A 44,535-nucleotide genomic window follows, 5' to 3' on the forward strand; every position below is an offset into this window, starting at 1 on the left:
GCGCCATCGGCCTGACCTATGACAAGAGCATTTACTGCTCCTCGCTGTTTGCCCACAACGCCCTGGAAATCAGCGATGTGATCATGATGCCGCTACCGGAGAAACTGCCTCCTGCCTGGAGCCTCTCCGTTGATCAGATCAAAGATGCCGACATCAGCCCGACGCTCATTTTTATTCGTACGCCAGACGACGGATGGGGCGCTTTTGGTCTGGTTGATGCGCAATATCTGGTGACGTTAATGAATGCCGTCAACAAGCTGCGCGGCTTTCAACTGAACATCCGGGTAGGGGATGGTGATTTGATTCATCCCAGTATCACCGCAGCACCGAATCAGCCTGAATGGCTTTCTGGTGCCGAATATCACATCACCTCTGAACGTTTCCCGATTGCGGTCTCCATTACTGCCCCCGCCGCAGAAATGGGCAAAGCCTGGCAGTTTGCCTTTCTCACGCTGCTGCCGCTTGCACTGGTACTTTCCGCGCTGTTTATTCTGGCCGCGCTGTATTGGCAAAAACGCAAGCTCTCCTTTCAGGACGAATTACGCCGCGGCATCACCAACAATGAGTTTTCTGTCTACTATCAGCCGGTTTACGGCACTGAGGCGCAACGCTGCACCGGTGCAGAGGCGTTATTGCGCTGGCGGCGCGCCGATGGGCAGTGGATTCGCCCGGATGTGTTTATCGCCGCCGCTGAAGCGGAAAATATGATTATCCCGCTGACGCGACATTTGTTGAAACTGGTGGAGGAAGACGTTACCCGTTGGCACATCGAGCCGAATTTTCATCTGGGTTTGAATGTGGCAGCAGAGCATCTGCAAGACAGCGAATTTATCGCCGATATACGCCAGTTTGCGGCTAATGTGGCGGCCCACCGCTTCTTGATAACGCTAGAACTGACCGAGCGCAGCCTCATCAGTGAAGGGCCGGAAGTGGTGCAGCGGTTGCAGCAATTACGTCAGGAGGGCATACATGTCGCGATTGATGATTTTGGCACCGGCCATTGTTCCCTTTCATACCTGCAAAGCTTCCCGCTCGACTATTTGAAAATCGATCAAGGGTTTGTCCGCACCATTTCATCACAGGAAGAAGAGACGCCGATTTTGGATACCATTATCAGCCTCGCTCACCGCCTCAATTTGAAGATCGTAGCAGAAGGGGTGGAAACCGCGCGCCAGTTGCACTACCTGACACAGCACGGGGTTGGCTACATTCAGGGATTCTTGTATGCCAAACCCATGGATAATGAAAATTTTACCGTGTGGCAGCATTACCACGCCAAGCGTAAGTTAACGTCTGGCGAAGAGCATGCCCTGACAGATTCTCTGGAGGGAAAAGAAACGCCGAAGTCCACTTCGGCGTAGTCACGCTATTCAGGATCAGAAGCGATAGCCAAGGCCGATATTGAATCCGTTGAGCTTCGTATCTTTAAACGTTGCGCCTTCATAACCAACATCGACCGTCCAGTTTGCCGCTGGCGCTATCTGGACACCAGCACCATATGCAAAGGCCGAGGCGCGCTGAGTGTCAGACACCTCAATAGCCTTACTTTTATTACTGGCAACCCATTGGTTTTTACCCATACCAATGCCGACTAAACCATAAAAACTAATATATTCGTTAACACGATAGGATGGACCAGCCAGTAGGGAATAATAGTTCACCTTCGATTTCCCTTCATAGACATGACCATCATAATAGAAGCTATTATCTTTATTCCCGCTCCCCATATAGGTTAGCGATCCAATAAAACCAAGCGAGTCATTGGACTGATAGTGATATTTTGCTGTGGCACCACGAATATTGTTAACGCCCTTTGCTTTAGCATTAGCATAACCCAGACTGATTGTCTGTGTATCCGCCTGAGCTATAGCACAGCCCCCCATTGCAGCCAACACCACAGATAATGCCAATAGCTTTTTAGTGATATTCACTTTCACACGCTCCTTTTATGATATCTAACATCCCAAAGACAGAGCGTAAAATGTCAGTTGATGTCAGGCGTGTAAATCAGTGAAATACCTTACTAAAGATCCAACTCAATTATTATCAGCGAGTTATAAAATATATTTTTTATTATCTCTTGAGATACACTGTTGTTTTCTTTAAATAAATCAACAATAGGATAAGATATTATGCAAAAAAAAACGGCAGATGATGTCATCTACCGTTTTCTTATCGCTTCGTCTGAAAAGCATCAGACAAAACTGAGGGAATTTGGTCGGCGAGAGAGGATTTGAACCTCCGACCCACACGTCCCGAACGTGTTGCGCTACCAGGCTGCGCTACTCGCCGAATGCGGGGCGCATCTTACTGCGCCCTCCAAAAAGCGTCAATCCCTTTTTGATAAAAGAGCATACTCGGCGCGCGGTTGACGCGAAAACACACAGCCCTTCGCTCCCATCAACGCGACGGTAATGCGCACCAGTTGTTGCTGGCGTTGATGCCGCCGTCAGTCGAACGATAGCCCAGACAGCCCAATATGGAATCAAACAACTCCTCATGGCGGTGCGTCGTTCCTACTCGCTGCTGCGCTTTCAACTGTTCAAACAGTTGCGTATTTTGCGGTTGTGCCAGGAACTTGTCTGACGCCCACACCAGCATCGGCGAACGGAACTGTTCCGGCGGCGCAACATCACGCGGCGTGCCGTGCAAATGGTAGTTTTCATCAATCGACTCACCGTGATCTGAGGCATAAAACACCAGTGCCTTCTTGTCACGCACCTGATCCAGTACGTTTTTAATGAAGGTGTCGGTATACAACACACTGTTATCAAATGCGTTGATCAGTTGTTCGCGTGAGCAAGAGGCATCAACTCCCATACATTCAGGCTGATAGCGCGCATAACTGCGCGGGTAGCGCATGGAATAGAGATAATGAGAGCCTTTGGTATGCAGTACGATCACATGCTTCCCCTTGGGATAGCGCGCTAACGACCCCTTCACCTCGTCGACCAATAACATGTCGTCGACAGATTTGCCTTCATTACGCTCTTCGGAAGCAATCATTTCGCGGAATGAGTAATTGTTAGCGTTAATGCTGTTATAGAACCAGACCTCACTTTGCATCGCGAACAGTTCTGAGGTGAACCCCAGTGAACGCAGCACATTGAAAATATTTTGTTCTTTCAAGCTGCGTTGCGGATTGTTCTCCGCCCCGCCTTCACGCACGAACATGCAGCGCATGGAGAGTTTGGTTGAGGTATCACATGACTGACCACGAAACGCCACCAGATTGCGCTCTTTTGACAGCTGCGGTGTGGTATCGCGCTGATAACCGAGCAGCCCCATGTGATCCCAGCGGGTGGTCTCCCCCAGGATAAAAACCACATAGGTATCCTCAATGCCAGCAGGGGCTACGTAGGTAAAATTTTGGGCGGGGTCGAACAACTCTGCCGCATCCTGGCTTTCATCATATTGGGTGTAAGCGAACAGCCCCAACGCCGAGATCCAGTTGGATGGCAAATACGAGTGAGCAATGACACCACCATAGCTGGGCAAATCGATGTTGGTTCGTTTTTCCGTGCGCTTTTGCTCGGTCCCCATATATTCCATGGTGCCCCATACCAGCGCGACAACGGCAAACAGGATCGCCACGGGTTTTATGCGTTTACCCGGCGTTTTTAATTGTTCAATCAGGGTATTGCGCAAATCAGCTTTCCAGATGATCGCTAAAGGCATCGCGCTGACGCACAGCGTCCAGACCATAAATTGCCAGCCGATCACCTCCTTTGACAAATCAATATCCGTGGTCATCACGGCAGCAATTATCCCGTAGCCAATAACCACATTAAAAAACGTCATGTAGTAACTGGCAGCAACAGAAAACAACACTAACAGTGAGGCTATCAACCGGTAGAAATAACGCCCACCTAGTGAGAGCAAGCGCATCAGGAAAAATGTGAACAACACACTGAGCGATAATTCAATCAGCGCAGGCAGGAATTTGGCAATAGCAGATCCAGAAGGGGAAACGATATCATCGAAGCGGCGGTAATAGACGGAGACATTGAGAAACAATCCAATATAAACGGCGAGAAACAACGACAAAGCAGACTGCGAAAAAGAGGTAATCACCGACATCTTACTCTGGCTCCAGCATAAACCAAGACTTCTTTAAAAGAATTAGGACACAGAAATAATTGATGAGTTCATGAATAATATACTTTTTTAACGCTCATCTTGGTTTTTACAAACGCCCCGTTATTAAACGTAAACACCGCTAATGTTTTTATCAGACGCGTAGAGTAGCGCACAACACCCTGCGCCAGTGATAAATTCAGACCGGGATAGTCCTTTACCGTTGCAATGAAATTTTATGGATACAGCGGATAGTTTTCGTTCCCTGCTTAATCCAGCGCGTTATTATTTTCACCACTTGCAAAGAAGGCCGGTGAGGTAAGGGTTTTTTTGTCGTATCAGGCACGGAATCAAGCCTTTTTTCCAGCCGTTGCCACCAGGAATAACGATCCCAGCACACTGAAAAACGCTTTTCCTGAGCCACATGCGTCACGGCCCGCACGTGGGGGTCGGATATTGATGTTCGCACCAGCATCGTCAATGATTGCAGCAGCACCAGGAAAAACAACACGGTGCCGTATTGGAGAACGAATTGTCTCATAAGCGCATCCTTTACGTTTCTGCCGTTATGCTGGCACACACCAAAACGCCTCAGAAACCAAAAAACGCGCGAAAAATGCATAGCACATGAAAATTTAAGCAAACTATCGAATGCGATCACGAATCAGGTCATCACGCGATGTGATATCAGGCAACGCGACGGTAAAGATTAGTGCGTGTATAATGCAAAATTCGCACAACCGCGACAGTCAACCGGTTCCATCACATTCACGATATATTACGTTCATCACTATGGCTCAAGGCACGTTATACATTGTTTCCGCCCCCAGCGGCGCGGGAAAATCCAGTTTAATAAATGCGTTACTGAAAACGCAGCCGTTGTATGACACCCAGGTGTCGATTTCCCATACCACCCGCGCCAAACGCCCGGGCGAAAACCACGCAGAACACTATTTCTTCGTTTCTGTGGATGAATTTAAGCGTATGATTCAGGAAGATGCTTTCCTTGAGTACGCGGAAGTCTTTGGCAACTACTACGGTACGTCCAAAGCCGCCATCGAACAGGTGCTGGCAACCGGCGTAGACATTTTTCTGGATATCGATTGGCAGGGCGCGGAGCAAATCCGCCGCAGGATGCCGCAGGCGCGCAGCATCTTTATTCTGCCGCCGTCCAAAGAAGAGTTGGGCCGTCGTCTGCGCGGACGCGGTCAGGACAGCGATGAGGTGATTGCGCGGCGTATGGCGCAAGCCGTGGCAGAAATGACACACTACGCGGAATACGATTATCTGATCGTTAACGATGATTTCGATCTGGCGTTGTCCGATCTGAAAACCATCATCCGTGCTGAACGCCTGTTGCTGAGCCGCCAGGCATTGCGGCATGATGCATTAATCACCAAACTATTGGCAGACTGACATCACTTTCAGTATGATGCGCAGTCATTTTATTTCCTGTGGAGTAGCACATTATGGCACGCGTAACTGTTCAAGACGCTGTTGAGAAAATTGGTAACCGTTTTGACCTGGTGTTGGTCGCTGCTCGCCGCGCCCGCCAGATGCAAGCAGGCGGAAAAGATCCGCTGGTCCCTGAAGAGAACGACAAATACACCGTGATTGCGCTGCGCGAAATCGAAGAAGGCCTGATCAACAACCAGATTCTGGATGTGCGTGAGCGTCAGGAACAGCAAGAGCAAGAAGCCGCAGAGATCCAAGCGGTCACCGCGATTGCTGAAGGTCGTCGTTAATCTCGCTACGGGCCGCCCTTGTATATCTTCGAAAGCCTCAATCTGCTGATTCAGCGCTATCTGCCGGAAGACCAGATCAAGCGCCTTCAGCAGGCTTATATTGTTGCACGTGATGCTCACGAGGGGCAGACTCGCTCCAGCGGTGAACCCTACATCACCCATCCCGTCGCCGTTGCCGGTATTCTGGCGGAGATGCGTCTTGATTATGAGACGCTGATGGCCGCGCTGTTGCATGACACTATCGAAGATACACCCACCACCTACCAGGATATTGAACAACAATTCGGCAAGAGCGTCGCCGAACTGGTAGATGGCGTCTCGAAGCTGGACAAGCTGAAATTCCGCGATAAGAAAGAAGCGCAGGCCGAGAACTTCCGCAAGATGATTATGGCGATGGTGCAGGATATCCGCGTCATTCTCATCAAACTGGCTGACCGCACGCATAACATGCGTACGCTGGGCTCGCTGCGTCCTGATAAGCGTCGCCGCATTGCGCGTGAAACGCTGGAAATCTACAGCCCGCTGGCGCACCGTTTGGGTATTCATCATCTGAAAACCGAGTTGGAAGAGCTGGGTTTTGAGGCGCTGTATCCAAACCGTTATCGGGTGATCAAAGAAGTGGTGAAAGCCGCGCGCGGCAACCGTAAGGAAATGATCCAAAAAATCCTTTCCGAAATCGATGGGCGGTTGAACGAAGCAGGCATTCCCTGTCGCGTCAGTGGACGCGAAAAACACCTCTATTCCATCTACTGCAAAATGCACCTGAAAGAACAGCGTTTCCACTCCATCATGGATATCTACGCGTTTCGGGTGATCGTTAAAGAGCTGGATACCTGCTATCGCGTGCTCGGACAGGTGCACAGCCTGTACAAACCGCGCCCCGGTCGCGTCAAAGATTACATCGCCATTCCAAAGGCTAACGGCTACCAATCGCTGCATACCTCGTTGATTGGACCGCACGGCGTGCCGGTGGAAGTGCAGATTCGCACCGAAGACATGGACCAGATGGCCGAAATGGGTGTGGCCGCTCACTGGGCTTACAAAGAAGGTGAAAGCAGCACCACGGCACAGGTACGCGCTCAGCGCTGGATGCAGAGCCTGCTGGAACTGCAACAAAGTGCGGGCAGTTCGTTCGAATTTATCGAGAGCGTCAAATCCGATCTCTTCCCTGACGAAATGTACGTGTTCACCCCGGAAGGGCGCATCATCGAGCTACCGGCTGGCGCGACGCCGGTCGATTTTGCCTACGCGGTACATACGGATATCGGTCACGCCTGCGTCGGCGCGCGCGTCGACAGACAGCCCTACCCGCTCTCCCAATCGCTCAGCAGTGGGCAGACGGTAGAGATCATTACCGCGCCCGGCGCTCGCCCCAACGCAGCCTGGTTGAACTTTGTCGTCAGCTCGCGCGCTCGCGCCAAGATTCGCCAAATGTTGAAGAACCTGAAGCGTGACGATTCGGTGAGCCTGGGACGTCGTTTATTGAACCACGCCTTGGGTAATGGCAGAAAACTCAGCGATATTCCGCAAACCAATATCCAGCTTGAGCTGGATCGCATGAAACTCACTTCGCTGGACGATCTGCTGGCAGAGATTGGCCTCGGTAACGCCATGAGCATCGTGGTGGCGAAAAACCTGTTGGATGAGCAGCCGTTACAGCAAGAGCATACCGGTTTGCGTAAGCTGCCGATCAAAGGTGCAGATGGCGTATTGATTACGTTCGCCAAATGCTGCCGCCCGATCCCCGGTGACCCGATTGTGGCGCACGTCAGCCCCGGCAAGGGTTTGGTTATCCACCATGAATCTTGTCGAAATATTCGCGGCTACCAGAAAGAGCCGGAAAAATTCATGGCGGTTGAGTGGGATAAGGTTACGGAACAAGAGTTTATCGCTGAGATTAAAGTCGATATGTTCAACCATCAGGGGGCATTAGCCAACCTGACCGCAGCGATCAATGCCGCCAACTCCAATATCCAGAGCATCAATACGGAAGAGCGGGATGGTCGCGTCTACAGCGCGTTTATCCGTTTGACCACGCGCGATCGAGTACATCTGGCTAATGTCATGCGTAAAATCCGCGTGATGCCTGATGTCATCAAAGTGACCCGTAATCGCAACTGATCGCCACCGTATCAGTGATAGCCCTGACGATCCCGGTCGCACACGCGGCACCGGGATAACGCAAGAGACATCGTATGACACCAGAACGCTACGCCCGCATCAAAGAGATGCTGACCAGCCGCCAACCCGATTTGACGGTGTGTATGGAGCAGGTGCACAAACCCCACAACATTTCCGCCGTGATTCGCACCGCCGATGCGGTCGGCGTACACCAAGTCCATGCCGTTTGGCCCACCAGCCGTATGCGTACACTGGTGTCATCGGCGGCAGGCAGCAACAGTTGGGTACAGGTCAAAACGCACCGCACTATCGCCGATGCCGTCTCGCATTTAAAAGCCCAAGGCATGCAGATTCTGGCAACCAATCTTTCCGCCAGGGCAGTGGATTTTCGCGAGGTCGATTACACGCGACCGACCTGCATCCTGCTCGGTCAGGAAAAAACCGGCATCACGCAGGAAGCGCTCGCGCTGGCGGATCAGGACATCATCATTCCGATGATCGGTATGGTGCAATCGCTGAACGTGTCGGTCGCCTCCGCGCTGATCCTTTACGAAGCCCAACGCCAACGTCAAAATGCGGGTATGTACCAACGTGACGTGGCCATGCTTGATGACGATGAGCAACAGCGCTTGCTGTTCGAAGGGGGCTACCCGGTGCTAGCGCGCGTAGCGACGCGCAAAAAACTCCCCCGCCCGCAGATCGACAATCAGGGCCAGGTCATTGCCGACACGGCGTGGTGGGCTGCCATGCAATCCGCCGCCGAATAGCGAGACAATCCATGAAAAGCCACCTGCTGAATAACCAACCGTTGAACACCCTCGCGGGGGTCGGTGCCAGTCAGGCGGCTAAACTCGCGCGCCTCGGGTTGGAAACCGTGCAGGATGTGCTGCTGCACCTGCCGCTGCGTTATGAAGATCGCACCCACCTTTATGCGATTGGCGACCTGCTGCCCGGTATCTATGCCACGGTGGAAGGTGAGGTGTTGCGCAACGATATCGTCTTTGGCCGCAAACGCATGCTGACCTGCCAGATCAGCGACGGTAGCGGCGTACTGACGATGCGCTTCTTCAACTTCAATGCTGCCATGAAGAACAGCCTGGCGCCAGGCCAGCACGTTATCGCTTACGGTGAAATCAAGCGAGGCAAGAACGGCGCGGAAATCATCCACCCGGAATACCGCGTGCAGGGCGACGCACAGCAACCGGTGGACTTACAGGCCTCCCTGACGCCGGTTTACCCAACCACAGAAGGGGTGCGTCAGGCCACACTGCGCAAATTGACCGATCAGGCGCTGGAGCGTCTGGATGCACAGCCGATAGAAGAGCTGCTGCCGCAGGAGCTAAGCCGCGGCATGATCGGGCTGCCTGAAGCGTTACATACTCTGCATCGTCCCCCGGCGGGCACGCAACTGAGTGAGCTTGAACACGGCAAACACCCGGCACAAGTGCGTTTAATCATGGAAGAGCTGCTGGCGCATCACTTAAGCATGCTGGCGGTACGCGCTGGTGCGCAGCGCCATCGCGCCCTTGCACTGCAAGCACAGGACGAATTAAAAACGCGGTTGTTAGCCGCCCTCCCGTTTGCGCTGACTCAGGCGCAAACCCGCGTCATCAACGACATTGAAGCCGACATGGAGAAACCGTTCCCCATGATGCGTCTGGTACAAGGGGATGTCGGCTCGGGAAAAACCCTGGTGGCAGCCATGGCGGCACTGCGCGCCATCGCTAACGGTAAACAGGTGGCGCTAATGGCACCCACCGAGCTGCTGGCGGAACAACACGCCATCAACTTTCGCCAGTGGTTTGAACCCCTTGGCATTGAGGTCGGCTGGTTGGCTGGCAAGCAAAAGGGCAAAGCCCGCGTGGCGCAGCAAGAGGCCATCGCCAATGGTCAGGTCAGTATGATCGTGGGCACGCACGCCATTTTTCAGCAGCAGGTGCAATTTAGTGGGTTAGCGCTGGTGATTATCGATGAACAGCACCGTTTCGGCGTGCATCAACGGTTAGCGCTGTGGGAAAAAGGGGTGGAACAGGGCTTTCATCCTCACCAGTTGATCATGACGGCAACACCTATCCCGCGCACGCTGGCAATGACCGCCTATGCCGATCTCGATACATCGGTCATCGATGAGCTGCCGCCCGGCAGAACGCCGGTGACAACCGTCGCCATTCCCGATTCTCGCCGTGAGGATATTATCACCCGCGTCGATCGTGCCTGCCGGGAAGAAGGGCGTCAGGCCTATTGGGTCTGTACGCTGATTGAAGAGTCCGACCTGCTGGAAGCACAAGCCGCTGAAGCCACCTGCGAAGGGCTGAAGGCTGCGCTGCCAGACCTGCGGATTGGGATGGTGCACGGCCGGATGAAAGCGCAAGAGAAGCAGGCGGTGATGCAGGCGTTCAAACAGGGCGAACTGCAACTGCTGGTGGCGACTACGGTGATTGAAGTGGGGGTAGATGTACCTAACGCCAGCCTGATGATCGTCGAGAACCCAGAGCGGCTGGGCCTGGCACAATTGCACCAGTTGCGCGGTCGCGTCGGACGCGGTGCCATCGCCTCTCACTGCGTGTTGCTCTATAAAACGCCGCTGAGTAAAACCGCACAGCAGCGCTTGCAGGTGATGCGTGACAGCAACGACGGTTTCGTTATTGCGCAACGGGACTTAGAGATTCGCGGTCCCGGCGAACTGCTGGGTACGCGACAAACCGGCAGCGCCGAATTTAAAGTGGCGGATTTACTGCGCGATCAGGCACTGATCCCCGAAGTACAGCGCGTGGCACGCCATCTTCATGCCCATTATCCCGAACATGCCAAAGCGCTGATTGAACGCTGGTTACCGGAGCGGGTGCGCTATACCAATGCCTAGCGCCAAGGAGCCGATAGCCCTTGTAGTGCTGCACGCGTATGTAAAGCCCCTCTCCTCGAAGCGTTAAATTGCGCGTCAATACGATAAAAAAATCGACGTTTTTTCACACATTGATAACGCGGTATTCAAAAAATCCCCGCCGTCAGCAGGCATGACAAAAGATTGTTTTATAATCGTTCCGCAAACGATTGCTTTTGCAAAGCAGATCATTAAAATGCCCTCTTTGCCGTTTCAGGACGCCCTTGATTATGACTACCACCACCACGGAACTGCCCCAAACGGAGACGCCAACTGCTGCGCCCCGTAACAGTGAATTGATTTATCGTCTGGAAGACAGACCGCCGTTAGCGCAAACGTTGTTTGCCGCCAGTCAGCATCTTCTGGCCATGTTTGTGGCGGTGATTACGCCAGCGTTGTTGATCTGCCAGGCACTCGGTTTGCCCGCGCAGGATACCCAACACATCATCAGCATGTCGCTGTTCGCTTCTGGCCTGGCGTCCATTCTGCAAATCAAAACCTGGGGTCCGGTGGGATCGGGTTTGCTTTCTATTCAAGGCACCAGCTTTAACTTTGTTACCCCGTTAATCATGGGCGGTCTGGCACTGAAAAATGGCGGTGCCGATGTGCCCACTATGATGGCCGCACTGTTCGGTACACTGATGGTGGCGTCTTTCACTGAAATCATCCTTTCCCGCTTCCTGCATCTGGCGCGCCGCATCATTACGCCGCTGGTCTCCGGCGTGGTGGTGATGATTATCGGCCTGTCGCTGATTCAGGTGGGATTAACATCGATCGGCGGCGGCTTTGCTGCCATGAACGATCACACCTTCGGCGCGCCCAAGAATCTGGCGCTGGCCGCTATCGTCCTGCTGGTCATTATCCTGCTGAACCGCCAGCGCAACCCCTACCTGCGCGTGGCCTCACTGGTGATTGCCATGGCGGTCGGGTATTTTGCCGCCTGGGCAATGGGTATGTTGCCGCAAGACACCTCCAGTACGCACACCGCGGCGATCATGATCCCGACCCCGCTCTATTACGGCCTCGGCTTCGACTGGAACCTGCTGATTCCGCTAATGCTGGTGTTTATGGTGACCTCACTGGAAACCATTGGTGATATCACCGCCACCTCCGACGTTTCCGAGCAACCGGTTAGCGGCCCGCTTTACATGAAACGCCTGAAAGGCGGCGTGTTGGCGAACGGTATGAACTCCTGCCTGTCCGCCATCTTTAACACCTTCCCGAACTCCTGCTTCGGCCAAAACAACGGCGTGATCCAGCTTACCGGCGTTGCCAGCCGCTACGTGGGTTTTGTCGTCTCACTGATGCTGATTGTGCTGGGACTGTTCCCTGCGGTCAGCGGCTTTGTGCAGCACATCCCTGAACCGGTACTGGGCGGCGCAACTATTGTGATGTTCGGCACCATTGCGGCCTCTGGCGTGCGCATTGTTTCGCGCGAGCCGCTAAACCGCCGCGCCATCATGATCATTGCACTGTCGCTGGCTGTCGGCCTGGGCGTATCGCAGCAGCCGCTGATTCTGCAATTCGCACCGGATTGGCTGAAAACCCTGCTTTCCTCCGGCATTGCCGCAGGGGGTATCACCGCGATTGTTCTGAATCTTGTCTTCCCGCACGAAGAAAAATAAAACCAGGCAGAGGCAATAGCGTCCAACTTGGGTATGATAAAACGGCCAGTGTGGAAACACTGGCCGTTTTTTATTGTCTGTAACCACGGTTAAGTATTGAGACGCAGGAAGAATTGCGGCATAACACAAGTACTCACGATGACAAGGCATGGACTGATACGATGAAATTTCTCGGGAAACTACTGCTCACCTTGCTGCTGCTAGTCCTGTTGGCACTGGTCATCGTTTACGTTGTGTTGCAAACCCACTGGGCCGCAAACCGCGTCACCTCATGGGTAAATGACAATACCGACTACCAGCTCACTCTGGGTAAAATCGAGCATAGCTGGTCAGAAGCCGACCATATCGTGTTCAGCGATGTCACCTTTGGCGTCAAAGGGCAGCCGTTGTCCCTGGCGGCACGTAAAATGTCCTTTGGTTTAAGCGCACGTCAGCTGACAGAACCGAGCCACTTTGCCAGCCTGGAACTGGAAGGCGGTACCTTGAATCTGCTGCCTGGCAGCAGCATTGCCGTTCCGTTTATGGCCGATGTGCTGCAATTGCGCACCATGGCGCTGCAATCGCAAGACGGCGATTGGTCGCTGAACGGGCAGCAAATTAACGGTGGCATCACTCCCTGGCAGCCAGAGCCGGGGCATCTGCTCGGCACGCAGGGCAATTTTCAACTCAGCGCCCGCTCGCTGCGCCTCAATGATGTCCCCGCCAGCCAGGTGCTGATTCAGGGTGAAATCAGCAACAACCAGCTCAGGTTAACCAATTTTGGCGCAGACGTTGCGGGCGGTCAGTTAACCGGTAACGCCCGACGCGCAGAAGATGGCAGTTGGCAGGTGGATAGCCTGCGCCTGAGCAATGTGCGTTTACAAACCGCCAAATCGCTGGAAGATTTCTGGCAGCCGGTGGCTGAACTGCCTTCGGTGGCGGTTTCCCGCTTCGATATGGTAGATGCCCGTATTGAAGGGCCCGGCTGGGCGTTTAGCGATCTCGACGTCACGCTGCAAAATATCACCTTCCGCCAGCATAGCTGGGAAAGCGACGACGGTACGCTGTCGTTTAATGCCAGCGATATCGTCAACGGTGGCATGCACCTGATTGATCCTATTGTTAACCTTGCCGTTTCGCCGCAAGGGGTAGCCATCAAACAGTTTACCACCCGCTGGGAAGGCGGCTTGATGCGCACCGACGGCATGTGGACGCGCAATAACCACCGTTTGACGTTGAATGAGGTCGTGGTCGCGGGGATGGAATACACCCTGCCCACGGACTGGCGTGAACGCTGGCAGAAGACATTGCCGGAGTGGCTGAGCGACGTTGAGGTGAAGAAGTTCCGCGCCAACCGTAACCTGCTCATCGATATCAACCCGGATTTCCCGTTCCAGCTCACCGCGCTGGATGGTTATGGCAATAACCTGTTGCTGGCGCGTCAGCACCAGTGGGGCGTCTGGCAGGGCACGCTGAACCTGAATGCCAGCGATGCTACCTTTAACAAGCTCGATGTGCGCCGTCCTTCACTCGCGCTAAACGCGGGCGATGCGCAAATTGCCATTACCGAGCTGAGTGCGTTTACGCAACGTGGCCTGCTCGAGGCACAAGCCACTATTGAGCAGCAGCCTGGTCGTGCGTTCACGCTGTCATTAAACGGGCGTTCGGTGCCGATGGATACCCTGACACACTGGGGCTGGCCCCCCTCTGAGACACTGCCCAGTGCCGACAGCAATTTGCAACTGCGCTTAACGGGAAATCTGGCCGCCAACACGCCGCTGAAACCGACGCTGAACGGCCTGTTACAAGGGACCACCAGCGATGGCACTGGCGTAAGGCAGCAGATTCAACACGGTGAAGTGAGCACCGCGCACTAATGACCGTGGCGGCTACCCCGCTTCCGAGCCGCCTTTTTCCAAGGGATCGGCAGGCTGCGCGGGTAGCACGATATACACCCCTTCAAACACCGCGCCGGATTTATCATCGCCAAACAGCTCGACGTTCAGTTGCACGCGCGCTTTGAGCCCGCGCGCCAGACGCGTGAGGTTGCCGCTCAGCGAGCCAAGGCAGGCCACCGCGCTGGGGCGGCCGGTAATCGGCGAACTGTAACGAATATGCGCATCGGCCAGAATAATGGTGCCCCCCAGATGCCGTTCACGCAGCAATAGCCAAATCAGCCCCCATCCGGTCAGGGTCGCCAATGAAAACAGGCTACCGGCAAACAGCGTATGGTGCGGATTCTGGTTACCCGTTTCCGGCATGGTGGTGATAAATTTCTGCCCGGTATATTGGTTGATTCGCACGCCCATTTTCTCACTGAGGGGGATATGGTCGTACCAGGCTTGCTGCAACTGCGCGCACCAGTCAGGGCGATGCAGGATATCATCCAGAGAAGCAATGGGTTTGGTCATCAGATAATGACGAACCGGGGTCGTTTGCGGTGCGCTGATCTCCCCTTGCAGGGAAAAACCCAGCGTGGTGAAGAACTCAACCGCATCCTCACGCGCACTGCATACCACGCGCTTGACGCCTTCCTGACGCGCGACGGATTCCAGCGTCATCGCCACCAGCGTGCCCAGCCCTTTGCATCGCACACTGGGATGCACCGCCATAAAGCGAATAGCGGCTTCATTATCGGCATTAATGGAGAGACGACCGATCGCCACCAACCGCCCATGCTCGTCCACCACGGTCTGATGGTGCGCCAGCGCGTCATAGGCATCGCGCTCTGAACCTAACGGCTGATGCAATGGCTTACGCAGCATCTCCCAACGGAACTGGTAGTAGGCATCCATCTCTTCAGCGGTTTCAGGCACTCTCAGGTGATACATTCCCTCCCCCTCCTTCCGATTGGCTGTACTGCGCATCGGTGACAATGGGTGCGCGGACGCGCACGGCATCGTCACACCTGAAGCCAGAAAGTGACTGGCCCGTCGTTAACCAAGGCAACCTGCATATCGGCCGCAAAGCGGCCGGTCTCCGTATGGGTGCCACGTTCACGGCACTGGGCGGCAAAAAACTGATACAGCCGGTCCGCCTCGGCAGGTTCCGCACCGCGGGAAAAACTGGGGCGCATACCTTTTTGCGTATCCGCCGCCAGCGTGAACTGCGATACCACCAACACGCTGCCCCCGGTTTGCTGCACGTTGAGGTTCATCTTGCCCTGCTCATCGCTGAAAATGCGATAGCCAAGCACGCGCTCACACAGCCGTGCCGCCTTACGTTCATCATCCCCTTGCTCGACGCCTAACAGCACCAGCAATCCGCCTGCAATCTCCCCAACAATGGCATTGTCCACCGTCACACTGGCGCGGGTAACACGCTGAATTAACGCAATCATAAACGACAACTACTCCTGGACCGCTGTTCTTTTAATCGATTTATTATCAAAAATGCCAACCGTTTTTATCACAGCTTATCCGCGTTAGCGACGGTATTGTGTGCAGGGGGAACGGGGTGTTCGGCAAAAAACTGCGGCACCGTGTCGCGATCGGTCACCAAAATACTGTGGATCCCCAACGCCTGCGCGGCAGCAATATTCTGCTCGTTATCATCGAAGAATACCGTTTGCGCCGGGGTTGCCTGCTCCTGCGTCAGCACATACTGATAAATTCTCGCCTCTGGCTTACGCATCCCGATATCCTGCGACAGATACAGGCTATCGGCGGCCTCGGCCACTTCGGGGAACAGGGCGGGCCAATGTGCACAGTGCAGGCGATTGGTGTTGGACAAAATAACGGCACGATGCCCTTGCTGGCGCAGTTGCTTCATTACATCCAGCACTTCAGGGCGCAGCGCGACAAAAATGGCCTGCCAGCCCGCAGTAAACTGCTCGTAGCTCAGCAGCATGCCCATTTCTTGACTCAGTCGGGCACCAAAGTCTTCATCACTGATCTCACCCCGTTCGTGCAATTCAAAGGCTTCATCCATGGTAAAGCGCTCTTTCAGCGTGGCGAGTGGCACACCGCTCAGCTTACTCCACACGCCCAACACGCGGTTGAAATCGATATCAATGACAACGTTACCCAAATCAAAGATATAAAGCATTTCGCCCTCCAGACGTCATGGTTGTTTTTTCACTGTAGCGGGAAACATGACGGCTGAATAGGGAGGAACATAACTAAAACGTATACGAAATACTCACGGTTAGCAGTAAGAGGATAGCGATGACCAACCAAAAACGACAACCCCATCGAACAAAAAGGCCGCCTGCATGGCGGTATTGAACAGGCCTGAGGAGGCCCGTTAGTCAGTAACGTCCTGATGTAGCCATGGCCTTGTAGCCAGCGCCTGGGCAATCCAACTGCCGAACGCCCGCGTTTTGGCTGGAACCAGTCGCGCAGAGGGATGCACCAGATAGATAGCCTCGTCGTTTTCCACTGGACAGTCGGGTAGCACAGGCACCAGCCGACCGCTGCACAGTTCCGGTCCCGCTAACCAGTCGGATACCATCGCGATGCCTAAACCAGAGACGGCAGCCTGCACAAGACTACTTGCGTCATCCGTGACCAGCGGCCCGGCTATCCGCACCGTCGTCATTTTATCGCCATCACGCAGCGTCCAAAGGGGATGCGAGGCCAGACGAGAGAACCCCAGGCAGGCGTGTTGAGCAAGATCAACCGGCCGAGCAGGCACACCGTGCTTGTGCAAATAGGCCGGTGATGCACAGAGCATACGCCGCGAAGGTGCCAACCTGCGAGCCACCAATCGGCTATCAGCCAAGGTTCCGATGCGAACAGCCGCATCAAAGGACTCCGCCACCAGGTCGACATAGCGGTCTTCCAACGCGGTTTCTACGAAAAGATCGGGATAGGTGGCGAGGAACGCCGGAAGAATGGGCGCAATCCACATCCGACCAAAGGAGGCGGGCAAGGCGATGCGCAGCGTGCCGCGCACACCCACCGCCGCCGCTGCCGTGTCCTGCTCGATATCCAGCATAACGTGCAGAGCGCCGCGCATGCGTTGGTAAAAACGCTCACCGGCTTCCGTTAATGCCAGTCGCCGCGTAGTGCGTTCCATAAGACGCACTCCCAGGCGCTTTTCCAATGCAGTAACGCGCCGCGAGAGGATGGAGCCATCTCGCCCCAATGCCTGACTAGCCGCAGTGAAACCGCCATGCTCGACGGCAGCAAGAAAGGCCGTAATCTGCTCAAACTCCGTGCCGTTCATATATGCATTTTTTGCAGAGGTAATGTTCAATCACATCATATTATCAGATAAAAACGAATCAATTAAGCTGTGAGGAAATCATTACGTCCTCAGCCAGATACACCGACGGGAGGACACATTGGAGCAGGAATGAGCAAAACACCAATACCGGCAGCAACCGGCGACCGCTACAAGGTACTGGCGGCGATCTGCGTCTGTGCCACTATCATCCCGCTGGTATTCACGGGTCCGGCAATTTCAATTCCCGCGGTTGGCCGCGACTTGGGCGGGGATCAATCTAGCTTGAGTTGGATCGTGAATGCCTACGCCATCGCATTTGGCAGTTGCGTGATGGCAGCGGGTGCCATCGGCGACCAAATCGGCCGCAAACGTTGCTTCATGGCAGGGATTTGGATATTCATCACGATGTCACTGTTGATCGGCTTGACCCCAAATCTGCTACTGCTCAATCTGATGCGCGCCGCCGAAGGCGTTGGCGGGGCCTTGGTACTCACCTCAGCCACCTCGCTACTGGCGCAGGAGTTTGAGGGAAAAGAACGCACACGGGCTTTCAGCTTCCTCGGGACAGCGTTCGGTGTTGGTCTTGCATTCGGACCAATGGCCTCAGGGTTTATGATAGAACGGTTGGGTTGGCGCTCACTCTATTTTGCCATCGCACTGATCGCAGCCTTGGTTCTGATGCTGGGGACGCGGCGGATCAGGGAGTCTCGTGACCCAGAGGCAAAAGGCATTGATTGGCCAGGCACGGTGCTGTTCACTGCGGCATTGGTGTCGCTGACGTTCAGCATCGCCCGCGGGCCGCAAGACGGCTGGGCGAGCCTGCGCGTACTGTCGCTATTGGGCAGCACCCTTTTCCTGCTAGGCGCGTTTGTTGTCGTGGAGCGTCGGCGTCAACATCCCATGCTGGACCTCTTCTTATTCCGCTACCCGCGCTTCATCGGCGTCCAGTTGTTGCCCGTGGCGACCGGTTTCAGTTTCATCGCGCTGATCGTCTACGTGCCTATTTGGTTCATTACCGTCCAAGGGCGCGATGCATTTACGGCAGGCCTGGCTATCGTGCCGCTGACAGCGCCGATGCTGGTAGTACCGCTGCTGGCAGGGCGGGCGGCCCAGTACGTATCACCCGGTTTGCTGTCGGGCATTGGTTTTCTCATCTCCGCGCTCGGTACCTGGCTGTTGACTCGCTTGTCTCCGGACGGGGGCTTATGGTCAATGGCGCTCCCCATGCTGCTGGTTGGCATCGGCAACGGGCTGCCCTGGGGCTTGATGGATGCCTTGTCGGTCAGTGTCGTTCCCAAAGCACGCGCAGGGATGGCTGCCGGTATCTTTACCACCATGCGCGTAGCCGGAGAAGCCATCGCCATTACCGCCATCGGAGCCATGTTGGTGAGTTTGACGGCAGCGAATCTGCACGCAGTGGCCGAGGTTGAGTCACTGATATTACCGAAAAACGCCACCGCGATGGCAAATCAAATGGGGGCTAGCGCCGGACACGGTAGTTTTTCCACTACGGATAGCATTAGGGACGGAATCATTATCGAGCTGGCAAATAATGCCTACACGTCAGCTTTTCACAGCATCTTTGTGGTATTAGCGGTGCTCTCGGCACTCACGGCTGTGGTATGCCTCGCGACGTTACGTGAGCCAGAGGTGACGTATTGAGCTTCAATAAGCACATCATCAGGGTCAACACAGGCGAAGGCAGGAAGGGAATCAACGCGACAGGAAAAAAGGCAGGGCGCCTGTAAGCGCCCTGGAACGGTTTGGTAAAGAGCGGCGAATTAGCCCTCTTTCGGCCCGCGGTTGGCGCGACGGCGATCGTTTTCGGTCAGGTGACGTTTACGCAGACGGATAGACTGCGGAGTCACTTCAACCAATTCATCGTCATCGATAAATTCCAACGCTTGCTCCAGCGACATTTTCACCGCTGGCACCAGCACGGTGGCTTCATCAGTACCGGAAGCACGCATGTTGGTCAGTTTCTTACCGGTCAGGCAGTTGACCGTCAGGTCATTGGAGCGAGTGTGAATACCGATAACCTGGCCTTCATACACTTCTGCACCGTGACCCAGGAACAACTTACCGCGCTCCTGCAAGCTGAACAGCGCATAGGCTACCGCTTTACCCTGACCGTTAGAGATCAGCACGCCGTTCTGACGCTGGCCGATATCGCCCGGACGCACATCGTCGTAGTGGCTAAAGGTGGAGTACAGCAGACCGGTACCGGACGTCATGGTCAAGAAATCCGTACGGAAGCCAATCAAGCCACGGCTCGGGATAATATAATCCAGACGCACACGGCCTTTACCGTCCGGGTTCATATCGCGCAGTTCACCTTTACGCAGACCCAGCGCTTCCATCACGGAACCCTGATGCTGATCTTCGATATCCAGCGTCACCGTTTCGAACGGTTCCTGACGACGGCCGTCGATGTCACGGAAGATAACTTTCGGACGAGACACAGCCAGTTCAAAACCTTCACGACGCATGTTTTCGATCAGCACAGACAGGTGCAGTTCGCCACGGCCAGACACACGGAAGGTATCCGGGTCTTCGGTTTCTTCTACACGCAGCGCAACGTTGTGTACCAGCTCTTTCTTCAGACGATCCAGAATCTGACGAGAGGTCACGAACTTGCCTTCCTTTCCGCAGAACGGCGAGGTGTTTACCCCGAAAGACATGGTTACGGTCGGCTCATCCACGGACAACGGCGGCAGAGCTTCGACGCTAGCGGTATCACAGATGGTGTCAGAGATGTTCAGTTCACCCAGACCAGTGATAGCGATGATATCGCCCGCTTCCGCCACTTCAGATTCGATACGTTGCAAACCCAAATGGCCCAACACCTGACCCACTTTACCGTTACGGCGTTTACCTTCCGCATCGATAATCGTCACTTGCTGGTTCGGTTTGATACGACCGCGTTTGATACGGCCGATACCGATAACACCCACATAGCTGTTGTAGTCCAGCTGGGAGATTTGCATTTGCAGCGGACCGTCCAGATCGACGCTCGGCGCTTCAACGTGTTTGACGATCGCTTCGAACAGCGGCGTCATGTCTTCCGCCATGTCTTCGTGATCCAAACCGGAGGTACCCATCAACGCAGACGCGTAAACGATAGGGAAGTCCAGTTGTTCATCAGTTGCACCCAGGTTGACGAACAGATCGAACACCTGATCGACGACCCAGTCAGGGCGCGCGCCCGGACGGTCAACTTTGTTGATGACCACAATCGGTTTCAGGCCATAGGCAAAAGCTTTTTGGGTAACGAAACGGGTCTGGGGCATCGGGCCGTCCATTGCGTCTACCAGCAGCAGCACTGAATCGACCATGGACATTACACGCTCCACTTCACCACCGAAATCGGCGTGTCCTGGGGTGTCAACGATATTGATACGGTAATCTCTCCAGTTAATGGCAGTGTTCTTCGCCAGAATGGTGATACCGCGTTCTTTTTCCAGATCGTTGGAATCCATAACGCGCTCGGTGGCGTCATTTCGTTCACCCAATGTTCCAGATTGTTGTAGCAGCTTGTCAACCAGGGTTGTTTTCCCATGGTCAACGTGCGCAATAATAGCAATGTTACGCAAATTCTCGATCACAGCTTTGCCTCAGGCATTTAGAAATAGCGCGCTATTGTACACGGATTAAGCGAGGGACCAAACAAGATCACACTCCTAAGCGATAAACAACCCAGGGGTGCTTGCTTTGTGATCCCTTTCACGGTGCAACGGCGCAGAGAAAGTAAACAAACGCACACAAACAGTGCACTATTTTGGTGATTATGAACCATAATAGTGCAACGAACGCTAATGGTGCAGGCACTGCCTTCAACGAAAGCCTGAAAACAACGCCTCCCAACCACATGCGTAGAGTTGGCATGATTTTAGCTTAAACCCTATTACGGTAACAAACATCATTCCATAACGATATTCGTTCCACGACGATAAATGACAAATCGGGAGATCCAAGTATGTCCGCAGAACATGTTTTGACGATGCTGAACGAACACGACGTTAAATTCGTCGACTTACGCTTTACCGACACCAAGGGTAAAGAGCAGCACGTCACCATTCCAGCTCACCAGGTTAGCGCTGACTTCTTCGAAGAAGGCAAAATGTTCGACGGCTCCTCTATTGGTGGCTGGAAAGGTATCAACGAATCCGACATGGTACTGATGCCTGACGCGAGCACCGCAGTACTGGACCCGTTCTATGAAGACACGACGCTGATCATTCGTTGTGACATTCTGGAACCGAACACCATGCAAGGTTACGATCGCGACCCGCGCTCCATCGCAAAACGCGCTGAAGAGTACCTGCGTTCCACCGGTATCGCGGATACCGTTCTGTTTGGGCCAGAACCTGAATTCTTCCTGTTTGACGACATCCGTTTCGGCAGCAGCATCTCCGGCTCTCACGTTGCTATCGATGATATCGAAGGCGCATGGAACTCCGGCACCAAATACGAAGGCGGCAACAAAGGCCACCGTCCGGCAGTGAAAGGCGGTTACTTCCCGGTTCCGCCGGTTGACTCCGCTCAGGATATCCGCTCCCAGATGTGTCAGGTAATGGAGCAAATGGGCCTGGTGGTTGAAGCTCACCACCACGAAGTGGCGACTGCTGGTCAGAACGAAGTGGCAACCCGCTTCAACACCATGACCAAAAAAGCGGACGAAATTCAGATCTACAAATACGTTGTTCACAACGTAGCGCACGCTTACGGCAAAACCGCCACCTTTATGCCGAAACCGATGTTCGGTGACAACGGCTCTGGCATGCACTGCCACATGTCCCTGTCCAAAGGCGGCACCAACAAATTCTCCGGCGACAAATACGCTGGCCTGTCTGAAGAAGCACTGTTCTACATCGGCGGTGTCATCAAACATGCTAAAGCGATCAACGCCCTGTCCAACCCGACCACCAACTCTTACAAGCGTCTGGTCCCGGGTTATGAAGCTCCGGTAATGCTGGCGTACTCCGCACGTAACCGTTCTGCTTCTATCCGTATCCCGTTCGTCTCCAGCCCGAAAGCAGCACGTATCGAAGTGCGCTTCCCGGACCCGGCGGCTAACCCGTACCTGTGCTTTGCCGCACTGCTGATGGCCGGTCTGGATGGTATCAAGAACAAGATCCACCCTGGCGATGCCATGGACAAAAACCTGTACGATCTGCCGCCGGAAGAAGCGAATGAAATCCCACAGGTTGCAGGCTCTCTGGAAGAAGCACTGAACGCGCTGGACGCTGACCGTGCATTCCTGACGGCAGGCGGCGTGTTCACTGACGACGCTATCGATGCTTACATCGGTCTGCGCCGTGAAGAGAACGATCGCGTTCGCATGACGCCGCACCCGGTTGAGTTCGAACTGTACTACAGCGTTTAATCAACGACTGCGTACCTATGATTTACCTCGGCGTGGTGGGCGTGCTGAACCCTGCCATGACCGAGCATCAACAGAATTATAAGAAGTTTGTTTTTGTTGCCGTGGAAACTTTTCAGCCCATCTTCGGATGGGCTTTTTTCACCATCGGCCTTATTTCTTTATCATCAATATTGGCCGTTGCGACGTAACATCCATCATCTACACTACAATGCACCGCGAGGGTGCAGGAGTCTGCGTTATGGCAACAGGCACGCTGCCCGATGCTGGGCAGATCCTCAATTCTTTGATCAATAGTATTTTATTGCTGGATAACGACCTGGCAATCCACTATTCCAATCCGGCTGCCCAGCAGTTGCTGGCGCAAAGTTCACGTAAATTGGCGGGAACACCGTTGCCGGATCTGCTCAGCTATTTTTCGCTAAATATTGAGCTGATGCGCGAAAGCCTCAACGCGGGTCAAGGATTTACGGATAACGAAGTGACTATCGTTGTCGATGGCAGAGCACACATCATGTCGCTCACCGCACAACGCATTCAACACAGTTTTATCCTGTTGGAGATGGCGCCGATGGACAACCAGCGCCGCCTCAGCCAGGAACAATTACAACACTCTCAGCAGCAGGCAGCGCGTGATTTGGTGCGCGGCCTGGCGCATGAAATCAAGAATCCGCTCGGCGGATTGCGCGGCGCAGCACAGCTGTTGGCCAAAGCGCTGCCCGACCCGGCGCTGACAGAATACACCAAAGTGATCATTGAGCAGGCCGATCGCCTGCGCAATCTGGTGGACCGGTTATTAGGGCCGCAGCAGCCGGGTTTACACGTCACGCAAAGCATTCATCAGGTGGTTGAGCGCGTCTGCAAGTTGGTCTCGTTGGAAAAACCCGACAACGTGACGCTGGTGAAAGATTACGATCCCAGCCTGCCAGAGCTGACCCACGACCCAGACCAGATTGAGCAAGTGCTGTTGAACATTACCCGCAATGCGCTACAGGCGCTGGGTAAAGAAGGCGGCACCATTACGCTGCGCACGCGCACCGCTTTTCAACTCACGCTGCACGGCGTGCGTTATCGCCTGGCGGCGCGTATTGATATCGAAGACGATGGCCCAGGCGTACCCGCTCAGCTGCAAGACACGCTGTTTTACCCGATGGTAAGCGGTCGCGAAGGGGGCACCGGGCTGGGATTATCTATCGCGCGCAGCCTGATCGATCAGCATTCGGGAAAAATTGAATTTAACAGTTGGCCAGGCCATACCGAATTCTCGGTTTACCTGCCCATTCGCCAGTGAGGTTCACGATGCAACGAGGGATAGTCTGGATTGTCGATGACGATAGCTCCATCCGTTGGGTGCTGGAGCGCGCGCTCACTGGGGCGGGGTTAACCTGTGCCACCTTTGATAACGGAAATCAGGCGCTGCACGCGCTGGCAACCCAAACGCCGGATGTGCTGCTGTCCGATATCCGCATGCCGGGTATGGACGGTCTGGCGCTGCTGCAACAGATCAAACAGCGTCATCCGATGCTGCCGGTGATTATTATGACCGCGCACTCCGATCTGGATGCGGCGGTAAGCGCTTACCAACAGGGCGCATTTGATTATCTGCCCAAGCCGTTCGATATCGACGAGGCCGTCGCCTTGGTTGAACGTGCGATCAGCCACTATCTTGAACAGCAGCAGCCGGTCCGCGCGCAACCGCTCAATGGCCCCACCACCGATATCATTGGTGAAGCGCCTGCCATGCAGGATGTGTTCCGCATTATTGGCAGACTCTCCCGCTCATCCATTAGCGTGCTGATCAACGGGGAATCAGGAACCGGTAAAGAACTGGTGGCACATGCGCTGCATCGCCACAGTCCGCGCGCCAAAGCACCGTTTATCGCCTTGAATATGGCGGCCATCCCCAAGGATCTGATCGAATCAGAGCTGTTTGGTCACGAAAAAGGGGCGTTTACCGGCGCGAATCAGATTCGCCAGGGACGCTTTGAGCAGGCTGATGGCGGCACCCTGTTTCTGGATGAAATCGGCGATATGCCGCTGGATGTGCAAACGCGGCTGTTGCGCGTATTGGCTGACGGGCAGTTCTACCGCGTCGGTGGCTATGCGGCAGTGAAGGTAGATGTGCGTATCATCGCTGCTACCCACCAGAACCTGGAACTGCGCGTTCAGGAAGGTAAATTTCGCGAAGACCTGTTTCACCGCCTCAATGTGATTCGCGTCCATCTGCCTCCACTGCGTGAACGTCGCGAAGATATTCCGCGGCTGGCACGCTACTTCTTGCAGGCAACGGCCAAAGAGCTGGGCGTGGAGCCGAAAAATCTGCATCCTGAAACGGAAACCGCACTGACGCGCCTGCCCTGGCCGGGTAACGTGCGTCAGTTGGAGAACACCTGCCGCTGGCTGACCGTCATGGCCGCCGGGCAAGAGGTGCTGATTCAGGATCTGCCGCCAGAGCTGTTTGAAACCACGGCCCCCGATGCCACGGTGCACATGCTGCCGGACAGTTGGGCAACCCTGCTGGCGCAATGGGCCGATCGGGCACTGCGTTCCGGTCATCAAAACCTGCTCTCCGAAGCGCAGCCAGAGATGGAAAGAACGCTGCTCACCACCGCGTTACGCCATACGCAAGGTCATAAGCAAGAGGCCGCTCGCCTGTTGGGATGGGGACGTAACACCCTGACGCGCAAGCTCAAAGAGCTGGGAATGGAATAACCGCAACACGTATTACCGACGGCCATCAGCAGCATGATGGCCGTGAACCTTCCCCACGCTAGCCCATCCCGCCAAGGTGGGAATCGCCGACAGATGACGCGCATTTCACCAGAATGGTTTCCCCCAGCTAACACCGATAACAATGACAAGCGTGACGCTCACGCTCCGTTTACCGTGCCCTCACCAGTATCGCCAGGAATTACAAGCCAGCGCACAAAATTGTCGATATTTTGCTCTTTACATAAAACAAGCCGGCAGTATGATCGTGTCGCTGATTCAGGAGAAAGTACCATGCTAGATTCACTTATTTCTGCGGCGACGCACGGCGCAGAGCTTGGCGCAGCGGCGAGTCACTCACCGCAAACTGCCATTGCTGCGATTCTGTGCGCTGCATTGATCAATTTCTTTATTTAGGCCTGACCGACACGCCATCGGGCTGATGTCCTATATCACAATAACATCCCCCATCATCTCGATGATGACGTTGTTTGAATATAAAAAGTGTTAACCTGAAAACGCCCCGCTAACCTCGGGGCGTTTTTTTTGCCTTGACTCAATGTGCCCCACCGGGACGTGGGGCTGGATAATCCTTATCCAGTTGAACCGGTTGCGCGTACTCACTGTTCCACAACTGGGCGTACAACCCATCAATACGCGCGGCCATCGCCGGACTTTGCATCACAATCTCCAGATTGCGCGAGTTATCAAGATAACCACCGCTCCAGTTGCTGGTGCCGACCCAGGCTTTTTGCTGATCAATGGTCATGACCTTGCTGTGAATCACGCGGGCAAAGGGGATGAAGCCGCTGTTTGCCTCAGGCAACGTCACGATTTTCACCTCAACGTTTGGCAGCACAGCCAAACTTTTAAGATAAGCAATGTTCGGCTTTTTGGTGCTCCAGTTCGCCACCATTAACTCCACCTTCACCCCACGTGCCGCCGCGCTGCGTAACGCATTATCCATCACCGCATAGTAAGGACGAGTACGGTTCGGGCCGTATGACAGTGGCGCGTAGTCCATCACCTGGATGCGCACGCGGGTTTTCGCTTGCGCCAGTAAGCGTGGTAATTCCGCTTCAGAATCCAGCACGCCCGGTGGGTTGAACGCTTTGGGGCTGGCAACCAGATAGTTATCCGGGCGCGAATCATCCTGCTCGGCCGCTTGCATCACGGGTTTGACGGCGATGCCTTGCGCCAGTGCTTCCTGCGCCTGCCAATCCTGCTCAAATACCGCATTGAGCTGTTTAACCACATTGGGATCGTCGATAAGCAGCCCGGTTTCGTGAATATGCTCAAGCGAACGCCAGTCAAAATTTTGGCTGCCAACGTAGGCGCGTTTGCCATCCACCAGCAGGTATTTCGCATGCAGGATCCCGCCGGTCAGCTTACCGTAAGGAATAACCCGCAGTTCCAGATTGGGAATGGCTTTCAACTGCGCCAGGGTTTCTGGCGTTGAAAGAGCGATGCCCTTCTCTTCCAGCAGAAAGCGAATACGCACACCGCGCTCCCCTGCACTGCGCAGATGCTGCAACACCGAATCCAGCCGCGAGCCGCGCTGATTGGCAACGTAGAACTCCCCCAACGACAGGCTATGCTGCGCGTCATCAAACAGCGCACGCCAAACGGCATCCGGTGCACGCAGATCCGGGGCCTGTAGCGCGGTCTCTACCGGCGCGGTATACACCAACTCATAACCGGGAATGCTAAAATCCGCCAGCGCCGAGGGGGTAAAAAAACACAGCCCGAGCCCAACGCACGCAGCCCAACGCCGCCCTGCGCGTTTGATAGCCCACGCGCTACGCATAGCGCTTTACCCCATTTTCCTGCACCGCCGCAGGCTTGACGGTCTGGCGGGTATGTGGCAATCCGGCCCGCAGCAACAGCACTTTCAGCGCATCATTAATGTGCTCCATGCGGCTTTGCAGGAAGTTGTTTCCCAACAAGCACACCAGCGCGATAGCAATCCCCAACCCCGTGGCATACAGCGCCGTCCCCATCCCGGCGGAGACCTGGCTTGGATCAGAAATCCCGGCAGCCGAGAGCGCCTTAAAGGTTTCAATAATCCCCATAATGGTGCCCAGCAGACCCAGCAGCGGCGCTGCCGTCACAATGGTTTCCAGCAACCACAGCCCGCGCGTCATGTGTGGTTTGCTTTGCAGATATTGGGTATCGATCAGATCGTTGAGCTCATCACGGTCGCGATTTGCCGCCTGCGGCAGCAGCGGTGCAATCAGCGTGGCTGGCAGACTGCTGCGCTGGCTGAGCTCAGCGGGAAGATCGTGAAGATGGCGAATATCGGCGGTCAGCGCGCGGAGCAAGCGCGTGGTCTGACGGCGCGTATAGGCAAAGAACAGCCCACGTTCAATGATGATGATCAGTGCCGCCACCAGCGAGGCATACATCGCGTAGAAAATAATATCGTGCAGATCGTTTGCGTTCATAACGGGTGTTGTTTTCCTTCGGTGCGTGTCACGCCCTGGCAAGCGCGTGACGGTGATAAGCCATTCCCCTGCGGATAAATTCCGTCAGGGGATATCAGGTTTGCGAGCAATTAGAAGGTGGCGTCCAGCGACACGCTAAAGGTGCGCTCTTCACCCACATTGTAATAAGGCGTGCTGGCACGAACGCCGTTGTGCCCCGCGGCGTTGAAGACCACGGTGCGTGCGGAATCCAGATATTCCTTATCAAACACGTTGTTAACGTTGAAACGCAGCGTGGCGCTTTTGATGATCTTTTTGTCTACCGGCAAGTGAATGCCGGCATTGAGATCGACCACGGTACGCCCGCCAATTTTCTCATCGTTGGTCATATCACCGTAAAATGCACCGGTATAACGGCCATTGATGCCTGCGTAGTAGCGACTGTCGTCATAACCCACGCCCAGATTGAGCATGTTCTTCGGCGTATTGGCGGAACGTTTGCCGGTGGTTGGCAGCGTGGAACCGTTGGTCGAGATATCGTCCCGCTGCTTGGAATCGGTATAGGTGTAAGAGGCAAAATAATTGAAGTTATGCGGCAGTTTTCCACTCAGTTCCGTCTCGATACCTTTGTTCTCCACTTTACCGGCGTTGATCATCTCGTATTCGCCATCAACGTTGCGGCTGGAGATCTGACGATCGGTAAACGCGATGTAGAACAAAGAGGTGCTCAACATCACGTCTTGCCCCTGGAAGCGCCAACCCAGTTCGTGGTTCCAGCTCAATTCAGGTTTGGTGTTGATCGAATCACCCAGGTTGTAGAGCACGTAGTTAGGCGGCGTGCGCATATTGCGCGTCAGGCTGTAAAACACCTGATTCTCGGGGTTAATTTTGTACGCAGCACTGAAGCTCGGCAGGAACTCTTTATAGGTGCGCGCCTTTTTCTCTTCCACCGAACTCAAGCTACCCAGATCGTGCCCGTCGCGTTTCACGTGCTGCCAGGCCAGGCCGCCAGCTAGCGTCCAGTCAGGGGAAACAAACCAGGTATCTTGTAACCAGAACTTATGCACCGGCGTCACAGTGAACTGATTACGCCCCTGGATCACTTTGCCATTGGCATCTTTCACCAAATGCGAGCCGTTGGGTTTGCCGGAAAGATCGGCCGGGTTACCGTCAGCGTTAATGCCGATATAAGGCTGCGTCTGACGTTGGCGGGCACGTTCAAACCAGTAACCGATATCCAGACTGTGCTGGTCATTGAGATCCCATTTCAGGGTGTTGGTGATGCCCGGACGCCAGGTTTCCGTCCAGGAAGGTCGATAGTAGGTATTGCTGCTCAGGTTACTGAGATCGTAACTGCCCGATTTATCGCTGGTGGTGGAAGAAAGCGTAGAGGCCGACTGGCCGCTGAAACTGCCGCCGTTGCCCCAGTAGTAATAGGGTTGCAGCGTCAGCGACAGGTTATCGCGCAGTTGCAGTTTCTGCGTGAAGGTAAGGTTCAGGCTTTCGAACGGGTTACGGTTAATCTTGTAGTAACGTGAGAGCTGGCCGCGGCTGTTATATTCCGGCGTTGTCGGGTAATCGACGTAGCGCCCTTGGTTCAGGAAAGTGCTTTTGCTCAGCGTGTTGTAGTTATTCATATCCTGCTTGTTGTACTTAACCAGCAGGTTGCTGCTGTTACCGTTGTCATCTTCATACAGGCCGTTCCATTCCAGCTTGTTAGAGCGGGTGGCCCCTTTGCCACGCCACTTATCGGCATCGGTATACGAGTAGGATAACCAACTGCTGAAGCCGTCGTGCAGCCCGGTTTCCAAACGAATCAGTGATTTGCTCAGGTTGTTGCTGCCAAAGGTCTGTTCGATAAATCCGCCAAACTCTTTCGCGGGGCGTTTCGTGACCAGACCGATATTGCCGCCGCTGGAGCCGATGTGCGGACCGTTCATTTCTGAAGAACCCTGGGTCACGAAAATCTGCTCAAGGTTTGCCGCATCGCCCAACTGGTTGGCATACACGCTATAGCTGCCCGAATCGTTCATCGGGATGCCATCAATCGAAAGGCCGATCTGGTCGTTGCTCATGCCGCGCATGGTGTAATCGATACCGCTCAGGCCGGTAGAGTCATTACTGCTGACATTCAGGCCAGCGGTGTATTTCAGCTTATCGATGGCGTTACCGGTGGCGGGCATCTTATCCATCGCTTCTTTGGTTACCGTCGAGCGGGATTTCGCACTCTCTTCCTGAATCATCATCCCCTCGCCCAACGGCGCACCTTTAACCTGAATGGCGCCGATGTCTGTTGCATCGTTTGCCAGCACGGTTCCCGACCATAACGCGGCCGCGACAGAGAGAGATATCCTTGAAACTGTGAATAATTTCATTGTGTTAATCACCCTGATTCAATGTTGTGTATAGGCGCTCACTGCGCTTGATAGTGGAATGTGGCTAAAAAACGTTTGGTGTTTTGCCCGGCAAACGCGTCTGCCGGAAATGGCCTGACCTGCGTGATGCTCTGTAACGTGCTGGTTGCCGCCCGGTTGAGCAGCATGCTGGCGGCTTTCTGGTTAATGCCGCTGTTGAGCACGCGGCCGTTGCGATCGACCTCCAGCCAGATTTCGACGTTTCCTTCCGGACGCTCCAATGACGCCTGACGCCCCGTTGGGTAACGTTTTAGCTGCTCAATCTGGCCACGCAGCGCCTGGATGTAGCTGTTTTCCAACGCCTGTACGTTCACTTTCGGCGGCGCAAGCGCGGGCACAGCGGGGGCTGGCGCGGGAGCTTTTACCACGGCAGCTTTCACGGGCGAGGCAACGGGCACCGGGCGCGGCGCTGGAGCAGGCTTTGGCTTGGGCACCGGTTTAGGCTCGGGTTTGGGCTCCGGCTTCGGTTCGGGCTTCGGCGGCGGTGCCTCAACGATCGGTTCCGGCGTCTCGACCGGCTCTGGCTCCGGTTCTGGCAACGTTTCCTCGGGGGGCATTTCCGGCTCTGGAGGAACGACCTCTTCTGGCGGCGCAGGCGGTGTGAGATCGGCGAGCGACAGTTCCATGACGCTGTCGTCATACTGGGGCTGTACCTTGAGCGAGCTTTGCTGTGTCATCACCATCAGACAGGCAGCCACCACGGGCAGCGGCAACCAGCTGATGGCATGACGTGAACGATAAAACCAATACATGTCACTGCTTCCGCGTTGCGATTGAAACCGAGGTAAACCCACCTTGACGCAGGGTATCCATCACCGCGACCAGGCGCTCAACCGCCACCTGCTTATCGCTGTTAACGATAATGGTGGTGGTCTCTCCGGCCTGTTGCTGCTGTTTTAAGGTGCTGACCAAATCGGTAATCTGGATAGGTGAACCATCCAGTTGCAGTTGGTCTTGTTCACCCAAGGTGACGATGGCTTTTTTCTGAGGTTTTAGCTGTTGGGCGCTGCTGGCAGAGGGAAGCTGGGTTTTCAACCCCGTAGCAGGAAGGACGTTGATACTGATCAGGACGAAAAACACCAGTAAAAACATCATAACGTCGATCATTGGGATCAACTCGATATGGGCTTTGTTTCTTTTTGGTTCATTCCAGTTTCGCATGTTCTCTCTTCCCATCGTTGGCGTGCGGCGATGACGCGCAAGGATGATTGGGTCCCCAAAGATGGCAGCCACCACGGAATGGTTAGCAGCCAAAGCAAAGCGGCCACTATAGAGAGCGCATATTTAAATTTGTTTACACTTATGTGATTATTTTTTCATTACGGATGGTTTTTTGGTGTGATTCTTTCAATATGACATGATTTTGATATTTTTCTTACAGGTGAGGGGAATATCCGAAAGGGTGCGCGTGTATTTGTCCAAAGAGCTGCTGAACTTTATCTTGTGGGAGCGGTTGAATCAGTTGAAAACGGAGGAAGCATGAAGGGGCGAGAGAGGCGTAGAAATAAAAACCCAATAACAATACATTAACTTTATGACAGTTTTGGAGTATTTTACACTTTCTTAATACTATCTTATTTCTTATATATATTACGAATACAGATATTACGCGACTCAACCACACCTTAATTATCATTAATTATCTAACAACTTGATTATAACCATTATAAAAAACCAAATAATATTATTTTTTAGAGTAAAACTCGAAACAAAAAGATAAAAATGAAAAAATAGCGTAAGTAACCATCCCTTCTCAATTTATTCCCATCAATTATTTTAGTAGGAATGAAAAATTAAAAAAACTATTATTACTCAGTCCCGGCATGCAACTGGAAAAGCTTCACTGATGTTACCGAACTTAATCATTTTACACATTGATACAGGTGACATTATGTTTAATATTTACATTGTTAATTATTTATCCTTGAGCAAGGAAAATTCTGAAGATTTATTTTCTTTACGTAAAAATATATTTAAAGATCGTCTTCAATGGGATGTGGGTTGTTTTGATGGGAAAGAGTTTGATTCATTTGACAATGAAAAAACAGATTACATATTTGGCATAAAAAATGGAGTTATCATCTGTGGCACAAGAATTATAGATATCAAGCACCATAATATGCTGAATGATACGTTTTCATCTTTCTTTAAAAGAGTAAACTTACCAGAAGGAAAGTTCATTGAGTCAACCCGTTTTTTTGTTGATAAAGATAGGGTTAGTTCACTTCTTGGTAACAGGTCCTCTATTACTCTGGCCTTATTTCTCTCATTGATTAACTATGCCCAGCGTCACCATTATGACGGTATTCTGGCTGTTGCAAGTCACCCAATGATGAGCATCATCCGAAAATCAGGCTGGAATGTTACAGTACTGGAAACCGGGGTTTCTGAGAAAGATGAACCTGTCTATCTGCTACTGGGTCATATCGATCTAACGAGTCAGAAAGAGCTAAAAGACAGAATATTACGTAAGGACAACAGTCAGTTTGAAAACGTATTGAACGAATGGCCATTGTCGTTTATAGCTGAGTTATAATTACTTAACCGGTTGAATCAGCCGAAGCTCTACGCCAAGACGCACAGCATGCCGGGCATTGGCAACGCCCATTTTTTTTACAATATTTAACATATGGAACTTAACGGTGCGCACTTTTATGCCAAGAATAATTCCCGTTTCTTGATATGTTTTACCGACACTTGTCCAGTAGAGAATTTCATTTTCCCTGTTAGTGAGTCGGTTAGCTTTATTGGAATCCTCAGTTTTTTTTTCAGAGAATGATGTTAACGTCAGGTACGTTTCGTGTACTGATGCCAACAATATGGAGATATCTCCTCTATTCTGCAAAAGCGTTTGCATTATTCTTGTCTTGCGTTCAGAGGGGATAATAAAAGATAAGGTCACAAGATTATTGTTATAGTCATGCAAGACAAACGTATAGCCATCGACTACCTCATATTCACTGGCTTGGTTGAAAAGTTCTGCAAAGTCATACCCTGAATGAACCATCAGTTTTTCATTCCAAGGAAAAGGGGTTAACCTTTTCAGCGCAGTAATTACCACAGGATCCGTGTACTGAAGCCCATTTTCTCGGTAATGTTTGACCCATTCATCTGGATAGTTTGTTACACCAAAGATACATGACATATCTTTTTTGGATAGGACCACATACGCCCACGTAAATGTCTCAAGGGTATTTAACGTTGCTTCAAGCTGGTTTTTTATAATCCCCTCAACATCACATTCACTTTTCATTAACATAGCAACATCCTTGTAAGTGTAAATAGTATACCTTCAATAATATATCGCATATGGAAAATTATGACCGCTTTTGTATCAGTTTGGGTACAGGTATAAGATACAGCCAGTGAACTGTACTTATGGCCTGATTATTTTTCCAGTTATTTGTATTACTCTATTTGGAATAATGAGGTACTTATCACTGACAGTTACTAAAAACCCCGACCACAGAGGGTTAGAAAAACCGATAGCTAAGCACCAGGGAATGCACACCCTCAGTATAAATATTAAATTGAGGGTGCTCAGACTTCAGAATTATAAGCATGTTACTGTTATTTTTTACCAGTAAAAATACATCGCTAGCCCCCCCTTCTGCAACGGGAGAACAAAGCGCTGATTTGCCCACCACCCAATCAGTTAAATGAGGGAAAAAATCTAATAACCTCAGATGTGTGAATGGTAAGATAAGTGCAAAATTTAAAAACGTACAATTTTTTTGATATTCTACAATGCTGTACATGACATAATCGGTAATTGTCGCTAATGTAGGCAATTACCGTCACAAACACCGTCAAATTACACGCGAGAACTGTTGCGTCCGTGCTTTAGCACGCAGATAGCTGTCAAAGCACATGCAGATATTGCGAATCAACAAGCGGCCTTTCGGTGTCACCACGATCCCCGTAGGGTGCAATTCAGCCAGGCCATCCTGCACCAGCGGTGCCAGCAGGCGTAAATCTTCTGCGAAATAGAGACGGCAATCGATGCCGTAATCCGCTTCAATCGCCGCGTAGTCCAGACGGAAATTACAGATAATACTTTTGATCACATCGCGGCGAATGCAGTCATCGTGCGTCAAGCGCAAGCCGCGCCATAGCGCATTACCCTGTTCACCCACCTTTTCGTAGTAGGTTTTCAGCACTTTTTCATTTTGCGCGTAACTGTCACCAATCATGCTGATCGCCGACACCCCCATGCCCAGCAGGTCGGTGTCACCCTGCGTGGTGTAACCCTGAAAGTTACGGTGCAATTTACCGGCACGTTGTGCCAGCGCCAGCTCATCGTCCGGGCGAGCAAAGTGATCCATACCGATAAACTGATAGCCCGATTGGGTAAGCGTGGTGATGGTTTGGCGCAGAATCTCCAGCTTTTGCGCTGGGCTCGGCAAATCCGCATCTTTGATTTTACGCTGGGCAGCAAACAGTGTCGGCAAATGGGCGTAGTTGAACACGCTGAGGCGGTGCGGGCTTAACTCAGCCACGCGTTGCAGGGTGAAAGCGAAACTTTCCGGCGTCTGTTTCGGCAAGCCGTAAATAAGGTCGATATTGGTGGAGGTAAAGCCAAGCGCCTTGGCGCGTTCAATCAGCGCAAAGATAAAAGCCTCATCTTGCTCTCGATTCACCAGGCGTTGCACTTCCTTGTTGAAATCCTGCACGCCCATGCTTAGGCGATTAAACCCTTCCGCACGCAGGTGATCGAGAATATCCAGCTCGATTTCACGCGGATCGACCTCCAGCGAGGTTTCCACCTCATCCGCAAACTGGAAATTTTCGCGCAACAGCGCCATCAGTCGGCTGATTTGATCTTTATTGAGATAGGTAGGCGTGCCGCCGCCCCAGTGCAGTTGCGTGACGATACGCCCGGCGAACAGCGGCGCGCGCTGGCGAATCTCCACGGCCAGCACATCAAGATACTCTTCGGCTTTGTGCTGCTGGCGCGTCACCAGCTTGTTGCAACCGCAGAAATAGCACAGGCGATGACAAAACGGGATATGAACATACAGCGACAGCGGCCGCTCTGGATAACGCGCTATCGCCTGACGGAATGCCGCATCATCATACTGTTCGTTAAACTCAAGCGCCGTGGGATACGAGGTGTAACGCGGCCCGGAATAGTTGTATTTTTGAATCAGGGCTAAATCCCAATCGACGTGTTGATCTTGCATGCTGTTACTCCTTCCGCTTGTATTTCCCGACAGCGCTTTTCAGCGGCAGCTTGCGCTGCCCTGTCCCGAACACGGCGCGCTGTATTCGCGTTTTACGCCGGGAAAGCAGCCACAGTTTAACCAACAGACACAGCAGATAACAGACAACCAACACCAAGATGAGAGACAGTAGCCCTTTCATCTATCAGAATACGTCTTTCGGGTTATTACGTTTGAGGATCTGCATCATGTCTTCCTGCTGCGCTTCCTCTTCCTCGTCATCCATTTCAATGCCCAGCTCATCCATCAAGGCATTGATACGATCGAGCGTGCTATCAACCCATTTCTGCTCGTCTTTGCTCAGCGTCTCACCGTTATCCAGACGCTCCAGCAACGCATCGAGGCGATCGTCATTCTCCAGCAGAGCCAGTTCCTGCTCTGGGGTCAAGCGCGTTTCGACTACGGTTTCTGCTTTAGGTTGAGTACGTTGTGTATGAGCATTTTGCGGTTTAGTGGCTTGTGACTGTTCATCACTGACCGTCAGCGCGACAGGTTTTTTGCTGCCGATGCGCGGGTCGCTTTTTTTCCCCTGACCGGATTGCTTTGCGGCATCCACCGCTGGGTTTGCACGGCTGCCCGCGGTACGACCACTGTGTTTTTTCTGACGTTTACGTTCCCGGCCTTCGCTATTAAGCTCGTCGCGGGTTTTCCTCTTCACTTTAGACGTTGACGCCTTCGCGCCTGGGGCTTTGGAGCCCGGATTTTTCACCGGCTGTTTCATAACAACACTCTCAGGTAAACAGAAGATAATTGCGGCGGAATCTAGCAGAAAGGCCAGCAATAAAAAAGGGCCGGTGCGGCCATTAGGCGAATTCGCCTTGTGCAACAAAAGCTGGCACCGATAACCCCGCGTTTCGGGTCAGTTATAGGTATAATAGACCCAAAGCCCCCTATCCAGACAGAGATAACCATTGTGACCGAACAACAGAACACGAACGTGACGCATAACTACAATATGACGCATTTTGTCATCAGCGCGCCCGATATTCGTCACCTGCCTGCCGATAGCGGTATCGAAGTGGCGTTCGCCGGACGTTCCAACGCAGGAAAATCCAGCGCCCTGAACACGCTGACCAACCAAAAAAGCCTGGCGCGCACCAGTAAAACACCGGGACGAACCCAGCTTATCAACCTGTTTGAAGTCACAGACGGCGTGCGCCTGGTTGACCTCCCCGGCTATGGCTATGCCGAAGTTCCGGAGGAGATGAAGCGCAAATGGCAGAAAGCGCTGGGGGAATATCTGCAAAAACGCGCCTGTCTGCAAGGACTGGTGGTGTTGATGGATATCCGTCATCCGCTGAAAGATCTCGATCAGCAAATGATTGAATGGGCCGTGGCTGTGGAACTGCCGGTGCTCATTCTGCTCACCAAATCCGATAAACTGGCTTCCGGTGCGCGTAAAGCTCAACTGAATGCCGTGCGTGAAGCCGTGCTAGCGTTTGGCGGGGATATTCAGGTTGAAGCCTTCTCCTCCTTGAAAAAAGAAGGGGTGGATAAACTGCGTCAAAAACTCGATCTGTGGTTCAACACCCGTCCCTCAATGCAAGACGATGCTGATAATTAAGATTAACCGCCGCGATCGTTAGCGATCTTGCGGCGTTTTTTGACTCGCGCCCAATAAAAAACGCCCCAGTCACCGAAGTGACCGGGGCGGCTAATATTCAGCCAAATCCGATTACGTGAAGTAAAAGGTCTGAAAGATAGAACATCTTACCTCTGTACCCTACGTCGTTAACTCTACCCTATTTTTTCGTCAGAACAAAGGTTTTTTTGTTGTTTAGTTTCATAAAAAATGGCTATGGCTCACACAAAGTCAAAGCAAGTCACCCAATCCTGTAGTTTAATTACAGAAATGAATAACGTAATGCGCATTTAATGTTCAGTTGCAACATCCTGTTTTTCTGTACATTAATGCGCCTCATCCCAGTTTTTACCTTCACCCACATCCACGCGCAGCGGAACGTTTAGTGACATACAACCTTCCATCAGGGTAACGATCTTTTGTTTTGCCGCATCCAGCACCGACTCATGTACTTCAAACACCAATTCATCGTGTACCTGCATGATCATATTCACCTGCGGCTGCTCTTGCTGTAGCCAACTATCGATCGCAATCATCGCCTTCTTGATGATATCGGCAGCAGTACCCTGCATTGGGGCGTTAATCGCGGCACGTTCCGCCGCCTTGCGACTCATCGCATTGCGTGCGTGAATATCCGGCAAATAGAGACGGCGTCCATCCAGCGTCTGCACGAACCCTTTCTCGGCGGCTTCCTGACGGGTTCTTTCCATGTACTCCTGCACGCCAGGATAGCGCTCAAAATAGAGGTTCATATAGCGCTGCGACTCGGCGCGGGGAATACCCAACTGGCGTGACAGGCCGAAGGCGCTCATGCCATAAATCAAACCAAAGTTGATGGCCTTGGCGCTACGGCGCTGCTCTCCCGTGACGTTCTCCAGCGGCAAACCAAAAACTTCTGCGGCGGTAGCGCGGTGAATGTCCAACCCCTCGGCAAACGCGTTGAGCAGCCCAGCATCACCGGAAAGGTGCGCCATAATGCGCAACTCAATCTGTGAGTAGTCCGCCGCCACGATGCGATACCCTTCAGGGGCAATAAACGCCTGACGGATGCGCCGCCCTTCGTCGTTGCGTACCGGGATGTTTTGCAGGTTGGGATCGCTGGAGGAAAGACGCCCGGTCGCCGTGACCGCTTGATGGTATGAGGTGTGCACCCGCTGGGTCAGCGGATTGATCATCAGCGGCAGCTTGTCGGTGTAAGTCGATTTCAGTTTCGCCAGCCCACGATATTCCAGAATACGTTTGGGCAGCGGATAGTCATGCGCCAACTCTTCTAACACTTCTTCATTGGTGGAAGGCGCTCCTTTCGGCGTTTTCTTTAACACCGGCAGCTTCAGCTTATCGTATAAGATCCCCTGCAACTGCTTGGTGGAAGCAAGATTAAACGCTTCACCGGCCATTTCATGCACTTCAGTTTCAAGCTCGGCCAGGCGCGCCGTCAATTCCTGAGAATGTTGCGCCAAAATGCCGGCATCAATCAACACGCCCTGGCGTTCAATGCGAGACAGCACCGGCACCAACGGCATATCGATATCACGGAACACCGTCACCAGTTCCCCATGCTGTTGCAGCTTTTCCCACAGGGTTTGATGCAAATGCAAAGTGACATCCGCATCTTCTGCGGCATAGGTGCTGGCTTGCTCAACGGGAATCTGATTAAAGGTAAGCTGGTTCTTGCCCTTACCCGCAATCTCTTCAAACGAAATGGTTTTATGTTGCAGGTAACGTTCGGCAAGGCTGTCCATATCATGACGGCCCGCCACGCTGTTTAGCACGTAAGACTCCACCATGGTGTCATACGCAATGCCACGCAGCTCAATGTCATAGCGTTTCATCACGCCCTGATCGAACTTCAGGTTCTGCCCAATTTTGCGCAGCGCGCTGTCTTCCAGCAGGGGTTTAAGCAATTCCAACGCGCGTGCTCTGTCGATTTGATCCGGTGCATCCAGATAATCGTGCGCCAGCGGCAGATACGCCGCTTCCCCCGCCGTCACCGCAAATGACATACCAATCAGATTGGCGCTCAGCGTATCCAGACCATCCGTTTCCGTATCAAACGCAAACTCTCCTGCCTTTTGGATACGAGCAATCCACGACTGTAAGGTCTCTTCATCCTGAATAGTGACATAACCTTCGCGGCTCAAGGCAACCGTTGCTTCCGCTTGCGGTTGCGCTTGTACCGTGGGTGTTGTTGGCTGCGAAACCTGAGATTGCCCTTTGCGCCCCTGCATCCAGGTGCCGCCTTCAACATCAGCCATCCAGCGTTTGAAATCATAGCGCTTAAACAGCCCGTGCAGTGCATCCACATCCGGTTCATTCACCGTCAGCTCAGTGCAGGTCAGCTCCAGCTCGACGTCAGTTTTGATGGTCGCCAGTTGATAAGAGAGGTATGCCGCTTCTTTATGCTGTTCCAGCTTTTGCGCCATGGTCTTTGCGCCGCGAAAGGAGAGCGTGGCGATCTTATCCAGATTACCGTACAGGGTATCCAGCCCACCAAGCCCCTGGAGCAACGCTTGCGCCGTCTTTTCACCCACGCCCGGCACACCGGGAATATTGTCCGATGCATCCCCCATCAGGGCCAGAAAATCGATAATCAGCTCCGGCGGAATACCGTATTTGTCGCAGACTTCTTGCGGCCCAAGCACCGTATTGTTCATGGTGTTGATAAGCGTGATCGTCGGTGAAACCAGTTGCGCCATGTCTTTATCACCGGTGCTGATCAGTACCGGCGTGCCTGCGCTTTCCGCCTGGCGCGCCAGCGTACCGATCACGTCATCCGCTTCCACACCGCTGACGGCCAACAACGGCAGCCCCATAGCACGCACCATTGCATGCAGCGGCTCAATCTGCGCACGCAGATCGTCCGGCATCGGAGGGCGATGCGCCTTGTAGTTTTCGAACAGTTCGTCGCGGAACGTTTTTCCTTTGGCATCAAACACCACAGCGACGTGGCTGGGGGAGAACTGAAGCAACAGGCTGCGCAGCATATTCAGCACGCCATACATGGCACCTGTCGGCTCGCCTGCGTTGTTCGTCAAAGGAGGAAATGCGTGGTAGGCACGGTATAAATACGACGAGCCATCGACCAAAATTAACGGGTTTTGCGGAATCTGAACCATGTTCTGTCATGACCTATGTCGTCCATCATGGCGCTAAGCATGCCATAGCTCAAAGCAAGAGACGAACGTTAACGCATAGAAAACCGCAAATCTGCCACACGCAAAGCAAAGGCCTTGTGGATAACTTTGTGCATAGAAAGAGAAAATCAGAATGATGCTGATGTTACATCAAAAAGCGATTCCCATATTATGGATTTTTTTCAGCAAGATAAAAAAATGGTCCCGGTAAATATCCGTAATACAAAAAACATTTTTTTTGTGGATAGATATTACTTAAACGCTTATTAAACGCCACCGACGTGAAACCCGCGTAAAGGAAAAGGGATATATTATGGCGATATACCCTAAATAATTTGAGTTGCCGCGAGGCGGAAAGTGAGTAATCCCACGGCGCGTATCAAGGCGTAACTGTTGGTGGTGAATCAGCACAGCCAGCGCACCGACAACATCACAAATGATGGGTATAACTGCGCCTGTCACCAGGCGCAGTCACGCAAAAAGTATTATTTTTTCTCGATGAGGAATTTCACAACATCAGCATATTGCTTCACATATGCATCCATTGAGCTGGTATCCAAACCGTCGCTTTTCACCATATATTTGCCATTAACAAACATGGCCGGCACACCGCGCAGTTGCAAATCAGCGGCGGCTTTTTCTTGCTGGGCAACCAGAGATTTAACCACGAAGCTATTCAATGCACCGTCATAATCTTCAGCTTTAACACCCGCCGCCACAAACACCTTGCGAATATCATCCGTGGTTTTCAGCGTTTGGCTTTTTTGCACCGCATCAAACATTAACGGGGTGATTTTATCTTCTACACCCAAGGCGATGGCTACTGCCCAGGCCTGGGTCAGTTCTTTGCCAAACTGCCCGAGAAAATCAACGTGGTAACGGGTAATTTTGGTATCCGCAGGCAGCACCTTACTGACAGCTTCAGGAATATGGTAAACCTCAGCGAACTGATAGCAATGTGGGCAGTAGAACGAGAAAAACTCAAGCACCTGAGGTAATTGAGGTACCGGTTTATTAACTTCAACGTACTGTTTTCCATCAGAAAAATCTGCCGCTGATGCACCGAAGGCCAACATGATGCCCATTAATGCCGCAAATACACTCTTCATATAACACGTCTCTCCGTTAAACATCAGTACATGGACAATAGCTGTAAAGGAGGCTCCTGTAACAGCTTAACCTGTTCAGTAAATATTGCTGTTTGCCTGAACCAGAAATCATCATCTTTTATCCAGGGAAAGCTCGGGGGAAATGCCGGATCTTCCCAACGGCGAATAATCCACGCTAAATAATGCACCATTCGCATCGCTCGAAGCGGCTCAATTAACGCCAGCTCTTTTTCCTGAAACGCCATAAACTCACTATAAGCTTCAAGCAGAATATCGAGTTGAATTCTCTGTTCCTGACGCTCACCATGAAGCAACATCCATAAATCCTGCACCGCAGGTCCGTTACGGGCATCATCTAAATCGACAAATAGCGGGCCGTCACGCCAGAGAATATTTCCAGGATGGCAATCGCCGTGCAATCTGAGAAAAGCAGCATCCTGTGTCCAATAGCGTTTTACCATTTCGATAAGTTGCTGGGTGGACTGCAAAAAGGAATCTCGGCGCGCAGCAGGAATAAGTTGCGTTTGCGTCAATAGCTGATAAGGCTTGTCGAGATATTCCTCAACCCCAATGGTGGGGCGAGCAACAAAAAGCCCTTTTTGCCCCGTTTGATGCCAACGCCCGAGAAAACGGCCAACGCCTTCCAACTGATCGTCATTGTCCATTTCATATTGCCGCCCTCCTACGCTCGGGAAAACGGCAAAATAAAATCCATCATAACAATGCAGCGTTTGACCATTGAGCTTCACGGGTGCCACAACGGGCACCTCATCTTCAACCAATGCCAGGGCGAAATCGTGTTCTTCCTGAATCTGCGCCTGCGTCCACCGTTCAGGACGATAGAATTTAACGACAAAACGGCGCCGGTCTTCATCCATAAATTGATAAACCCGGTTTTCATAGCTGTTGAGCGCCGTCAAACCGGAATCAACCCGAATACCTACCGCAAAAAGCGCATCGATAATCAGCGAGGGAAACAGCGTCTGAAAATTAAACACTGAACTTTGCATAGCCGTCATCATTACTCGCAATAGGAATTAAAATAAGCGTGAAAAAGCGGCGCCTATCGATAAAAGCCTCAGTCCTTGATAACACCCCGGGCACGCAGCAGTGCTGTTTTGAAATCTTCTTCATAATCCTTTTTCAAGCCAGGGATGACCTGCTCTTTATCCGCGTCACGCATTTTCAAATGGTAAATCAGGATATCATCTGTCAGCTCACTTAGCTGCCCCTGGAACCCCGCCTCCTGTGCAAGTTTTTGTAAAAATTGGACCAGATTCAGGTCCGGATCTTTTTGCCAGGCAGGATGCAGTAATTCGACCAACTCGTTAACGCGATGACATTTCATGGTTTAATCCTCTTATACAGATACTGATATCACCTTAGCAGCCTTAATCACGGGTGGAAAGCGCTTGGCGTCAGGAAATATTTTGCCCAGAATAGAGCCTCTGCGGCGCGACAAAGAGGGATCACATGATCACAGGCATCATTCTGGCAGGTGGCCAGGCCAGCCGGATGGGTGGGCAGGATAAAGGACTATTAACGTTGCGCGGCATACCGCTCTATCAACACGTGTTAACCCGCCTGAAACCCCAGGTGGATCGCGTGTATATCAATGCCAATCGTAACCAGTCTGTTTATCAGGACAGTGGCTGCACCGTGTTTAGCGACTTACCGAACGGCTTCTCAGGTCCTTTGGCAGGCATCTTGTCCAGCCTGAAGACCATCGAGACTGAATGGGCCGTTTTCGCGCCTTGTGATGTCCCTAATTTACCCACCGATATGGTGGCGAGACTGTGGCACGGCAAACAGCAAGCCTATGCCGCCTACGTAAACGATGGTCAGCGGGAGCATCCAACCTTGTTGCTTATCCATCGCTCCATGATCTCGAAACTTGAAACCTACCTGGAACGTGGCGATCGTAAGCTAATGCTATTTCTGGCAGAGATCGAGGCGATTCCCGTACTGTTCACTGATTGCCCTTTGGCATTTCAAAACCTGAACACCCCAGACGATCTCTCCAATTGGCAAGAGGCCAAACATGACTGAGTTGCATCACCCACGCCTGCTTGCTGTTAGTGCTTATAGCGGTACCGGGAAAACCACCTTGCTCACCCACGTGATTCCGCTCCTCAAGGAGAAAGGACTACGCATTGGTGTGATCAAGCATACTCATCATGATATGGATATCGATAAACCCGGCAAAGACAGCTATGAGCTGCGTAAAGCAGGGGCTGCGCAGACGCTTGTCGCCAGTAACCAGCGCTGGGCGCTGATGACGGAAACACCGAAGGCCGAAGAGGTGGATCTCTATGAAATGGTGAGCAAAATGGATGTTGATACGCTGGATTTGGTGCTGGTTGAAGGATTTCGACACGAAAAGGTGCCTAAGATCGTTCTTTCACGCAGAGGGTTGAGCAAGAACGCGCATGATTTGTTAGATAGCTATGCCGTTGCGATTGCCAGCGATGATGATGCAGATCGACAACTTTCCTTGCCCTGGCTGGATATAAACGATCCTAAACAGGTGGCTGACTTTATTGACGGTTGGATCCGCGGGTAAATTCACCCATGTCTGATGGTAAATGACTGACACTACACATCACGCACAGCAAAAAGGGCTGTCCTTTCGGACAGCCCCTTAGCTTATATAAAAACCTGGCAGTTCCCTACTCTCACATGGGGAAGCCCCACACTACCATCGGCGCTACGGCGTTTCACTTCTGAGTTCGGCATGGGGTCAGGTGGGACCACCGCGCTATCGCCGCCAGGCATATTCTGTTTCATCTCACCCGCTCTTTTGAGCCAGCAAGACCAATCTGTCAACAAGCTGAATCTCTTTACGAGTTCTGATTCGATTTTTCTCTCAATCAACACCAAAACACCTTCGGCGTTGTAAGGTTAAGCCTCACAGGTCATTAGTACTGGTTAGCTCAATGCATCGCTGCACTTACACACCCAG

The 44,535-nt window shown here is 52.8% G+C and carries 39 protein-coding genes, 1 tRNA gene and 1 rRNA gene (1 of these 41 only partly in view); 18 read left to right on the top strand and 23 right to left on the bottom strand.

All coding sequences use genetic code 11. The features are described from left to right. Positions 1-1,361: the 3' portion of an EAL domain-containing protein gene (locus tag J5067_RS19405; RefSeq protein ID WP_264651810.1), read on the top strand. It extends 280 nt beyond the left edge of the window; the window shows 1,361 of its 1,641 coding nt (coding positions 281-1,641); its start codon lies beyond the left edge, outside the window; its stop codon occupies positions 1,359-1,361. Positions 1,362-1,376: 15 nt separating this feature from the next. Here J5067_RS19405 and J5067_RS19410 read toward each other — a convergent pair whose 3' ends face one another. The 4 genes from J5067_RS19410 to J5067_RS19425 form a co-directional block, all read right to left on the bottom strand. Next, positions 1,377-1,931 carry an Ail/Lom family outer membrane beta-barrel protein gene (locus J5067_RS19410; RefSeq protein WP_264645349.1) on the bottom strand — a complete coding sequence of 185 codons (555 nt, stop codon included), beginning with the start codon at positions 1,929-1,931 and terminating at the stop codon, positions 1,377-1,379. Between the two features lie 284 nt (positions 1,932-2,215). Continuing rightward, a tRNA-Pro gene (locus tag J5067_RS19415) sits at positions 2,216-2,292 on the bottom strand. A 108-nt stretch (positions 2,293-2,400) separates the two neighbouring features. Then, positions 2,401-4,080 (bottom strand): kdo(2)-lipid A phosphoethanolamine 7''-transferase, encoded by a 1,680-nt coding sequence (eptB, locus tag J5067_RS19420; protein ID WP_264651811.1) that lies wholly within the window; start codon positions 4,078-4,080, stop codon positions 2,401-2,403. Positions 4,081-4,294: 214 nt separating this feature from the next. Next, positions 4,295-4,738: a hypothetical protein gene (locus tag J5067_RS19425; protein ID WP_264645347.1), complete on the bottom strand. Its 444-nt coding sequence runs from the start codon at positions 4,736-4,738 to the stop codon at positions 4,295-4,297. 131 nt (positions 4,739-4,869) lie between these two features. On the opposite strand from J5067_RS19425, the gene gmk reads away from it, so the two are divergent. From gmk to J5067_RS19460, 7 genes are all read left to right on the top strand, one after another. Next, positions 4,870-5,493, top strand: coding sequence for a guanylate kinase (gene gmk, locus J5067_RS19430; protein WP_222158681.1), 624 nt, complete (start codon positions 4,870-4,872; stop codon positions 5,491-5,493). Between the two features lie 53 nt (positions 5,494-5,546). Continuing rightward, positions 5,547-5,822 carry a DNA-directed RNA polymerase subunit omega gene (gene rpoZ, locus J5067_RS19435; RefSeq protein ID WP_195316190.1) on the top strand — a complete coding sequence of 92 codons (276 nt, stop codon included), beginning with the start codon at positions 5,547-5,549 and terminating at the stop codon, positions 5,820-5,822. An 18-nt stretch (positions 5,823-5,840) separates the two neighbouring features. After that, the gene (gene spoT, locus J5067_RS19440; protein WP_264645346.1) at positions 5,841-7,943 is read left to right on the top strand and encodes a bifunctional GTP diphosphokinase/guanosine-3',5'-bis pyrophosphate 3'-pyrophosphohydrolase; all 2,103 of its coding nucleotides are present in this window, start codon (positions 5,841-5,843) and stop codon (positions 7,941-7,943) included. Between the two features lie 74 nt (positions 7,944-8,017). After that, positions 8,018-8,710, top strand: a complete 693-nt coding sequence (gene trmH / locus J5067_RS19445; RefSeq protein ID WP_264651812.1) for a tRNA (guanosine(18)-2'-O)-methyltransferase TrmH — start codon at positions 8,018-8,020, stop codon at positions 8,708-8,710. A gap of 11 nt (positions 8,711-8,721) precedes the next feature. Beyond that, positions 8,722-10,806, top strand: coding sequence for an ATP-dependent DNA helicase RecG (gene recG, locus J5067_RS19450; RefSeq protein ID WP_264651813.1), 2,085 nt, complete (start codon positions 8,722-8,724; stop codon positions 10,804-10,806). 248 nt (positions 10,807-11,054) lie between these two features. Further along, complete coding sequence (locus tag J5067_RS19455) at positions 11,055-12,449, top strand: NCS2 family protein (protein WP_264651814.1); 1,395 nt, start codon at positions 11,055-11,057, stop codon at positions 12,447-12,449. Positions 12,450-12,610: 161 nt separating this feature from the next. Continuing rightward, on the top strand, positions 12,611-14,305 hold the full coding sequence (locus J5067_RS19460; protein ID WP_264651815.1) for an AsmA family protein: 1,695 nt from the start codon (positions 12,611-12,613) through the stop codon (positions 14,303-14,305). Positions 14,306-14,317: 12 nt separating this feature from the next. Here the strand turns inward: J5067_RS19460 and fabY are convergent, their stop codons facing one another. The 4 genes from fabY to J5067_RS19480 form a co-directional block, all read right to left on the bottom strand. Continuing rightward, the gene (gene fabY / locus J5067_RS19465; protein ID WP_264651816.1) at positions 14,318-15,259 is read right to left on the bottom strand and encodes a fatty acid biosynthesis protein FabY; all 942 of its coding nucleotides are present in this window, start codon (positions 15,257-15,259) and stop codon (positions 14,318-14,320) included. A gap of 71 nt (positions 15,260-15,330) precedes the next feature. Next, entirely contained in the window at positions 15,331-15,768 is a 438-nt protein-coding gene (gene dtd / locus J5067_RS19470) for a D-aminoacyl-tRNA deacylase (protein ID WP_264645338.1), read from the bottom strand. A gap of 68 nt (positions 15,769-15,836) precedes the next feature. Further along, positions 15,837-16,475 carry a glucose-1-phosphatase gene (gene yihX / locus J5067_RS19475; protein ID WP_264645337.1) on the bottom strand — a complete coding sequence of 213 codons (639 nt, stop codon included), beginning with the start codon at positions 16,473-16,475 and terminating at the stop codon, positions 15,837-15,839. 198 nt (positions 16,476-16,673) lie between these two features. Then, on the bottom strand, positions 16,674-17,597 hold the full coding sequence (locus tag J5067_RS19480; RefSeq protein ID WP_264651817.1) for a LysR family transcriptional regulator: 924 nt from the start codon (positions 17,595-17,597) through the stop codon (positions 16,674-16,676). Between the two features lie 129 nt (positions 17,598-17,726). Between J5067_RS19480 and J5067_RS19485 the strand changes: the two genes are divergently transcribed. After that, positions 17,727-19,259 (top strand): MFS transporter, encoded by a 1,533-nt coding sequence (locus J5067_RS19485; protein WP_264651818.1) that lies wholly within the window; start codon positions 17,727-17,729, stop codon positions 19,257-19,259. A 119-nt stretch (positions 19,260-19,378) separates the two neighbouring features. Here J5067_RS19485 and typA read toward each other — a convergent pair whose 3' ends face one another. Then, entirely contained in the window at positions 19,379-21,202 is a 1,824-nt protein-coding gene (gene typA / locus J5067_RS19490; RefSeq protein ID WP_264645334.1) for a ribosome-dependent GTPase TypA, read from the bottom strand. A gap of 371 nt (positions 21,203-21,573) precedes the next feature. Here typA and glnA point away from each other — a divergent pair, with 371 nt between their 5' ends. From glnA to J5067_RS19515, 5 genes are all read left to right on the top strand, one after another. After that, the gene (glnA, locus tag J5067_RS19495; RefSeq protein ID WP_264645333.1) at positions 21,574-22,983 is read left to right on the top strand and encodes a glutamate--ammonia ligase; all 1,410 of its coding nucleotides are present in this window, start codon (positions 21,574-21,576) and stop codon (positions 22,981-22,983) included. Positions 22,984-23,000: 17 nt separating this feature from the next. Beyond that, positions 23,001-23,171, top strand: coding sequence for a hypothetical protein (locus J5067_RS19500; protein ID WP_264625994.1), 171 nt, complete (start codon positions 23,001-23,003; stop codon positions 23,169-23,171). A 50-nt stretch (positions 23,172-23,221) separates the two neighbouring features. After that, positions 23,222-24,271: a nitrogen regulation protein NR(II) gene (gene glnL / locus J5067_RS19505; RefSeq protein WP_222158693.1), complete on the top strand. Its 1,050-nt coding sequence runs from the start codon at positions 23,222-23,224 to the stop codon at positions 24,269-24,271. A gap of 8 nt (positions 24,272-24,279) precedes the next feature. Next, entirely contained in the window at positions 24,280-25,692 is a 1,413-nt protein-coding gene (gene glnG, locus J5067_RS19510) for a nitrogen regulation protein NR(I) (protein WP_264625995.1), read from the top strand. A 291-nt stretch (positions 25,693-25,983) separates the two neighbouring features. Continuing rightward, positions 25,984-26,106, top strand: a complete 123-nt coding sequence (locus J5067_RS19515; RefSeq protein WP_264627495.1) for a YshB family small membrane protein — start codon at positions 25,984-25,986, stop codon at positions 26,104-26,106. Positions 26,107-26,245: 139 nt separating this feature from the next. Here J5067_RS19515 and J5067_RS19520 read toward each other — a convergent pair whose 3' ends face one another. From J5067_RS19520 to J5067_RS19540, 5 genes are all read right to left on the bottom strand, one after another. Continuing rightward, a complete protein-coding gene (locus tag J5067_RS19520; protein ID WP_264627496.1) occupies positions 26,246-27,496 on the bottom strand; it encodes a phospholipase D-like domain-containing protein in 1,251 nt (416 codons plus the stop codon). Next, complete coding sequence (locus J5067_RS19525; RefSeq protein WP_264627497.1) at positions 27,489-28,133, bottom strand: MotA/TolQ/ExbB proton channel family protein; 645 nt, start codon at positions 28,131-28,133, stop codon at positions 27,489-27,491. The genes J5067_RS19520 and J5067_RS19525 overlap by 8 nt, the downstream gene beginning before the upstream one ends. A gap of 110 nt (positions 28,134-28,243) precedes the next feature. Next, positions 28,244-30,487, bottom strand: a complete 2,244-nt coding sequence (locus tag J5067_RS19530) for a TonB-dependent receptor (protein WP_264627498.1) — start codon at positions 30,485-30,487, stop codon at positions 28,244-28,246. A 38-nt stretch (positions 30,488-30,525) separates the two neighbouring features. Beyond that, a complete protein-coding gene (locus J5067_RS19535; protein ID WP_264627499.1) occupies positions 30,526-31,278 on the bottom strand; it encodes an energy transducer TonB in 753 nt (250 codons plus the stop codon). A 1-nt stretch (position 31,279) separates the two neighbouring features. Next, positions 31,280-31,687, bottom strand: coding sequence for a biopolymer transporter ExbD (locus J5067_RS19540; protein WP_264627500.1), 408 nt, complete (start codon positions 31,685-31,687; stop codon positions 31,280-31,282). A gap of 730 nt (positions 31,688-32,417) precedes the next feature. On the opposite strand from J5067_RS19540, the gene J5067_RS19545 reads away from it, so the two are divergent. Next, positions 32,418-33,062, top strand: coding sequence for an acyl-homoserine-lactone synthase (locus J5067_RS19545; RefSeq protein WP_264651819.1), 645 nt, complete (start codon positions 32,418-32,420; stop codon positions 33,060-33,062). On the opposite strand, the gene J5067_RS19550 is transcribed toward J5067_RS19545, so the two are convergent. The 4 genes from J5067_RS19550 to yihI form a co-directional block, all read right to left on the bottom strand. After that, positions 33,063-33,785: a LuxR family transcriptional regulator gene (locus J5067_RS19550; RefSeq protein ID WP_319802401.1), complete on the bottom strand. Its 723-nt coding sequence runs from the start codon at positions 33,783-33,785 to the stop codon at positions 33,063-33,065. It abuts the gene before it with no gap. Between the two features lie 550 nt (positions 33,786-34,335). Next, the gene (gene hemN / locus J5067_RS19555; protein WP_264651820.1) at positions 34,336-35,709 is read right to left on the bottom strand and encodes an oxygen-independent coproporphyrinogen III oxidase; all 1,374 of its coding nucleotides are present in this window, start codon (positions 35,707-35,709) and stop codon (positions 34,336-34,338) included. A 4-nt stretch (positions 35,710-35,713) separates the two neighbouring features. Further along, positions 35,714-35,890 (bottom strand): high mobility group protein Z, encoded by a 177-nt coding sequence (locus J5067_RS19560; RefSeq protein ID WP_264645327.1) that lies wholly within the window; start codon positions 35,888-35,890, stop codon positions 35,714-35,716. A 3-nt stretch (positions 35,891-35,893) separates the two neighbouring features. Further along, positions 35,894-36,469, bottom strand: coding sequence for a Der GTPase-activating protein YihI (gene yihI, locus J5067_RS19565; protein ID WP_264645326.1), 576 nt, complete (start codon positions 36,467-36,469; stop codon positions 35,894-35,896). 234 nt (positions 36,470-36,703) lie between these two features. On the opposite strand from yihI, the gene yihA reads away from it, so the two are divergent. Next, positions 36,704-37,312: a ribosome biogenesis GTP-binding protein YihA/YsxC gene (yihA, locus tag J5067_RS19570; RefSeq protein ID WP_264645513.1), complete on the top strand. Its 609-nt coding sequence runs from the start codon at positions 36,704-36,706 to the stop codon at positions 37,310-37,312. 344 nt (positions 37,313-37,656) lie between these two features. On the opposite strand, the gene polA is transcribed toward yihA, so the two are convergent. The 4 genes from polA to J5067_RS19590 form a co-directional block, all read right to left on the bottom strand. After that, entirely contained in the window at positions 37,657-40,446 is a 2,790-nt protein-coding gene (polA, locus tag J5067_RS19575; protein ID WP_264651821.1) for a DNA polymerase I, read from the bottom strand. Between the two features lie 503 nt (positions 40,447-40,949). Further along, positions 40,950-41,573: a thiol:disulfide interchange protein DsbA gene (dsbA, locus tag J5067_RS19580; RefSeq protein ID WP_264645324.1), complete on the bottom strand. Its 624-nt coding sequence runs from the start codon at positions 41,571-41,573 to the stop codon at positions 40,950-40,952. A 23-nt stretch (positions 41,574-41,596) separates the two neighbouring features. Further along, entirely contained in the window at positions 41,597-42,583 is a 987-nt protein-coding gene (locus J5067_RS19585; RefSeq protein ID WP_264645323.1) for a serine/threonine protein kinase, read from the bottom strand. Between the two features lie 68 nt (positions 42,584-42,651). Further along, positions 42,652-42,921, bottom strand: coding sequence for a YihD family protein (locus J5067_RS19590; protein WP_195316213.1), 270 nt, complete (start codon positions 42,919-42,921; stop codon positions 42,652-42,654). Positions 42,922-43,046: 125 nt separating this feature from the next. Between J5067_RS19590 and mobA the strand changes: the two genes are divergently transcribed. Together mobA and mobB are read left to right on the top strand one after the other, a co-directional pair. After that, a complete protein-coding gene (gene mobA, locus J5067_RS19595) occupies positions 43,047-43,622 on the top strand; it encodes a molybdenum cofactor guanylyltransferase MobA (protein ID WP_264645322.1) in 576 nt (191 codons plus the stop codon). After that, positions 43,615-44,136 carry a molybdopterin-guanine dinucleotide biosynthesis protein MobB gene (gene mobB, locus J5067_RS19600; RefSeq protein ID WP_264651822.1) on the top strand — a complete coding sequence of 174 codons (522 nt, stop codon included), beginning with the start codon at positions 43,615-43,617 and terminating at the stop codon, positions 44,134-44,136. Before mobA ends, mobB begins: the two co-directional genes overlap by 8 nt. Before the next feature lie 93 nt (positions 44,137-44,229). Here mobB and rrf read toward each other — a convergent pair. Then, a 5S ribosomal RNA gene (rrf, locus tag J5067_RS19605) occupies positions 44,230-44,345 on the bottom strand. Between the last annotated feature and the right edge of the window lie 190 nt (positions 44,346-44,535).

Source organism: Candidatus Symbiopectobacterium sp. NZEC151 (assembly GCF_025962655.1).
Taxonomy (GTDB): Bacteria; Pseudomonadota; Gammaproteobacteria; order Enterobacterales; family Enterobacteriaceae; genus Symbiopectobacterium.

What these genes read in the sequence shown, in the direction of transcription:
- glnG (WP_264625995.1), top strand. Translation starts at nt 24,280, where the DNA reads ATGCAACGAGGGATAGTCTGGATTGTCGATGACGATAGCTCCATCCGT.
- dsbA (WP_264645324.1), bottom strand. Translation starts at nt 41,573, where the DNA reads ATGAAGAGTGTATTTGCGGCATTAATGGGCATCATGTTGGCCTTCGGT.
- J5067_RS19550 (WP_319802401.1), bottom strand. Translation starts at nt 33,785, where the DNA reads ATGTTAATGAAAAGTGAATGTGATGTTGAGGGGATTATAAAAAACCAG.
- glnL (WP_222158693.1), top strand. Translation starts at nt 23,222, where the DNA reads ATGGCAACAGGCACGCTGCCCGATGCTGGGCAGATCCTCAATTCTTTG.
- yihI (WP_264645326.1), bottom strand. Translation starts at nt 36,469, where the DNA reads ATGAAACAGCCGGTGAAAAATCCGGGCTCCAAAGCCCCAGGCGCGAAG.
- trmH (WP_264651812.1), top strand. Translation starts at nt 8,018, where the DNA reads ATGACACCAGAACGCTACGCCCGCATCAAAGAGATGCTGACCAGCCGC.
- J5067_RS19530 (WP_264627498.1), bottom strand. Translation starts at nt 30,487, where the DNA reads ATGAAATTATTCACAGTTTCAAGGATATCTCTCTCTGTCGCGGCCGCG.
- yihX (WP_264645337.1), bottom strand. Translation starts at nt 16,475, where the DNA reads ATGCTTTATATCTTTGATTTGGGTAACGTTGTCATTGATATCGATTTC.
- recG (WP_264651813.1), top strand. Translation starts at nt 8,722, where the DNA reads ATGAAAAGCCACCTGCTGAATAACCAACCGTTGAACACCCTCGCGGGG.
- rpoZ (WP_195316190.1), top strand. Translation starts at nt 5,547, where the DNA reads ATGGCACGCGTAACTGTTCAAGACGCTGTTGAGAAAATTGGTAACCGT.
- mobA (WP_264645322.1), top strand. Translation starts at nt 43,047, where the DNA reads ATGATCACAGGCATCATTCTGGCAGGTGGCCAGGCCAGCCGGATGGGT.
- eptB (WP_264651811.1), bottom strand. Translation starts at nt 4,080, where the DNA reads ATGTCGGTGATTACCTCTTTTTCGCAGTCTGCTTTGTCGTTGTTTCTC.
- J5067_RS19455 (WP_264651814.1), top strand. Translation starts at nt 11,055, where the DNA reads ATGACTACCACCACCACGGAACTGCCCCAAACGGAGACGCCAACTGCT.
- polA (WP_264651821.1), bottom strand. Translation starts at nt 40,446, where the DNA reads ATGGTTCAGATTCCGCAAAACCCGTTAATTTTGGTCGATGGCTCGTCG.
- J5067_RS19485 (WP_264651818.1), top strand. Translation starts at nt 17,727, where the DNA reads ATGAGCAAAACACCAATACCGGCAGCAACCGGCGACCGCTACAAGGTA.
- hemN (WP_264651820.1), bottom strand. Translation starts at nt 35,709, where the DNA reads ATGCAAGATCAACACGTCGATTGGGATTTAGCCCTGATTCAAAAATAC.
- dtd (WP_264645338.1), bottom strand. Translation starts at nt 15,768, where the DNA reads ATGATTGCGTTAATTCAGCGTGTTACCCGCGCCAGTGTGACGGTGGAC.
- mobB (WP_264651822.1), top strand. Translation starts at nt 43,615, where the DNA reads ATGACTGAGTTGCATCACCCACGCCTGCTTGCTGTTAGTGCTTATAGC.
- fabY (WP_264651816.1), bottom strand. Translation starts at nt 15,259, where the DNA reads ATGTATCACCTGAGAGTGCCTGAAACCGCTGAAGAGATGGATGCCTAC.
- J5067_RS19545 (WP_264651819.1), top strand. Translation starts at nt 32,418, where the DNA reads ATGTTTAATATTTACATTGTTAATTATTTATCCTTGAGCAAGGAAAAT.
- J5067_RS19535 (WP_264627499.1), bottom strand. Translation starts at nt 31,278, where the DNA reads ATGTATTGGTTTTATCGTTCACGTCATGCCATCAGCTGGTTGCCGCTG.
- J5067_RS19460 (WP_264651815.1), top strand. Translation starts at nt 12,611, where the DNA reads ATGAAATTTCTCGGGAAACTACTGCTCACCTTGCTGCTGCTAGTCCTG.
- yihA (WP_264645513.1), top strand. Translation starts at nt 36,704, where the DNA reads ATGACGCATTTTGTCATCAGCGCGCCCGATATTCGTCACCTGCCTGCC.
- glnA (WP_264645333.1), top strand. Translation starts at nt 21,574, where the DNA reads ATGTCCGCAGAACATGTTTTGACGATGCTGAACGAACACGACGTTAAA.
- J5067_RS19585 (WP_264645323.1), bottom strand. Translation starts at nt 42,583, where the DNA reads ATGCAAAGTTCAGTGTTTAATTTTCAGACGCTGTTTCCCTCGCTGATT.
- J5067_RS19590 (WP_195316213.1), bottom strand. Translation starts at nt 42,921, where the DNA reads ATGAAATGTCATCGCGTTAACGAGTTGGTCGAATTACTGCATCCTGCC.
- J5067_RS19560 (WP_264645327.1), bottom strand. Translation starts at nt 35,890, where the DNA reads ATGAAAGGGCTACTGTCTCTCATCTTGGTGTTGGTTGTCTGTTATCTG.
- gmk (WP_222158681.1), top strand. Translation starts at nt 4,870, where the DNA reads ATGGCTCAAGGCACGTTATACATTGTTTCCGCCCCCAGCGGCGCGGGA.
- J5067_RS19520 (WP_264627496.1), bottom strand. Translation starts at nt 27,496, where the DNA reads ATGCGTAGCGCGTGGGCTATCAAACGCGCAGGGCGGCGTTGGGCTGCG.
- J5067_RS19480 (WP_264651817.1), bottom strand. Translation starts at nt 17,597, where the DNA reads ATGAACGGCACGGAGTTTGAGCAGATTACGGCCTTTCTTGCTGCCGTC.
- J5067_RS19540 (WP_264627500.1), bottom strand. Translation starts at nt 31,687, where the DNA reads ATGCGAAACTGGAATGAACCAAAAAGAAACAAAGCCCATATCGAGTTG.
- J5067_RS19515 (WP_264627495.1), top strand. Translation starts at nt 25,984, where the DNA reads ATGCTAGATTCACTTATTTCTGCGGCGACGCACGGCGCAGAGCTTGGC.
- J5067_RS19500 (WP_264625994.1), top strand. Translation starts at nt 23,001, where the DNA reads ATGATTTACCTCGGCGTGGTGGGCGTGCTGAACCCTGCCATGACCGAG.
- J5067_RS19525 (WP_264627497.1), bottom strand. Translation starts at nt 28,133, where the DNA reads ATGAACGCAAACGATCTGCACGATATTATTTTCTACGCGATGTATGCC.